The following is a 43,526-nucleotide window of genomic DNA, read 5'->3' on the forward strand; positions in this document are numbered from 1 at the left end:
GTTTTCCCGTGGGATCAGCGCTTCATCGACGAACTGCGCAATGGCGTCCACCAGGATATGCAGGGTTTGTGCGTCTCGGATCATGTGCAGCCCTCAGCGGCCCGTTCGGCGGGCCTGTTATCGTCAATCTGCCGAGGCCATGCACCTGTCCAGCTAGCGGGTGGCGGCCTCGATATTGTTCACCATGTGCTTGAGGCGGGGGCCGATGTCGTCTTCGAGTTTCTCCCGGGAGAGGTGGAAACTCGGTCCGCCACAGTTGAACGCCAGCAAGCCGTGTTGTGCGTGTCGCAGCGGTACGGCGATGGCGTTGACATCGCGGTGCCACTCACCGATCGACATGCAATAGCCGAAATCGGTGTAGTCCCGGAAGGCGCGTTCCAGCCCCTTGCGGATGTTCGGCCAGTCCTCCAGATGGCGCTGGCGGATGTGGTCGAGAATGAACTCCCGCTCGTTTTCCGGCATCGCTGCCAGGCAGGCGCGGCCTGCTGAACTCAAGTGCAACGGCAACCGTGTACCGACCTGGCGGCGCATGGTCATGTTGGCTTCGCCCTGGACCACATCCAGGTACACCGCGTCGAGGCGGTCGCGGGTGGCCATCGCGACGGCCGCCTGGGCGTACTTGGCCATGGTCTCCATCAACGGGTGGGCCACGGCGCGGATCGACAGGTTCGACAACATGGCGTAACCGAAGGCCATCACGCCCACCTCCAACTGGTACCGGCCCGACTGCGGCAGGTGCCTGAGGTAACCCAAGCGGGTCAGGGTGTGGGTCATGCGGGTGATCGTCGGTTTCGGCAGCCCGGTCTTGCGCGCCAGTTCCTGGTTGCCCAGCACACTCTCGCTCGGCGTGAAACAGCGCAGCAGTTCCAGGCCACGGGCCAGGGCGGTGACGAACTGGCGGTCCTTGTCTTCCTCCTCATCGTTGTGCATCGGGTCAATCAACAAATGCTCGAAGGCGTTGTTGCCTGCTGGGACTTGGTTGTTGTCCGAGTCCGGGTTTCGACGGCGCATGTTAAGCCTCATTTTTTTATAAAATCAACAAAACAAAATAGTATTCCGCACAGCGAAACTAAGCAACTTTTTGCTTGGCGATTATTTGATGCGATAAACCCCGATAAAACAGCAGGTTAAAGACTGTATGTGCATGAGTTCGGGTTTTTACGTTTACACCTGTGGGGACGATACTTATGATTATCGATAAATACGGAATGTTATTTCGCATGGCGAAACAAGTGCAATCCAACTAACAAGAACAGTGCAGCAGGAGTCAATGTGACCAACGCTAACCCACCCGTGGTGACCCTCGATGTCCAGGACAATGGCGTGGCCGTGGTCCGTATCCATCGACCCGAAGTCAAGAACGCCCTGAATGCCCAGGTACGTGAGGCGCTCGCCGAGCACTTCCGCGCTTTGGCTCGCCGTCAGGATGTGCGCGCCATTGTGCTGACCGGGGGCGAACAGTTCTTCGTCGCTGGCGCGGATATCAAGGAGTTCGCCGCCGCCGGGGCGATCGATATGTACCGCCGCCACACCGAATATCTGTGGGAAGCCATCAGTCGCTGCCCCAAGCCGGTGATCGCGGCCGTCAATGGTTTTGCCCTGGGCGGTGGCTGTGAGCTGGCGATGCATTGCGACCTGATCGTGGCGGGTGAATCGGCGCGGTTTGCCCAGCCGGAGGTCAAGCTGGGCTTGATGCCGGGGGCGGGCGGCACCCAGCGGCTGGTGCGGGCGGTGGGTAAATTCCAGGCGATGCGCATTGCGCTCACCGGCTGCTTGGTCAGCGCGAAGGAAGCCCTGGCCATGGGCATGCTCAGCGAGATGGTCAGCGACGATCAGACACTGCCCCGCGCCCTGGAACTGGCCGCGCAGATCGCCGCGCTGCCGCCGTTGGCGGTGGAGCAGATCAAGGAAGTGATGCTGGCCGGTGCCGACCTGCCGCTGGAAAGCGCCCTGGTGCTGGAGCGCAAGGCGTTCCAATTGTTGTTCGACTCCAGGGACCAGAAGGAGGGCGCTGCGGCGTTCTTCGAAAAACGCACGCCGCAGTACCGGGGGGAATAAGCATGAGCGACGCTATCAACACGTTGGGCCTGGTGGGCACCGGTGTCATGGGCGCGGGCATTGCGCAAATCGCTGCTCAGGCCGGTGTTCGGGTATGCCTGTTCGATGCTCGCGACGGCGCTGCGCAAGCGGCCCGTGACAGCCTCGGTGGTACATTTGCGAAGTTGGTGGGCAAGGGCAAGATCAGCCAGGCGGCGATGGATGCAGCGTTGGCCAACTTGCAAGTGGTCGACCGCCTTGAGGACCTGCGCGATTGCGACCTGGTGGTCGAAGCCATCGTGGAAAACCTCGACGCCAAACGCGATCTGTTGCAACAGCTTGAAGGTATCGTCAGCCCCACGTGCATCCTGGCGACCAACACGTCTTCACTCTCCGTCACGGCCATCGCCACTGGTTGCCGGCACCCCGAGCGTGTGGCGGGCCTGCACTTCTTCAACCCGGTGCCGTTGATGCGCGTGGTGGAGGTGATCGATGGCCTGGCCACCGCGCCCAAGGTCGGTGAGGCATTGCTGGCCCTGGTTGCACGCACCGGCCATCGCGGCGTGCGCGCCAAGGACACGCCTGGTTTCATCGTCAACCACGCCGGCCGGGCCTACGGCACCGAAGCCCTGAAGATGCTGGAAGAAGGCATCGCCGAGCGCGGCGATATCGACCGTATCCTGCGCGACGGCGCCGGGTTTCGCATGGGGCCGCTGGAGCTGCTGGACCTCACCGGCCTGGACGTGTCGCACCCGGTGATGGAGTCGATCTACAACCAGTTCTACCAGGAGCCCCGCTACAAACCGTCGCTCCTGACCCGGCAGATGCTGGTGGGCGGCCGCCTGGGGCGCAAGACCGGGCACGGCTTCTATCAGTATGAACACGGCCAGCTCATCAACGGCCCGCAACCCCAGCCGGTGCCCTCGGTGCAACCGCTGCCACCGGTGTGGATCGCCACGGAAAACAGTGAAGACTACGAGCGCTTGAGTGCCCTGGTGATCGACCTGGGCGCCCACCTGGAACACGCTGCGCAACCGTCGCCGCAGGCGTTATGCCTATTGGCGCCTTATGGCCGCGATGCCACCAGCGCGTGCGTGCACTTCGATACCGACCCGGCGCGCACGCTGTGCATCGATGTGCTGACGGACCTGTCGCGCCACCGCACGCTGATGCAAAACCCGCTGACGGCCCCGGCGATGCGCGATGCCGCTCACGCCTTGCTCGCAGCGGATGGTGTGGGCGTCACGGTGATCGGCGACAGCGTTGGTTTTGTGGCCCAACGCACCTTGGCGATGGTGGTCAACCTCGCCTGCGACATTGCCCAGCAGCGCATCGCCAGTGTCGAGGATATCGACCAGGCCGTGCAGCTCGGCCTGGGCTACCCCAGCGGCCCGCTGGCCTGGGGCGATGCCCTCGGGCCACGACGCCTGCTCACGATTTTGCAGCGCATGATCGAGCTCACCCACGACCCGCGCTACCGCCCCAGCCCGTGGTTGCGGCGGCGGGCGCTGCTGGGGATTTCCCTGCGCCATGAAGCGCCGAAAGCCGGCTGATTTCCCAACCTCACAGGATAAGAACAATGGGTGCATTGACAGGTTTGCGGGTGCTGGATCTGAGCCGTGTGTTGGCCGGCCCCTGGTGTGGGCAAGTGTTGGCTGACCTTGGCGCGGAAGTGGTCAAGATCGAACGCCCGAAAAGCGGCGACGACACCCGTGCTTGGGGCCCGCCGTGGATGAAGACCGACACCGGTGAGTCGTCCGGCGAGGCGTCGTACTATCAGTCGACCAATCGCGGCAAGTTATCCGTGGCCATCGACATTGCCACTCCCGAAGGCCAGGAGTTGGTGCGGGCATTGGCGGCGAGTTCCGATGTGTTGATCGAGAACTATAAAGCAGGCTCCCTGGCCCGCTACGGCCTGGACTACGCAACCCTGGCCGAGCTCAACCCGCGCCTGGTGTATTGCTCCATCACCGGTTTCGGCCAGACCGGCCCGCGTGCCGAGGAGCCGGGCTACGACTTCATCATCCAGGGCATCGGCGGCCTGATGAGCATCACCGGCGAGCGCGATGACCTGCCCGGCGGCGGCCCGCAAAAAGTCGGCGTGGCGTTCTCCGACCTGATGACCGGCCTGTATTCCACCGTGGCGATCCAGGCCGCGCTGCTCAGCCGTGAGCGCACCGGCGTGGGCCAATACATTGATATGGCGTTGCTGGATGTGCAGGTCGCGACCTTGGCCAACCAAAGCATGAACTACCTGGCCTCGGGCAAGGTGCCGCAGCGTTATGGCAATGCCCACGCCAATATCGTGCCTTACCAGGTGTTCCGTGCCGCCGACCGCGACTTCATCATCGCCTGTGGCAACGACAGCCAGTTTGTCGCGCTGTGCCAGAGCATCGGCCTGGCGCATCTGCCGGACGACCCACGCTTTCGCCGCAACGCCGACCGCGTGGCCCATCGCGAAGAGATAGTCGCGCTGCTTTCGGCGCACTTTCTGGGGCGCAGTGCCGATGAGTGGGTGGCGTGTATCCATGCCTCGAAGGTGCCGGTGGGGGCGATCAACTCCATCGCGCAATCCCTGGAAGAACCCCAGGTGATCGCGCGCAACCTGATGGTGAAGATCCCCCATCCGCAGAACCCGGAGTTCGCCATGGTCGGCAGCCCGATCAAAATGTCCGGCACCCCCGTGGAGTACCAGCGGCCGGCGCCGAGGCTGGGGCAGCACACCGACGACATCCTCGGCGAGCGGTTGGGCTTGTCACCGGAGCAACTGGCCCGACTCAAGGCCCGCGGGATCGTTGAACAGCAGGGTTAGACCAGGGTGGTGCGGTCGATCTGCTCGATGGACGTGACGCCAGTCAGGGTCATGGCCACGCGCATCTCCTTGGCAAAGATGTCCAGCAGGTTTTCCACGCCGTGCTGGCCATCGGCGGCCAGCGCGTAGGCGGTGGCGCGTCCCAGCAGGCACGCCTTGGCACCCAGGGCGAGCATGCGCACCACATCCAGCCCGGAACGGATGCCGGAATCCACTAATACGGTGAGGTCATCGCCCACTGCATCGGCAATCGGCGGCAACGCTTTGGCGGTGGACAACACGCCGTCCAATTGGCGGCCGCCGTGATTGGAGACCACGATGCCATCGGCGCCGAAACTCACCGCGTCCTTGGCGTCCTGGGGGTCGAGGATGCCTTTGATGATCATCGGGCCTTTCCAGAACTCGCGGATCCACTCCAGGTCTTTCCAGCTGATCGACGCGTCGAAATTGTTCGCCAGCCAGCCGATGTAGTCTTCCAGGTGGGTGGGTTTGCCCAGGTATTTGGAGATATTACCCAGGTCATGGGGGCGCCCCATCAACCCCACATCGAAGGCCCATTGCGGCTTGGCGACGGCTTGCAGCATGCGTCGCTGTGCGGCGAACGGGCCGGACATACCCGAATGGGCATCGCGATACCGTGCGCCGGGCGTGGGCATGTCCACGGTAAATACCAGCGTCGTCACACCGGCCGCTTGCGCGCGCTCCAGCGCGTTGCGCATGAAGCCGCGGTCCTTGAGCACATACAACTGGAACCAGATCGCTTGCGCACTTTGCGACGCCACTTCTTCAATCGGGCACACCGACACCGTCGACAGGCAGAACGGGATGCCCTTGTTCGCCGCCGCCTTGGCTGCCTGCACTTCACCGCGCCGCGCATACATGCCGGTCAGGCCGACCGGGCTGAGGATCACCGGCATGTCGAGTTCCTGGCCGAACACCGTGGTCTTCAGGCTCAGGTTGTCCACATTGCGCAGGATGCGCTGGCGCAGGCTGATCTCGGCCAGGTCCGAACTGTTCGCGCGCATCGTGTGCTCGGCGTAGGCGCCGCCGTCGATGTAGTCGAACAGGAAGCGCGGCAGCTTGCGCTTGGCGGCTGCGCGGTAGTCGGAGGCGGACGAGATGATCATTTTTAGAGGCTCCACGGGCAAGGTGGCTTCAGGATAGGCAATTCTCTGGCATGATAAAAACAACTTTTATCGCTGGCAGCCAGTCGCCAAAGGAATACTGATGAACCTGAGAACATTGCGTGCCTTTGTTGAAGTGGTGCGCCAGGGCGGATTTTCCCAGGCTGCCGAGGTGGTGTCCTTGACTCAATCCAGCGTGAGCAAGGCGGTCAAGACCCTGGAAGACGAACTGGGCACGCCGCTGCTCAATCGCCTGGGCCATCGCAACGAACTCACGGCGGCCGGCGAAATTGCCTACCGCCGCGCCCTGGTACTGCTCGCCGAGCGCAATGACCTGGTGGCCGAGATCAACGACCTGTGTGGCCTCAAGCGCGGCGTACTGCGCATCGGCCTGCCGCCGGTGGGTTGCGGCGTGCTGTTCGCGACGATGTTCGCCACCTACCGCAGCCGTTACCCGGACATCGACATCGAACTGACCGAATACGGCAGCAAAAAACTGCGCGAATGCCTGGAAGCAGGGGAGGTCGACCTGGCTGCGCTGCTGCTGCCGGTGGACGAAGACTTCGACTTCCAGCCCGTGCGCAACGAACCGTTGATGGCGGTGCTGCCCATCAGCCACCCGCTGGCCCGCCTTGAACGTATCGACTTCACCTACCTGGCCGATTCGCCGTTCATCCTGTTTGAAGCCGGCTTCGCCCTCAACGCCAAGATTCTCGCCGCCTGCGAGCGCAAAGGCGTCACCCCCAAGGTGACCGCCCGCAGCGGGCAGATCGACTTCATCATCGACCTGGTCGCCGCCGGCCTGGGCGTAGCCTTCGTGCCACGCATGCTGGCGCACAAACACCAACACCCCGGCATCGCCCTGATCCCCCTGGACGAACCCCACACCGACTGGCACATCGCCCTGGCCTGGCGCGCCAGCGCCCACCTGCCACCCGCCGCCCTGGCCTGGCTGGAACTGGCCAGGGAGCACGCCGTTTCAACCGGCCATCCGGTTTAATCACGCCGAGTGCCAGAGAAAGCTTGACTTCTCCTTTTCAATCAGTAACATACGGCGCATTCCGCGATAGCTCAGTTGGTAGAGCAAATGACTGTTAATCATTGGGTCCCTGGTTCGAGTCCAGGTCGTGGAGCCAGATAGCGACATAAAGAGAAGCCTGCAGCGATGCAGGCTTTTTTTTGCCTTGGATTTCTCTGAGGGTGATCAAAGCGCACAGCGTGACCCGCATGAAGCCGTCTCTGATCCTACGATTCAGAGGGAAGCCCCATGAAAGTCGCTGCAGTGGTTTCAACCAAAGACGGCAGGGTTGGCGTAGCGAACGTCATGATTCAGCCCCTGGCGGATGACCGAAATACGCCTTGTAGGCGTGGTTGAAGTTGGCAGGGTTGGCGTACCCCAGGCGGTGGGCAATCTGCGCCACGTGCCATTTGCGCTGGCGCAGCAGGGTGCGCGCCAGTTCCAGGCGCTGCTGGCGCACGTAATCGAGCATCGATTGGCCGTACACCCGGCTGAAGGCACGTCTGAGGGTGGTCTCACCCACGCCCAGTTCCCGTGCCAGCGCCAGCGTGCCGGGTGGTTTCATCAGGTTTGCGTCGAGCTTGAAGCGTGCTTCATGTGCCAGGTCCGAATGGCTGCGCAACGGGGCCGTGGGCTTGGCCGGTTGTGGCGCCAGGTGCGTGGCCAGCTCGACCAGCACGGCCAGGCTCAGGCTTTCCTGGTTCAGCCGTTCCAACGCCCCCTGGTAGGGCGAGTGATAAAGGCGCTCGAACAAACGCCCGACGGCGCGACAGCCGTGCAGTTCTGAAAAGTGCATGCCATCGTCGAGCAGCCTGGCCAGCGATTGTAGTGACGGGTCTTCTTCGGCCAATTGGCGTAGGTAGTCGCCGCCGATGCGCAGCCCGGCCATGCGCGCACGGCTGCCGGCAGGCATCTGGTCCATGGCTTCCATGCTTTCGCTCAAGCCCAGCACATGGGGCGCACCGGGGGTGTATTCATTTAGCCGACCGTCTACCCGATGCTGCCATTGCCCACCCAGTACCTGCACGATGCACACGCTGTCGGGCAGCACCTTGTGGATGCGTAACGGTTCGGGGAACTGCAGATCGCAGTCGAAATACTGCAGGTGCGGCCGCACCGTCTGCGCACGGTAATGGCCGATCGCGCTGCCCATGACCTGCTGCGCGCTGTCATCGAATACACCGGCCTGGTCCAGGGCCTCTGGGTGATCGAAGCAGAAGTGGGTGTCCAGATAGGGGTTGCGGCGGTCCATTGGCAAAAGCGTCCGTCAGAGCGGTTGGGCAGCGTTGCATGATATCGACATCGGGCAGGCCGATCAGTTGTTGTGAGCCACGGCCTTATTATTGTGCGCCACGGCCGCACCGCTTGGCAGGCGTCGGCGCGTTGATTTCAATGGTCGGCTTTGAACTGTCGAGGAAGCCGTAAATGTTGATATATCGCAAGTGGGCAGCGCTGCTGGGCCTGGTTCTGGCCGTGATCGCGGGGATCGCCCAGGCTGACAACCGCCCGGAAGTCGCGGAAAAAGTGTTGGCCTATGCCGGCGAAGGCGGCGTGAAAGTCTGGACCCTGCGCATCGGCGCGCGCAGTGACAATCAGGCGCTGGTGCAGGTAGAGGGCGTGGACCACGACTGGAACATGAAGATCCAGAAAATGGCCGTGGAAAAGACCGGCAAGGACACCCGCTATTCCACCACCGTGGACGGCCAGAAGTTCGTCGTGCTGGTGCTGCGTCAAGGCTGGGGCGAGCTGTACTTGCCCGGCGACGCTCAAGCGTTGAACGTTGGCTATGACGAGTTCCTGTCCAGCCAAGGCAATGCGCAGGCATTCCTGACCGATTATTTGCAGGCCAACTGAGCAGTGGGTCGATTCGCACGGTGGTCGTGGGCGCTGACGATACTGGTACTGCCGCTGGCCCTGATGGGGTGGGCCAGTCTGCAGAGCTGGCGCGCCGATGAAGTGCTGCGGGAGGCGCAAAGTGTCAACGGCGACTACGCCTGGCTGCGTGTGCGTCAGGCCCTGGCGGGGTTGGCGTACTGGCTGGCCATCGCCGCGTTGGTGGCCGGGCTCTCAACATGGCTCAAGATGCGGCTGGACGCATGGCGCGCGCGGCAATCCAAGGATTTTCTTTACGGCCGTCTGTTCCTCTGCTGGCGTGCTCTGGGCCACTGGTTGGTGGCCTACACCGGGCTGCTGGTCTGCGCGCTGGCGCTGTGCCTGCTGTATGAACTGAGCTGGGGCTGGAGCCACTTCAAGGCCGGCGGCTGGTTCATGCTGTTGGTGGCGGTGCCAGTGATTACAGTGCTCTGGACAGGCTGCCGGTTGATTGAGCGGTTGCGCCGGCAATGGCACGCCTTGGACCGGCCTTCCTCGGCGTTTCTGGGCCAAACCCTGGGGCGCGACAAGGCACCGGCTTTATGGGCGTGGGTTGAGCAACTGGCCAATACGGCCGGCGCGCCGGTGCCCGACCATATCGTGGTGGGCATCGACCAGGCGTTTTTCGTCACCAGCGTCGATGTCGCGCTGCAACCCGCCGGTGACGTGCTCAGCGGGCGCACCCTTTACTTGCCGCTGACCTACCTCTCGAGCCTGAGCCAGGCCGAAGCGGCGTCGATCATCGGCCATGAGCTGGGCCATTTCAGCAGTCGCGACACCGAACGGGGCAGCGAGATCGGGGCGCATTTCAGCCTGATGTGCCTGCACTTTTCGTATATCAGCGCTGGGGATGCCGACCCGGCGTGGGTCGAGCGCCCGGCAATCTGGATGACGCAGCGTTTCCTGCACCACTTTCAACTGGCGGTGCACCACTGGGGCCGCGCCCAGGAATTGGTCGCAGATAGGGTGGGCGGCAACATCGGCGGTGAGCGCTTATTCTGCCAGGCACTGTTACGCGTTATCGCGCTCGACGGGGAGATCCACACGCTGCTCACCGAGCGCCACCCGAACCTGATCCAGGCCCTGACCGACCACCTGCTTCATACACCGCTGCGCTTGGACAAGGCAGCGCTGGACCATGTCATCGCGCACCCGTTCGATACGCACCCGCCGACAGCACTGCGCATGCAGCAACTGGGCGTGCGACTGGATGACGACCTGCTGGCCCAGGCCACTCGCGTGCCTACCGAGCACGACCGCTACTGGTTCAGCCAACTCACCCATGCATCGTCCTCCGATGTCGGGCTGCCTGTATCACCGCCTATATCAATCGTTCAAGGAGAATGACCCATGACCCAACCCTCCGATCCGCTGTCGGATCTCGCCAGCACACTCAGTCAGGAATATGCCGACTCCCGCGAAGCTCAGCGCGAGCGTGCGATCGCCGAACTCGAGCAGGTCATCCATCGCGTGCCCGAGCAGACCGCATTCACCAATTCGCGCCGTTACAAGGTGCGCGGTCCGCTGTTTTTGCTGATTGCCCTGGGCTTGCTGGGCTTCGGGCTGCACCGAGGTTACAACGGCTTGGCCGTGTGTGCCGCGGTGATGGCCGTGGTGTTCGTACTGCTCACTTGGCAGCACCGCAACGCCGGGCAACATGCCTTTATGCGCCTGACCCGCCGCCAGTTGTTTGTGGACACCTTGAGTGCGCCGGTCGATCTCGTCGAAATTGCCGACGTCAGCGTCAGTGAGGAAGGCTGGCTGACGGTGCAGAAACTGATTTTGCGACCCGGTGCGCCCCTGCCTGTGCATCGCGCCACGCGACAGCTGTTCGGCAACCAGGCGCTGGCCCTGAACAAACCCCAGCCGCAGATCCTGATTCAATCCGCCGGCCTGATGCATGAGGGCCATGCCCTGGATGACGACCAGATCGCAGACATCCTCAACGCCTATTGCCAAGCCGCCCAGGCCCAACAACATCTTGATGCGCTGCGCCAGGGCACGCAGCGCGATTCCTGAGCGGTTGTACGGTAGAGCCGGTTCAGGGTTGTTGAAATTGCCTCGCTGCATTGACATCCAGATCCGCAAATCAACCTGTTGAGCATTCAGTTTATGACCGTGATCGCGCCAGTTGCGATGGCCGCGATCAACATCACCAGCACGGTGCCGAAGGTCCATTTCAGCGAGACCCGCTGGTTATCGCCATAGTCAATGTCCAGCAGCCCGCACAGTAGGTAAGTGGAGGCAACCAGCGGGCTGAGCAGGTGCACTGGCTGGCCGATCAACGAGGCGATGGCCATTTCGTGGGGGCCGATGCCGTAGTGGGCAGCGGTTTCGGCGAGGATGGGCAGCACTCCAAAATAGAACGCGTCGTTGGTCAGGACGTAGGTGAACGGCATGCTGAGCAGCGCGGTGATGACTGACATGCCGTGGCCAGCCTGCTCTGGCAGGATGGCGATCAGGTTATCGGAGATAGCCTTGATCATCCCGGTGCCGCCCATGATGCCGACGAAGATGCCCGCCGCAAAAATCAGCAGGGTCACGGCCAGCACGTTGTCGGCGTGCCGACCGATGACTTCCTTCTGCTGTTTGAGCGTCGGGTAGTTGATCAGGCAACCCAGGCCGAAGGCGACCATGAACAGGATCGGCAGCGGCATCAGGCTGAGCATCATCGAGCTGATGAGGGCGACCGTCAGGACCACATTGAACAGAAATTTCGGGTCGCTCAGGCGAACGTGTGCGTAGCCTTCGAGCACCTTGTCTTCGCTGACGCTGACAATACCCAAACGGCGGTATTCCATTCGACCTAGCCACCAGGCGGCAAAAATCACCCATACACCGCCAGCAATCATGATGGGAACCATCTGTAAAAACAGTTCGGTGATGTCGACATGCATGGCACTGGCCGCTCGCGAAAACGGCCCGGCCCACGGCAGGATGTTCATCACCCCGATGGCCAGCAGTAGCACGGTGGCCATGACCTGCAAACGAATGCCGGTCAGACGATACAGCGGCAAAAAAGCTGCTGTGGCGATGATGTACGTGGTTGCGCCGTCGCCGTCCAGGCCGACGCACAACCCCAGCACGGCGGTGCCGACAACGATCTTGCGCGGGTCGCCCTTGACCAGCCGCAACAGCACCTTGATCAGCGGGTTGAACAGACCGGCGTCGGTCATCATGCAGAAATACAGGATCGCGAAGGTCAACATGATGCCGGTGGGGGCGAGCATCTTCACGCCGTCGTACATCATGCCGCCCAGTTGCGTGGCGAAACCGCCGAGGCAACCGAAGAGGATCGGCACCAGCAGCAGCGCCACCAGCGGTGAAAGGCGCTTGCTCATGATCAGGTACATGAAGCAGACGATCATGGCGTAGCTCAGAAAGATCAACATGGGCATCCCTTTTATTGGTTTTGTAGGGGGCGAGCGCGGGACGGCTCGCGTTCTTCGGGCCGAACGAAGCCGGTGCAGCAGGCGCACAGGATTCAGCGTGTTGCGGGTTTAGTGGTGCGAGAACATCGGCTGGCCGCTATGGGGCAGGTCGGCGACCAGGATGGAACCGGTAGAAGAGTCGGTGATGAACAATTGCCGATTGCCCTCGCCACCGAACGCCAGGTTGGTCAGGGTGCGGCCTTGGGTGCACGAGCGGATGCGGTACAGCGGCACGGCGTGAGGGTCGAACACCCAGACGCAGCCGTTACCGGCATCGCACACATACAGATTGCCTTCGCTGTCCAGCGCCATGCCGTCGGCGCCACTGACGCCCCCGGCCATGGCGGTGAAAATGCCCGCCTTGCTGGTGCCGCCGTCGCGTTGGATCGGCAGGCGCCAGACAGCGTTGCCCCGGGTCATCGCCACGAAGAGCGCGTTCTGCGCGAGGTCCATGACAAGGCCATTGGGGCTCGGGCCGTTGTCGATCAGACGCGTGAGGGTCTGCTTTTCCAGATCATAGGCGTAGACGCGACCGGTCGGGTCCTGCTGGCCGGTCTGGCCCTGATCGGTGAAGTACAGCTTGCCGCCGGCATCGAAGAATAGGTCGTTGACACCCTTGAAGCCTTCGCTGCGACTGTGAGTGAGGAACGGCGTCACCCCGCCGGTGTGCGGAGCGAGCGTCAGGATCCCTTGCTTGTAATCGGCGATGAAAATCCGCCCGTCGCGGTGGATTTTCAAACCGTTGGGCCAGCCATCGTACTCGGCGATCAACGTCCAGTGGCCTTGAGGGTCGATGCGCAGGATGCGGCCGTAGGGAATGTCGGTGACGTACAGGTTGCCGTCCCGGTCGAAGGACGGCCCTTCGAGAAAGCTTTTGACCTTCTGCCCTGGTTTGTTGGCGCGTACCCAGTCGGAGTCGCCGTCTTTCCAGAATTCTTCGGGCAGCGTGGTGAACACGCGGGTCGACAAATCGCGAGGCGGGGCATACAGGCTCACAGGATCAGCTCCTACGGGGGCGAACGGAAAGCACCGATCTTGCTGGTGACGAGACCTTTTCGCCTTATTGTTTTTGTTCTATCTGACAGAACGTTGTGTTTGCAGATAGAACAAGGTTCGGCTTTATTTTTTCAGCTGTCAACCCACCGGGATTGTCTGTTTTTCATTTCGCCATTCATCACCAGGCACTCCCAACGCTCTCGGGAGCGCCCTGGCGCATCGCTCGGGATGAGAGGCGTTGACAGTGGGATTTTGTCGGCTCATGATTATTTCAGAACAGTGTTCTGTCAGATAGAACTATTGCATTCCACCACCCGGAGACCCGGCGATGAACTCTAATAACAACCTGGACATCCTGATCAGCGAGGTCGGCCCCCGTGATGGCCTGCAAAGCATTAGCGCGACCATGCCCACTGCGCTCAAGCTTCAATGGCTGACGGCCCTGGCCGACGCTGGCTTGAAGGAGATCGAGGTCGGCTCGTTCGTGTCCCCCAGACTGCTGCCGCAAATGGCCGATGCCGCCGAGTTGGTGGCGCACATGCGTCAGCGTTCGGACGTGTTCGTTACCGCGCTGGTGCCGAACCTCAAGGGCGCCGAGGCAGCGTTCAACGCGGGCGTACAAAAGATCACCCTGCCCATTTCCGTCAGCGAGCCCCATTCACTGGCCAACATCCGCAAGACCCATCAACAGGTCTACGACGAAGTGCGTACGGTGATGGCCCTGCGCAACGAGCGCTTCCCGCACGTCGAGGTCGAGGCCGGGCTGTCGACGGTGTTCGGTTGCACGATTCAGGGCGAGGTGCCCGAGGACGATGTACTTCGCATGGCCCTGACCATGGTCGAGCTGGGCGTCGATGAAGTCGGGCTCGCCGACACTGTGGGGTACGCCAATCCGGCGCAGGTGCGTCGCGTGTTCACCCGTCTGCGCAACGAGATCGGCAGCAAGGCCGGCAGCGCGCATTTTCACAATACCCGTGGGCAGGGCCTGGCCAATGTGGTCGCGGCGCTGGATGTTGGCGTCACCACCATCGATGCCTCTCAGGGCGGTATCGGCGGTTGCCCGTATGCGCCGGGGGCGTCGGGCAATATCGTGACCGAGGATCTGGTCTACCTGCTCGAGTCCATGGGCCTGCGCACCGGCGTGGACATCGACAAGCTGGTGGCCGCTCGCGCCTGGCTGAAACAGGGCCTGCCGGGAGAGCCGCTGTATGGCTTCATCCCTGACGCAGGCGTCGGCAAGAATTTCCATTACGCCGGAGGTGCGCGATGAGCCTGCTCAATCGGAACCTTCAGGCGCTGCCGCTGGCAGGCGTGCGTGTGGTCGAGTTCGTGCACATGGTCATGGGCCCGACCTGTGGGCTGGTGCTGGCGGACCTCGGCGCTGAAGTGATCAAGGTCGAGCCGACGCCCGAGGGTGACAACACGCGTCGCCTGACCGGCTCCGGCGCTGGCTACTGGATGACCTACAACCGCAACAAGAAAAGCTTCGCGGTCGACATCAAGACCGAGGAAGGCATGGCCGCGGTGCGCAAGCTGATCGAAAGCGCCGATGTGGTCACCGAGAACTTTCGTCCCGGCGCCATGGACAAGCTCGGCCTGGGCTACGAGCAGGTCAAGGCGATCAAGCCGGACATCATCTACAGCTCGATGAAAGGCTTTCTGCCGGGGCCGTATGAACATCGCACTGCGCTGGACGAGGTGGTGCAGATGATGACGGGCCTGGCCTACATGACGGGTCCCGAAGGCCGCCCGCTACGCGCCGGTGCCTCGGTCAATGACGTAATGGGCGGCATGTTCAGCGCCATCTCGATTCTGGCGGCGCTGTGGCAACGCAAAAACACCGGGGAAGGGCAGTTCGTGCAGACCGGGCTGTTCGAGAACTCAGCGTTTCTGGTGGGGCAACACATGATGCAGATGGCAACCACTGGCAAGCCTGCCGCGCCGATGCCCAGTCGTTTGTCAGCCTGGGCGATCTACGACGTGTTCAATACCCTGGGCGATGAGCAGGTGTTCATGGGCGTGGTGAGCGACAGCCAGTGGGTCAATTTCTGCCAGGGTTTTGGCTTTACAGAGCTGGGGCGCGACCCTGGACTGGCGAAAAACACCCAGCGCGTGCAGGCCCGGGCGAGGATTCTGCCGCAGGTCCGCGAGCGTCTGGCGCAAATGAGCAAGCAGGAGGTCATGGACCTGTGCGAGCAGACGGGCCTGCCGTTTTCGCCGATCCAGCGGCCGCAGGACCTGTTCGACGACCGGCACCTGAACGAGTCGGGTGGGCTGGCCCATCTGACGCTGGAGAATGGCGACGCGGTCAAGGTGCCAATGCTGCCGTTCGAGATGAATGGTCGTCGCTTCAATACCCGCCTCAATGTGCCGCAAATGGGCAGTCACTCTGCCGAGCTGCTCGAAGAAATGGGCTACGCGTCGGGTGACATCGAAGCGTTGCGCGGGCGTGGCATCGTTCGCTGATACCGCTGGAAGGGATTCCTGATTCCTGTAGCTGACGGACATTCCCGCCGTCAGCCTTATAAAAATAAATGCTGAGGAAACCCGTCATGGCCATCGTCACGACACCCCCGCACAGCAGCGATATCAGCAGCGTGCGCTCCCTGGATGCCGAACAGACCCGCGTCCTGCACAAGGCCGCCTGGCGCTTGATCCCCTTGCTCGCGCTGGCGTATTTCTTCAATTACCTGGACCGCACCAGCGTCGGCTACGCCGCGTTGCAGATGACCGAGCAGTTGGGCCTGACCGCCACGCAGTTCGGCCTTGGCGCGGGCATCATGTTCTTCGGCTACTGCCTGTGCGAAGTGCCGAGCAATCTGGCGATGTACCGTTTCGGCGCCCGCCTGTGGATGGCGCGGATCATGATCACTTGGGGCCTGGCCGCTGCCGCCACCGCGATGATCGTCGGGCCGTACAGCTTCTATATTGTGCGCTTGATCCTTGGCATCGCTGAAGCCGGCTTCTTTCCCGGCGTGATTTTCTTCCTTACCCTGTGGTTCCCCGCGCAATACCGCACGCGGGTGTTGGCCTGGTTTACCGTGGCCACGCCGATCTCGTTTCTGGTGGGTGGGCCGCTGTCGATCTGGCTGTTGCAGATGCACGGTTTGCTCGGGCTTGCGGGTTGGCAATGGATGTTTCTCATCGAAGGGGTGCCAGCGTGCATCCTCGGTTTGATTACCTTGAAGGTGCTGACCAACCACCCGGCCGAGGCCAAATGGCTGACCGCCGAAGAACGCCATGTGCTGACCGGCATGCTCGCCGAAGAGCAGAGCAAAGGTCAGCACAGCCATGGCTTCAAGGCCGCACTCAAAGACCCACGCGTGTGGATTCTCAGCTCGATCACCTTCAGCTTCACCCTGGGCTCCTACGGCATCGGTATCTGGTTGCCGCAGATGCTCAAGGCCCATGGTGTCGAAGTCAGCATGATCGGCTGGGTTGCGGCCATTCCGTACTTCTTTGCCACTGTAGCGCTACTGATCTGGGCCAAACATGTGGACCGTACGGGCAAAGGCATTTTCAACCTGACCGTGGCCATGCTGCTGGCAGGCTTTGCGTTAATCCTGGCGCTGCGAATGGACGCGCTGGTTCCGGCACTGGCAGGGATTACTTTAGCGCTGATCGGCACAATCGCTGGCAAGACGATTTTCTACACTTTGCCGGGCAAGTTCCTGCGCGGGCAAGCCGCAGCGGGTGGAATCGCACTGATCAATTCCATTGGCGCGTTTGGCGGGTTTGTCGGGCCTTACCTGATGGGCTTTTTGAAGGACTACACCGGGTCGTTCACCGCAGGTCTTATGGTCATGGGCTGCATCATGTTCGTTGCCGCAGCAATGGTCGTCTCGCTTCGCTTCTTCCTGCGCGAGTAGTGAGCAGCGGCTGCACTTTTTTCAGAAGGGATCGGGCGGCTCTGATATTGTCTTGCGGGTTGGCGGGGTGGTTTGCGAATCATCCGCCGCCTGCGAGCGACGAATCGACAATGAGTGTCTATGACTACCGAATCTGAAAAAAACCTTTCCGACCAGGCCGCCAATGCTGAAGGCGGCGTGGCTGCCGTCGACCGCGCATTTGCCATTTTGTCGGCCTTCAGCATCGAGCAGGACTGTCTGGCCCTGGCCGAAATCGCGCGGCGGACGGGGTTGTACAAAAGCACCATCCTGCGCCTGATCGCCTCGCTGGAAAAAGCCGGGTTCGTCCGTCGCCTCACCGATGGTCGTTACTCGGTCGGCCCTGAGCCTCTGCGTTTGTCGCAGCTGTACCAGAGCTCGTTCCGACTGCGTGACGTGATTCACCCCTTGCTGGAGTCGATCACTGAGGAAAGCGGTGAAACCTCTTCGTTCTACGTGCTGGAAAACGGCAGCCGCGTCGTGTTGTTTCGGGTCGAGCCCAAGCGTGCGGTGCGGGTTTCGGTGCTGGAAGGCGCGCGCTTTCCGTTGCAGGCCGGAGCGTCAGGCAAGATCCTTCGGGCCTTTTCCCGCGATGCGGAGCCTGCATTGACCGAGGTCCGCGAACGCTTCTGGGCCTGTTCCTTCGGCGAGCGGGACCCGGAAACTACCGCCGTATCAGTGCCGGTGTTTGCCATGGGCCATGAGTTGAAAGGGGCGCTGACCTTGTCCGGTCCGTCTGACCGTCTGCTCAAGGAACACATCGAACATGCGGCGTCGATCCTGTTGAGAAATGCAGCCATCGCCAGCAATGCGCTAGGCGGTAGTGACCGAGAGCTACGTGCAGCTCTGACACGTCTGGGCGAATCGATGGTCCGTCGTTAACCGGCGAGCGACCGCTTAGGGCCGATGTTGTGAGAGGCAGCAGTCGGCCCACCCAAGGCCGGCAATACCCATTCTCTTGGAGTCGGTAGTGGTACAAAGTTGTACATTTAATTGACGCCACTATATCGCCATCTTAAGATCGCCGCTCATTGATGGCACTACGCCATATAGAGGGATCTAGAAATGTGGCGTTTGGTACGCCGGACCAGGCTCGGCCTGCTGTCCGCTTGTTTTTGCCTGGGCTTCGCCGGGACGGTCCAAGGCGCGACCCCGCAGAGCACCCCGGGCGTCACTGATCTGATCCGTGATCGCCAGGATCGTCTGCTTCAAGAGCAACAACGCCGCCTCGACGAACTCAAGGACCTGCCCGGCAAAGCCGTCGCTCCTGCCAAACCGACAGCGCCTGCTGACACCCGCTGCTTCGCCATCAAGGCCATCGAACTCACTGGCGCCGATGCGTTGTCTGAAAGCGAGCGCCACGCGCTGGTCCAACCCTACATCGGGCAATGCCTGGGCGTACCGCAACTCAATGAGGTGCTCAAGGTCATCACCGACCACTACCTGGCCAAAGGACTGGTCACCAGCCGTGCCTACCTGCCGCAACAAGACCTCTCCAGCGGCGTGCTCAAGATCCAGGTAGTCGAAGGCAGGCTCGAAGGATTGAAGGGCGAGCAGGGCAGCGGCATCACCGACCGGCAACTCGCGATGAGTTTTCCAGGCAAAAAGGGTGAATTGCTCAACCTGCGTGAAATCGAGCAGATGGTGGATCAACTGAATCGTCTGCCCTCGAACCAGGCCCAGATGGAGTTGGCTCCTGGCAAAGAAGTAGGCGGCAGCGAAGTGCTGGTCAAAAACACCCCGCAGAAACCCTGGCGCGTCGGCCTGTCGCGTCACAACGGCGGCCAGCGCGCCACTGGCGAGCAGCAGTGGGGCGTCAGCCTGGATTGGGATAACCCTCTCGGCCTTGCCGACCAACTCTCCCTGCGCGGCGGCCACGATGCCGTCAGCGACCACCAGAAGACCTCGCGCAACTCGATGCTCAACTACAACCTGCCGTTTGGCTGGTGGAACCTCAATTACAGCTACAGCGAGACTGAATACCGCTCCCTGGCCCAGGCCAGCGGCTTCAACTTCAAGCAGTCCGGTGACAGCCAGAGCCACCAGTTGCGCTTGGAGCGGGTCGTCCACCGCGACGCCCTGAGCAAGACTTCTTTGAGCACCGGCGTGGCCTACCTGCGCACCAACAACTTCATCGAAGACAGCAAGCTCGCCCTGAGCAGCAACCGCCTCAGCGAAGCCCAGTTTGGCATCAACCACGGCCGGCGCATTGGCGGTTCATTCCTCAACATCGACCTGGGCATGCAGGACGGCATTGGCGCTTTCGACGCCCAGGCCAACCACAACCCACGGCCCGGCCAGGCCGATGCGCGCTACCGCAAATACACCGCGACAGTGAGCTACCTGTACCCGTTCAAGTTGTGGGGCGAGTCATTCAGCTTCAGTAGCCTGATGACCGGCCAACGCAGCGAAGACGTGCTGTTCAGCCCGCAACGCATGAGCCTGGGTGGGCAGTCCTCGATTCGCGGCTACAAGGATCAAAGCCTGTCCGGCGACAGCGGCGGCTACTGGCGCAACGACCTGCGCTGGAGCCGCCCGGTGACCTGGGCCTGGATGCAACCGGTGTTCAGCGAATACGGCACCAGCCTCGGCTACGACCAGGGCGTGATCCGCCACGGTCGCTACAACGCCGAACAGCATGGGCGCATGACCAGCAATTCCCTGGAACTGTTTGCACGCGGCAAGAACGTCGCGGCCACGGTGACCTTTGCACACTCTTTGGAACGACCGGGGCCGATCACTGAACGTGAAGCGCCGATCTACTTCCGTATGGATTTCTTCCTTTAATTTTTTACCGCCCTTTGGGCATTGGGACATGACATGGACGTTTGCCAGTTCGCCTTTCTTGCGCGCCAACCTTCTGCTGCCTTGAAAAGCCGTTCTACCTTCCTGGGCTTGCCCAAGCGCGGGTTGGCGTTGGTACTGGCGAACGCCATGTTCTGGCAGCCCCTGCTGGCTCAGGCGGACGGCATTGCCGTGAGCGGACCGGGTACGAGCCTTGGGCAGGCGGGTAACGGCGTTCCGATCGTCAACATCGCTGCGCCCAACGCTAACGGGCTATCGCACAACCAATTCCACGACTACAACGTCGGCGCCAACGGGGTCATTCTCAATAACGCGACCAGCCGGACCCAGTCCACCCAACTGGGTGGCATCATCGTGGGTAACCCAAACTTCAATGGCAGCGCCGCCAGTGTCATCCTCAACGAGGTGAATGGCGGCAGCCCCAGCCAATTGCGTGGCTACACCGAAGTGGCGGGGCAGTCGGCCCATGTGATTGTGGCCAACCCCTATGGCATCAGTTGCAACGGTTGCGGCTTTATCAACACCCCTCAAGCCACCCTCACCACGGGCAAGGCGGTCATCGAAAACGGCCAGATCAGCCGCTACCAAGTGGATCAGGGCAACGTCGCCATCGAAGGCACCGGCCTGAACGCCAGCAACGTCGATCAGTTCGAAATCATCACCCGCGCCACCACCATCAATGCGCAGATCCAGGCTAAAAAGCTCACCATCGTGGCGGGGCGCAACGATGTGGACGCGCGCACGTTGAATGCGACGGCGCGTGCGGCGGACGGCAGCAAGGCACCGGACCTGGCGATTGACTCGTCGGCGCTGGGCGGCATGTATGTGGGTGCGGTCAGGTTGGTGGGGACCGAGGCCGGCGTAGGGGTGAAACTATCCGGGGACATGGTCGCCGGTGGTGATATCCAGATTGATGCAGCGGGCAATGTGGTCATGGGCCAGACCTCGGCCGGTACGGCAGTGGCGGTCAAAGCAGCCAGCGTAGAGGCCAAGGGCGCCGTGTATGCCGGTACTGACTTGTCGGTGACCACCCAAGGCGCACTGACCAATCAGCAAACCCTGGCGGCCAGGGACAGCATCACACTGGACGCTGCTGGGCGGTTGAACAACAACGGGATCATCGAAGCGGGCGTCAACGCGGATAACAGCCGCAGTGCCCAAGGTGATGTGCGCTTAAAAGCAAATAGCATCGACAACAGCGGCAAGACGGTGATCGCCAGCCGTGACCTGACCATCAACGCGGGTGAGCTGGCCAACCAAGGCGGCACGTTGAGCGCTCAACGCAATGTGCAACTGAATGCGACAAACCTGGACAACCAGAACCAGGGCCGGATCCTTAGCGCAGGAAGTCTAGGGGTCACCGCCGACCAACTGCTAAATCAAAAGGGTCAACTGCTGGCGACTGACGTCACGTTGGCCGTGGGCTCTCTTGCTAACGATGACGGTCAGATTCAGGGTGATAACGCTCTGTCGATCAAGGGCAGCGCTATCAGCAACCTTCGCGGAAACATCGCTGCGGGTAAGCGCCTTGATGTTATCAGCAACACGCTCGACAACACCGCTGGCAAGCTAATCAGTGACGACGCACTGACCACAGTGATCGCTGGTCAACTGCTCAACCAGACCGGTTTGTTCGCCGCCAAAGGTGACGCGCGCGTGAAACTGGCCAGCCTCGATAACCGTCATGGCACGATCGTCGCCAACCATCTCAATCTGCAGTTGACTGGGCCGGTGAACAATCAGCACGGCGCGATGCGCGGTAACGTTGGCCTGGATTTTAAAGCCGGTGAGGTCGACAACAGTCAAGGCGGCCGTATCACCAGCGGCCAGACGCTTAATGCCAGCGTCAGCGGCCTGGACCAGCACGACGACGGTCGGATTTTCGCAGGCGGTGATGTCAGCCTCGACCTGAATGGCGGCCACCTGAACAACCAGGGCGGTTTGATCCATGCACCAGGTGCATTGCTACTCAATAACCTGACCAGTGTGGATAACCGAGGCGGCGAAATCTCCAGTGCCCAGGCGCTGGTTTTCAAGGCTGACCGCCTAGATAACCGCAACGGCAAACTGCTCAGTGAGCAAGGGTTGCTGGTACGTATTGCTCAAGCGCTGGACAACACCAAGGGCCTGGTCGCCGCGACCGGGTTGGACCTGCAAGCCAATAGTCTGAACAACACCGAAGGCAAACTCAGTGCGCGCGATGACCTGACTGCACGTGTCACCACAAGCCTGGTCAACCGCCAGGGCGAGATCCTCGGCGCTAACACCTTACTGACCGGTGCCTCACTCGATAACGGTAACGGTTTGATCCAGGGCGACAAGCGCCTGACCCTTGATCACACAGGCCTGATCAGCAACCGCAACGGGCGTATGGTCGCCGGGCAGGCATCGGACCTGAGTGCTGCCAGCCTCGACAACACCGGTGGCATGTTCACCAGTGACGGCACCCTGAAGGCGTTGATCTCCGGTCAGTTGGTCAACCAGGCCGGGCTGTTTGCTTCCGCCGGCCTGTTGCAGTTGACGGCCGCCAGTCTCGATAACCAGAACAAAGGCCGCATCACCGGCAAGAGTGAGCTGGCGCTTTCCCTCGGCCAACTCGACAACCGCAGCGGTTTGATCAACTCCGGCAAAACCATGACTTTGGGGGGCGACAGCCTCGACAACCGTGCCGGTGAAGTGTCCAGCGTCACGGACATTGTGCTCAACGGCAGTCAGCTGGATAACAGTGCCGGTGGCAAGGTACTCGCCAACGGCGATGTGCAACTGAACCTCGACCGTCTGAACAACCAGCTCAAAGGCAGCGTCTACGCCAAGCGCAACCTGAACATAGTACTCAATGGTCCATTGTTGAATCAGCAGGGCGTGCTGCGCAGTGAGGCGAGCCTGACCCTGGACATGAACCATGGCGCACTCCACAACGCTGCTGGCCTGATCAACACCCCCGGTGCGTTGGTACTCAAAAACCTTTCCACGGTCGCCAACCAGAAAGGCGAAATCTCCAGCGAACACGCGTTCTCCCTGGCTGCACAAAGCCTGGACAACAGCGAAGGCAAACTGCTCAGCGATCAAGCCCTGACCCTCACCATTGACCAGGCTCTGGTCAATATCAAGGGCGTGATCGCTGCAGCCGGGCTAAGTGCTCAGGCAGCGCGGTTGGACAATACGCAAGGCGTGCTCAACAGTTCAAAAGACCTGACCCTGGCTGTGGCCGGTGAATGGCTGAATGCCGACGGCGAAGTGTCGAGTGCTGGCAGCAGCGTGATTGACGCCATGACGCTGAATAACCGCAGTGGGCAGGTCTTGAGTGACGTCAGTCTTTCCCTGATGACCCGAGCCGCGTTGGTTAACCAAGGCGGTACGCTCGGCGCCGGTCAGCGTCTGCTAGTGACTGCGTCCAGTCTTGACAACAGTCAGTCCGGCAGCCTGGTCAGCGATGACAGCGTCACGGTGCAGGTGGAGGGGCTTGTGGACAATCAGGCCAAGGGCCGCGTGTTGTCCAAGGGCGATATGACCCTTCAGGCGGGCAGCTTCGACAACCGCGGTGGTGTGCTGAGCAGCAAGCAGGCACAAACCCTTAACGGGCAATCCCTGAATAACAACGGCGGTCTGGTCAATGCCGTTGGGCCGTTACGTCTGACACTGGACGTCGCGGACAACACCAAGGGCCGTATCGCCAGCCAGGCTGATCTCGAGGCCTCGATCGGCGTGCTGAAGCAGCAGGGTGGCGAATTCGTCGCCCAGGGCAACCTGAGCCTCAGCGGCAATGACTTGGATAACCGTAACGGCGGGCTGGTAGGCGCGACAAAAGCGCTGAAACTCACTGTCGACCGTGTGGATAACCGCATCGGGGAAATCTCCGGTCAACTCAAGACGCAGATCAGCGGCCAGCACCTGGACAATAGCGGCGGCAAGGTATTGGCCGGCACCGCCCTGGAGCTGACGATGGCCGAGGTGATCAACCGGGCCAAAGGCTTGGTGTTTGCCCAGGATGTAAACCTCAAGGCTTCGAGCCTGGACAATACCGAAGGTACGCTGGCCGGTCAGCGCTCGCTGGCGGTGCAACTGTCGGCCGGGCTGGACAATAGACGCGGCAAGATCAGCAGCGAAGGCGGCCTGCAACTGCACGCACATCGCGTGGATAACAGCGCTGGCAGCCTTTCCAGTGCCGGCGATCTGACCCTTGCCAGCGACGGTGAGCTGCTCAACGTGGGCGGCATGGTGGAGTCTGCACAGGCGCTCAATCTTTCCAGCACTGGCTTGAATAACAGTGAGCAAGGCCTGGTGAAAAGCCAGGGTGCTGCCACCCTGGCGACCGGGCAATTCAACAACAGCCTTGGCGGTCGTGTGATCAGTGCCAACAGCCTCGATATTCAAGCTACTGACCTTAACAACGGCGGCCGCATCGCCAGTACTGGCGTGCTGAATGCAAACCTTGCAAGCCTGACCCAGGCAAGCGGCGGCGAACTGTTTAGCAGCAGCCAGATGAACCTGGACATGAATCACGGAGAGCTGGCCAACGCTGGGGTGATCAACGCACCGCTCCTGGTGTTGAAAAACCTCGGCAACGTGAACAACCGCAACGGTGAAATCTCCAGCCAGAACGCCTTCACCCTCGCGGCACGCAGCCTGGATAACGGCAACGGTAAGTTGATCAGCAACCAGGCCCTGGACCTGCGCATCGAACAAGCCCTGGCCAATGCCAAGGGCAGCATCAGCGCGGTCGGCCTCAATGTGCACAGCGCCAGCCTGGACAACACCGACGGCCTGGTCAGCAGCCGTGGTGGCCTGGAGATCAGCGCTGACGGCCTGATCGACAACCAGCGCGGCAGCCTGATTGGCGACGGTGCCGTTCTGCTGACCGCCGCAAAACTGGACAACCGCGCGGGCGAAATGGCGGGTAAGGCCAAGGTCACTGTCAACGCCAATCGCATCGACAACCAGAAAGGTCAGTTGATCAGCACTGACACCCTAACGATTACGGGTGTCAATCTCGACAACCGCAATGGCCTGGTAGGCGCGACAAAAGCGCTGAAGCTGGACGTGGGCGACGTCGATAACCGTACCGGTGAGCTGACCAGCAACGCCGACCTGAGCATCACTGGCCAACGTCTGGACAACAGCGACGGCGGACAGGTGTTCGCAGCCGCAGGCTTGAGCGTGGCGGTGGATAACGTACTCAACCGTGCGCGCGGTCAATTGAATGGCCAGCGCCTGACACTGACGGGAACAACGCTGGACAACAGCGGTGGCAAGTTGCTCAGCCAGCAACCTTTGGTGGTGGACCTGGCAGGTGACCTCACCAACAACCAGGGCCTGCTGAGCAGTGAAGGCACACTGGACGTCAAGGCACGCAGCCTCGATAACACCAAGGGCAGTCTCTCCAGCGCGCAAGGCCTGAAGGTGGTTGTCAGCGATAACCTGAACAACCAGGGCGGCGAACTGGTCACCGACGCTAACTTGGTGTTGCGCAGCGCCAACCTGGGCAACCAACAGGGCACCCTCAGTGGCAAAGGTCCGGTCTCGGTTACCACCGGCGCCCTGAACAACCAGGCCGGTCGCCTTAACAGCGGTGATACCTTGACCCTGGTCGCTGGCCAGGTAAACAACGGTGGCAGCATTGGTAGTGCCAAGGCACTGAACGCTACGGTGACTGGCCTCGACCAGCAGGCCGGCAAGCTCTTCAGCCAGGCCGGGTTGAGCCTGGACCTGGGCAACGGTCAACTGAACAACCGTGGCGGGTTGATAAACACCAGTGGTCCGCTACTGCTGAAAAACCTCACCACCGTCGATAACCAGGGCGGTGAAATCTCCAGCGACCAAGCCTTCACCTTGGCTGCACAAAGCCTGGATAACAGCAATGGCAAGGTGCTGAGCAACCAGGACCTGACACTGCGAATCAACCAGGCCATGGCCAACATCAAGGGCCTGGTCGGCGCCACCAATCTCAATGTGCACGCAGGTTCCATTGGTAACCAGGGCGGTACATTGACCGGCCGAGGCGAGCTGCAACTGACCAGCGACGGCCTGCTGAATAACCAAGGCGGCAATCTGTTGGGCGGTAGCCGCGTAATCCTCAACGCGATGGCGCTGGATAACACCGCCATGGGTTTGGTCAACAGCCAAGGCTCCCTCGATATCGCGACAGGCAACCTCAGCACTGGCAGCGGCGGTGAGGTGTCCGCCAAGGGCTCGATGGACTTGAAGCTCAGCGGCTTGACACTGGGCGGCGGTCAAATCGTCGGCGCGCAGGGCGTGACCCTCGATTTGAACGGCGCTGAACTGGATAACCGCAACGGGCTGATTTCCGCCAAGGGCGCACTGGCGCTGAACCGTGTGCACGCCATCAATAACCAGAATGGCGAACTCTCCACCCAGCAAAACCTGACGCTTGACCTCAATAGCCTGGATAACAGCGGTGGTAAGTTGATCAGCAGCCAAGTGCTCTCTGTCAACGCACGCACGCTGCTCAACCAGAATGGGCTGTTGTCCGGCTGGCAGGGATTGAGTGTTAGTGGCGACAGTCTCGACAACCGCAACAACGGCACGCTTTCCAGCCGCAACGGCGCGGTGGACGTGCGTCTTACCGGCGCTCTGCTCAATACCGCTGCCGGTGCGGTGGCCAGTCAGGGACGGCTGGACCTAACTGCCGCCAGTCTCGACAACAGCGGCGGTATCCTCTCAAGTGGCGCGGGGCAAAGCCTGACCGTCACCGGCCAGTTGAGCAACGGCAACGCCGGCTTGATCGACAGCGGCGCCGAACTCGAGCTGCAGGCGGTCACGCTGGACAACCAGGGCGGTACAGTCAGCGCGCAAAAGGCCCTGGCCATCACCGCCACAGACCTCAACAACATCGGCGGCACCGTCGCCGGCAACGACCGCTTGACCCTCAACCTGCTCGGTTCCCTGACCAACACCAACGGCAAACTGGCCAGCGCAGGCCCGCTGTTGCTACAGCGCGCGATACAGATCGACAACCAGGGCGGCCAGATCGCCAGCCAAGGGTTGCTGACCTTACTGGCTGGCGGCCTGGACAACAGCCAGCTCGGCACTGTCGCCGGTAAAGGTCGTGTGGCGATCACCACCACCGGCATCCTGCAAAATGACGCCAAGGGCCTGATCTACAGCCAGGAAGCCGACCTGCAAATCAAGTCCGCAGGGCTCTCAAACGTTAGCGGCGTCGTGCAGGGCCAGAGCGGTTTGAGCCTCGACGTCAGCGGCGATATCGATAACCAGGGCGGCAAGCTCCTGGCTCAAACTGGCGACACCGTGATCAAGGCCAGCACCCTTAACAACCAGGGCGGTAGTGTGGCCAGCGTGGCGGGGGGAGTGGATGCCACATTGAGCGACAGTCTGCTCAATGGCGCTAGGCAAAGCAAAGGCGGGGTAGTGCAAGGCCAGCGCGTGAACCTGACAGCGCTTACCGTCGATAACCAGCAAGGTCGCATCGCCGCCCAGGACGGCGATGCCGTTATCACTGCCAATCAATTGCTTAACGCCTATGGCGGGGTGTATGCCAAGGGCGCGTTGCAAACCCGCGGCATCTCGTTGGATAACAGCTTCGGGCAACTCTCCGCCAAGCGCATCGACCTCGGCCTCAGTGGGCAACTGAGCAACCATTCGGGGATTATCGAAAGCGATGAGACGCTGACTCTGCAGGCTAATGACCTGGTCAACCAGGGCGGCAAGCTGCGTGCCTTGGCGAGCGTGGGCAAGACGCAGTTCCAGATCGGCAACCTGTTCGATAACCGCAACGGCGTGGTCGAAACCGCCAACACCAACCTGGGCCTGGCAGCCACGACCTTCCAGAACACCGGCGGCCAACTCCTGCATACCGGCGAGGGCGATTTTGATATCTCCCTGCCCAATGTTACGGGGGCCGGTGGCAGCATCGTTACCCGTGGCGGCCTGACCCTGAATGCCGACACCTGGACCAACAGCAGCGTCATCCAGGCAGGACGCCTCAATGTGAATGTCGGCACTTTCACTCAGACTGAAACCGGGCAGTTGCTGGCGTCTTCACGCCTGGAAGGCAAGGGCGGTCAGTGGATCAACAATGGCCTGATCGCCAGTGATGGCAGCCTGGAGCTGCAACTGACGGGGCGTTATGAGGGCAGCGGTCGAGTCAGCAGTGTGGGCGCGCTGGACCTCACGGCTGCGCAACTGACCGTGGGGCCACTCGCGAGCATCGCCGGCGGCGGCAATAGCCGCATCACCGTGGGCGGCACGCTGGCGAATGAAGGCCGGATCACATCGGCGACGGACCTGAATGTATCCGCAGGTGCGATCAATAACAGCGGCACGCTGGGCAGCACCGGCAACCTTCGCCTGACCACGCCAAACCTGTTGAACCAGAACGGACTGATTTTCAGCGGCGGCGACATGGCGCTGCGCACCGATACGTTCACCAACCGGTTTGCCGATGTTTACGGCCTGGGGAATGTGAGCATTGCCAAGGATGACAACAACGGGCAGAGCACGTCGATTAGCAATATTTCGGCGACGATCGAGAGTGGCGCAGACCTGAACCTGGCGGCGGCGAGTATCGAGAACCGTAAGGATGTGTTTAAGACCACAGGTGGTCAGGTATCCAGTTACATTGGTGTTCAGTGCAGCAGTTGTACGTCGATAGTTCCGAATCGTTCAGCTGATAGTTATCTGGTCTGGGTGCAAAACTTCAAATCGCAAATTATTGAAGATTCGGCATCGGCCACGATGACGGCCGGGCGCAATTTCTTCGTCACAGGCGCAGATCTGAGTAATAAGAACTCAACCCTCAGTGCGGGTGGCAACATCAATTTTGCCCTGCAAAACTTTACCAATGAAGGTGCGTCGGTGGGTGACTACAGCCTGCGTCGCTCATACTCCTACGGTGGTTTGCATCCCTACGATCTGTCGCGCTTCATGGTGACGGTCATGAACTACAACCGTGGTCATGACCCTTACTACAATGCGCCCGCCCCAAATATTCATGTTTGGACAGCCGATGGTACTGAATCCATTGTTCGTGTGGGCCACCAGCGCAATGGTCGGGAAGATCGAGGGTCAACGGTTTATGGGCCTTTGATTCTCCGAAACTCCGACAAAGGTGTAGATCCAGGAGTGGGCGCGGTAGATGGCCCCTGGGAAATGCTCACCACCCAGCCGTTTAATAACACCACCATTGGTTCCTCGAGCGCGGCAAATGCCGTTGTTCAAGCGGGTGGGGCGGTCAGCATCAATGCAACGCAACACCTGACCAACAGTGTTGTGCGCCAGAACGTCGCTGTAGCTGGCAACGGATCGCGTGTAGGCGCTACCCAGGTCACCGGCAACACGGCGGTGATGGTCACGATCAACCGCGAACTGCCACCCGGTCTCGCTCTGCAGCAAGTCAACCCGGTGGCCCTGCCAGGTTTCACCTTGCCTACCGGCAAAAACGGCTTGTTTCGCTTGAATGAACAAGCTGCGAACACTGGGCAGGTGAGCAGTGGCGACACTGGCTCGCAGAACTGGACGCTGGGCAATGCCAACGTAGGCCTGGTGCAGCGCCAGCAACCCTCGCCCGGCGTCTCCGGTCGTACCCTCCAGGTAAATAATGCCGCGCAAGCAGCAGGTGTCCATCAAGTCGCGCTGACTGCCCGCGAAGCCGGGGCCGTCAGTGGCAGTGCCAGTACGATTAGCGTCGCCGGCAATACCGATAGCGGTGCATTGCCGCCCGGCCGTACCACTGGTATTGAAATCAGCCACGGTGATGCGACACACACGCAGGTTTCGCGTCCGGACCTCGACTTGCCTGTCTTGACACCGGCAGTACGTGATACGAACGGTGCGCGTGATAACTCCACCGCGTCCAATGCCGGCGCCACTATCAACATTCCAGTACTGACCCCGCTGGCACCAGGCAGCACTCAACCTGGCGCAGCGAAACCCATTAATCGCGTCCAAGGTTTGCCCAACAGCAGCGCCGCCTCCCAACCACATAAATACCTGATCGAAACCAACCCCGCACTGACCGACCTGAAGCAATTCATGAGTTCGGACTACCTGCTCGCCGGCCTTGGCTACAACCCTGACGAGAGCGCCAAGCGCCTCGGAGACGGTCTGTATGAACAGCGCCTGATTCAGCAAGCTGTGGTCGCCCGGACCGGTCAACGCTTCCTCGACGGCCAGACCTCGGACGATGCACTGTTCCGACACCTGATGGATAACGCCATCCGCAGCAAACAAAGCCTGGATCTATCAGTGGGTGTGTCGTTGACCGGCGCGCAGGTTGCAGCACTGACGCATGACATCGTTTGGCTGGAAGAGCATGAGGTGGCTGGCGAGAAAGTCCTGGTACCGGTGCTTTATTTAGCCAATGCCGATCAGCGCCTGACGTCGAACGGTGCATTGATTGCTGGCCAGGACGTCAGCTTGATCGCCGGTAAGGACCTCATCAACGCAGGCACCTTGCGTGCCAGTAACAATCTTTCGGCGACCGCGGGCAATGACATGGTCAACAGTGGCCGGATTGAGGCAGGCAACCGCTTGGACCTGTTGGCAGGCAACAATATCGTCAACCAGTCCGGCGGTGTGATCGCTGGGCGCGACGTAACACTGACTGCGACGAAAGGTGATGTCGTCAATGAACGTAGCCTCACCGGCTTTGGCACGGGCAATCGTAATTACTACGGTGATTCGGCACGTATTGAAGCCGCAAACTCACTCACCATTAACGCCGGGCGCGATGTTACCAACAGCGGTAGCTTACTTAAGAGCGGTGGCGATACAACGATCAACGCTGGGCGTGATATCAACATTGTTTCGACCGAGACGCGTGATTCTGGGAATAGCGGGATGGGGGCGCGCTCCTCATCTGTTACTCAGAGCGGTTCTACTGTTGATATCGGCAAAGACCTACGCCTGACGTCCGGGCGTGATGTAAGCGTCGTTGCCAGCAGAATCGAAGTTAAACGCGACCTTGCCATTGCTGCAACTGGAGACCTGAGTATTTCGTCTGCAGCGGATGAGGAACATTCCTCGAGTAAAACCAAAAAAGTAACTCGCTCGGAGGACCACATCAGCCAGGTTTCCAGTGTGCTTAATGCCGGTGGTGACGTGTCATTGAGCGCCGGCAAAGACCTTGAGCTGACCGCCAGTCGAGTCGCTGGCGGCGGCAACGTGGCGCTTGAGGCGCAGCGTGATCTGAGCATCCTGTCAGCGCTGGATGAAGACGCTTCGTTCTATTCGAAGAAAAGCAAAGGCTCGTTCGGTCGCAGTAAAAGCGAGCAACGCGAAAGTTACGACAGCACCAACGTTGCGTCTGTTGTCGAGGCGGGCAAAGACCTGACGGTCAACGCCAGCAAGAAAGCCGACGGGGGTATGAATATCGAAGGTGGGCGTGATGTCACCGTGATCGGCAGCCAGCTGAAGGCCGGTGGCGACATGCTGCTGGGCGCCACGGGCGACATCGCAGTGCTGTCAGGTGTTGAAGAGCATGGCTCCTACAGCAAGAAGACCAAGTCCGGATTCCTGGGGCTTTCCAAGAGTAGCAAGAGTCAGCTGAAAACCACGGCCAGTCAGGTTGGTAGTGAGCTTGAGGCGGGTAATGACGTGGTCGTGGCTGCGGGTAATGACATTCGCTTGCGGGCGAGTGAGGTAAATGCCGAGAACGATGCTGAGTTGCGCGCCGGTCTGGTGAAGGCCACCGGTGACATCAACCTGATATCTGCGAATGACACGGCCTATAGCCGCAGTGAGAAGTACGAGAAGAAAACCGGTTCGATCTCCGGCGGGTTTATCGCGCTTACCTCGGCGAAGAAAGCCGGGCAAGAAGCCCAAAGCAGCACCAGCGTCGGTAGCCAGGTCGTGGCAGACCGGGATGCGACGTTGCAGGCTGAGCGAGATATCAACTTGGTGGGCAGTGGCATCAGCGCGGGACGTGATGTCAGCCTCAATGCAGGGCGTGACGTCAATGTTGTAGCTGCGCAAAACTTTAAGAGCGAACGCGATTGGGCCAAGTCGAAACAGACGGGTATCGGGGTGTCCAGTGATGCCAACGGTGTTACGTTCTTTGCCGGTACCGATCGCAGCGCCGAGAAAAATCGCGTTGAGCAGCAGACTGCGTCTGCAAGCCAAATCAGTGCGGGTGAGAATATTGCGATCACCGCGAAGCGCGATATCAATCAGCGCGGCTCTGATCTTGCGGCTGACAACGACATCGACCTGAAGGCCGGGCGCAATATCAATATTGATGCAGCTCGTGAGCGGTTGTTGGTAGAGCAGCAAATTGAGAAAGAGCGCAATGGGATTAGTGCATCGCTAAATCATAACTATGGCAGTACTAAGGATGCTGTAAGTGGTGCAGGCAAGGGTGAAGACAATGTCAGCAAAGGGTCGAGTGCCCTTCAAGGCGTTGATGCTGTGGGTCATTTTTTGGCAGGCCCGACCGGCGACCTCAAAATTGGCAATAGCAGCCAAAGCACCAGCACGCAATCTATCGAAGAGACCAATCGCTCATCGACGCTCAAGGCTGGCAAAGACCTCAACTTGACCGCCAATAACGATGTGACTGTTGCGGGTAGTCAATTGAATGCCGGACGGGACATCAACGTCACCGGTCGTGATATCAACCTTGATGTAGCCAAAGGTGCCATCAAGCAAGATGACACCCAAAGCCAGAGTTGGGCAGGTATCCATGGTGGTACCAGTGGCGGCCTCAAGCTCGGCGTTGGCGGCAGTCATGGCGTTGCGAATGAAGAGGCGAACCACGCGACCTCGACTACGACCGTGGTAGACGCCGGCAGAGATGTCAATCTGAAGGCCAGTAATGACCTGAACCTTATTGGTACTCAAGTTCGATCGGGTCGAGATATCGATCTCCAGGCCGGTAATGACCTCAACGTTCGTGCGGCTCAAAATGATAGTGACAGCGAAAGCAGCAGGAGCAGCGGTGGCGGTGAGGCCGGGTTGACGTTTGGTAGTCAAGGGGCTGGGATCTATGTCAGCGTTAGCATGGGTAGGGGGGACCTTGAAAGAGAGAAACAAGGCCAACAAAACGCTTATCTATATGCTGGGGATCGTCTCGATTTCAAAAGTGGGCGAGACACCAATATTGCAGGTGCCGAACTAAGAGGGGATGAAGTCATTGGCCGAGTGGGCCGTGACCTGAATGTTTCTTCTGTTCCTGACACTGGCAAGGTTAAAGGCAAAGAGTTCGATATCAGTGCAACAGTAACGATTGGTCCAGGTGCTGGCGTCAGTGGCTCAGTTGGTTACGGTCAGACCGCAGGAAAAACCAATTGGGTAGAAGATCAGACTCGAGTGACCGCGCGCGACAAGGTCGATATACGCACTGAAAAACACACCCAGTTGGATGGGGCGCTGATTGCTTCAGACACTGGCAATCTTAAGCTGGATACAGGAACGCTTGGATTCAAAGATATTGCAGGCAAAGACAACGAGCATGGCTATTACCTGAATGTAGGTGGTACATACAAAACCGGTGACAGCACTACTCAGGATCCAAGCCAAGAGGGCAAAGGAAAGGCCGGTGATAAGGGGTGGAGTGTTTCAGGCTGGAAGTACGACAAGGAACGGGAACAATCGGTCCGCGCAACGGTGGGTTCGGGAGAGATCATTGTTCGTGATGCTGCAGATTCGGCTTCGGCCGTCGCAGGTCTCAACCGTGATGTGAACAAGGCCTCTGAGATAACAAAGGATAAAGAAAAGCGTACCAATCTCTACATCACCGATTCGTCATTAACGGCGGTTACCAACCCGACTGCAACGATCAATCAATGGAAAAAAGATGCCAAGAAATATGGAGACCATACCGAGGAAACTATAAATCAACTGATTGATCTTTTCAGTGCGGGTACAACGCTTGCGCAGGGAGGGAATCCCGATGATGTATCTCGCGCTATGATGACGAAGGCGTTCGTCAGGCAAGTGGGAAGCCGGAATGCAGAGGATCGTGCGGCGGCGATCGGAAGAGTGATTGGGGGTATTACTAGCAGAGAGCAGGCGCCGGATAACCAAGCACTCGTTGATCGCCTTACGAAGATTGCTGGTGATGACCCAAGTAAAGCCTTGGTGATTCTTGGCCTCCTAACAGCTCTGAAAAAGCCTGAATCTGGGGCAAGTAATTGGGTGATGTTGCCAGCAATGGCGGGAGCAGCAGTGGCTGCTGTAAGTGCCGCGCTGTTAGCGACAGGAGCGGCTACGCAGGAAAAAATGCGCATCGCCGCCAATACGCTTGTTGAAGCGGGTGCTAAGGCAGGTAACAGTGCTGTAGAAAATTTCAGGATCAATGCGGCACTTTGGGATTTTTTGTTCGATACACGTTTCCCTATTCACTCGCTAGATCCTAAGCTATTGATATATATCACTCCCATTCTAACAGTTGATGGGGAGCATCCGAGCAGCGGTGGTCTCGCTGGTGGCAGCGTTGTTAACCCCGCTACCAATACCGGTGGAACCCAGCTTGATGCGGAGCGGGATGATGGGAAATACGTAACGCCTGAGCATCAGCTTGATCCGGGAAATATGTATAGTGAGGAGAGTTCTAGCTCAAAGGGAATAATCAAGGCAAGCGAGACCATTGGGCAGCCGATCGAAGCTGTTATAGGTGGGCGTAAGCGCCTGTTGCGGGTTGATATTGAACCCAATGGTAAGCTTCAAATACAGTCTGGAGGCGGCAAAGACTCGATAGTAGATTTTAGACCCGATCTATCGAAACCATTGGCGCCGCAGATCAACCAGGCATTCAAGCGATTACCTCAATCAGCAAGAGATCAACTGATCAGGAACGCTGAGAAAGGATTGAAACGCCTCCAAGACACAGGAAATATGTAATGAGCGATAAATATGTCGTGGTTTTGGATGCAGGTTCGGACTTGCCCGAAAGAGACTACTTGATCAGCAATGCTTGGGGCGACGCCCCCGTCTCTTATGTTCAGGATGAGGTTGCTTTCAATGATTGCAACTTTCTAGATTTGAAAGTGAACAAATGGGAGGTCAATAATGAATGGAGTAAACAGCAGGTTAGTGAGCCTTGGATAAGGATTGAAAAAATGGAGGGTGAAGTGCTTAACGACTTCTTCCTAAGCGAAGGCTCATCTTGGCCTAAAGAAAATGTACCAAAAAAAATAATAACTATTGAACTAGATGAAGGTGGTCGTGAGGTTGATGAGATACTGCTGCAGCGACTGATAGCAGTTTTCTTTGGTCGATTCAAGGTCTATAGGTGCTCTGATAGAATTGAAGAAGTTAGCCAAGGTACTATCGACACCATACCCACGTTAGACGCCATCCATGAACGAATACGCAGGTGTGAGTAGCGTTTTTGTAGAGTATGATAACTATAGGTGGTGATTATTAGTGTCGCCTCGCGATATTTATTGAAAGTTTTCGAGTTGTAGTGGGGTTGTTGGTCCGAGTATTGTCATATGTATGTGGGGCGGGGAGTGCTCGGGGAACGGTTTTTTAATAGCCCCTCCGTACGTTGATATACGGAGTATTTGCTCAGTCGCTGCGCGTATTGGGGGGGGTAATGCTCGGAATAGTAGCAATAATTTCCCAGAGGTTTGACGGTTCAATAATTCGATTTATTCGAAGTTGAGAGTAGAAGTGTGCCGAGGTTTTCTTGTGCTTGATTGATCTCTAGGGCTTCTTTGTGTGAGTTCCGTTTGGTTTCTGATAGGGAAATGGATGAAGTTGGTGCATGGCTTTTGGCTGGCAGGCTTTCAGGAGAAAAAGGGGACGGATTTAAATTCTCTGAATAAATAAATCTGACCCCATCTCTCGCTAAATCAATCGATTCAGAGTTAAGCCCCATGACAGTCGCTGCAGTCGTTTCAACCAAAGGCGGGCCGGGTAAGACCACGGTTGGCGCCAATTTAGGTGCGTTCTGCGCCGATGCAGGGATCCGCATCCTGCCCATCGATCTGGATAATCAGCCGTCGCTGTCGTCGTTTTATGCGCTATCGCATGAGGCGCTTGAAAGGATCGACTACCACTTCAATGAGGACGAGAGCATTACTGGCATTCCCAGTGGTTTGGAGGCGATGCGCCAGATCACAGGCGGCTTTCAAGATGCTGATTTGATCGTCATTGCGGCGCGTCCTTCTATGGGGAAAACCAGTCTGACATTTAGTGTCGTGGATGCAGCGCCTCAACAGAAGCCAACCAACACGGTCCAGATCTATAGACATGTCGATGGGAGACAAACGGCCTCCAGCACAGACAATCCGGTAGCGACCGCAGCGCTTACCCTACAAGACTCCCTTGAAGCAGTGATGGCTCGGAGACATCATTGCTATCAAAGCGTTCATAAGTTGTACAAAAATAAATATCTGTACAACTTTTCATAAAGTTCTCAATCTCAATGCCGACAGGATGTCTGAAACGTTTAATTACATAAAACGTGATTAGCCGAATGAGCCAGACAGAGCCAGGCATTCGAGAAAATGGAATGTTCTCAACTACACATCAACTACAAACCGTCCCATTCCGGGCTGTGAGAACTCCATGAACATCCTTGCTCCTGCTGTTCACCTGGCTGACCGATTACGCTTCTCCACGAAATTCGGTGTGCTTGCAATCATCGTCCTAATCCCTTTGGTTCTGCTCGGTACGCGCGTGATCCATCAGATCAACGGAAGCCTTGAGGTCATTCGCTCGGAACAAGTAGGCCAGCGCTATCTATTGGACGTAACGCCTGTACTGCGTTTTTCGATGTTGCAACGTGCGCTCACCAACCGCTTGCTCAGCGGGGATAGAACCGCTCAAGCCGATCTGTCGGCCAACCAGTTGAAGTTGGAGGACGCGTTTTCGAAACTGGCTGCAACCGACCGACAACTCAACACACAGCTGGAAACCGGTGATCGAGTGCAGCGTCTGCACTCTGGGGCGCAGCGTTTGATTGAGCTGGCGAAAGCAGATGCCAATCAGAGTGCCATCTTCGACGACTGGAACGATCAGCTCACCGAGACGTTGAACTTCGTGTACTACGTATCGGCCACGTCGGGCATGGTGCTGGATGAAGATTACGCATCGTTGTTCATGATCGATCAGAGTACCTTGAGGCTGCCACGACAAATCAATATGGTCGGGCAATTGCGCGGGCTGGCCAGCGGGCTACATGACGGGCAAACGTTGAGTGCGGGTGCGCGCAGCGTTATCAAATCGATGCTCAAAAATGAGTTACTCATCCATAAAGAACTTCAGCAAAGCCTGGCACTTTTGCGCCGCAGAGAACCCGCCCTCACCGATAGTATTCAGGCGCCGATCACCAGTGCTTTTGCGAGCCTCGACAGCTTCCGCGCCGACCTCGAAGTATTGATTGGCGCGCCAGGCGACATCATCAGCGGCGTGCAGAACTTGCCGGCCAAGGGCAATGCGGTGGTGGCTGAGTTGTACAAAGCTCAAGACACGCTGCAAGACGCACTGTTGAATGCGCTTGAACGCCGAGTTCAGGAAAAAACGTCGGAACGGCTATTCATTCTAGGTATGTTTGTCGTTCTTGGCCTGTTGCTGGTGTATGTGTTCAGCGGCATCTACAGCGCCATGCGTCGCACGATCAACGATGTTTTGATTGCCACCCAACTCATTGCTCAGGGCGACCTGAGCGTGCGAGTTCAAGTGCGCGGCAAAGATGAAATGGCCGACGTGGGCAACGGCCTTAACCATATGGTGCAAGCCTTTGGCTCCTCGCTTGCCCAGGTCGAGCGCAGTTCACAATCGGTCTCCGATGCGGCGGAGCGCATTGGGGTGTCGATTGACCGGGCTAAACGCGCGATGAGCGCCCAGCAAAGCGAAACCGAACAAGTCGCTACGGCTATCAACGAGATGACCACCAGCGTTGCTGACGTGGCGCAAAACACCGAGGGTGCCGCCCACGCCGCTGGGCACGCCAGCCAGTCCTCCAACACCGGCCTGGCGAAGATGCAGGAAACCCGCGTGACTATTGAAGCCTTGGCCGATGAGGTAGAGCGCAGTGCGCAAAAGGTTTCGGCACTCGCGCAACACAGCCAGCAGATCGGCGGCGTGATTGAGGTGATCCGCAACATTGCTGATCAAACCAACCTACTGGCGTTGAACGCGGCCATTGAGGCGGCCCGCGCCGGTGAGCAGGGTCGAGGATTCGCGGTGGTCGCCGACGAGGTCAGAACTCTGGCCTCGCGCACACAAAACTCAACTGAAGAGATCCGCCGGATTATCCAAGAGCTGCAACTGGCGACAGGCGACGCCGTCGAGCAAATGAAAGCGGGCAAACTGCGCGCGCAGGAATGCATCGAATCCGCTGATCAGGCCTCGACTAGCCTGGATGCAATCAATGACGGCGTTGAGCAAATCGTAGGAATGAACACCCAGATAGCCAGCGCGGCGGTTCAGCAGCACGCCGTCTCGGAGGATATCAATCGCAATGTGACCGAGATTCGTAACGGTAGCGTTGCGCTGATGGAGGGCATAGAGGACAACGCTGTGACTGCGGAGGAGCTCACGCTGCTGGCAGGGGAACTGCGTACTGTCGTTTCGCGTTTCAAGCTGTAACGCGGCAAAGGGGGGCCGAATTTGTTGGCAATAAAAGATTTGTGGCACAGTCCGTTTCGGGTAAATGGCGGGTAAATGGGGTCTGACCCGAATGGCACTTACTTAACGGCTAACCAGCTGATATAACTACAAAAAAATTGAAAAAGGCCGCCCTTGGTCTACGGTGATAGTTGCGAACACACACCACTAGAACAAGGACAGCCCGCGTGAATCGTAGACGTCAAATCGTCAGGCATCAACAGCAGCGCATTCAGCAGCACGCCAAAAACAGCAATGCCCATGCGTTCTTTAAGCTGCTAGCCGATCCGGCGCTGCTACAGGGTGCCGAGTCAGTGATGCCCAAGCATCGTCAACGGTTGTTCCCGCCGACTTAAACACTGTCGATGTTTCTGGCTCAAGCCATGAATGCCGACCGTTCCTGTCAGAAGGCCGTGAATGATTTTTCGATCAAACGTTGCTGCGATGGGCTAAGCCCCAGCAGCGTGTACACCGGCGCTTATTGCAAAGCACGGGCGCGGTTACCGGTAGAGATGGTTTCAACGTTGTTGCGCTCCACGGGATCAACGATGAGTAACAACGCGTCACCATCCTGGCGCTGGATGGGGCGTCCGGTACGCCTCGTAGATGGCACCACGGTGGCCCTGCCAGACACTGCGGCCAACCAAGCTGCCTATCCGCAATCGCGTGGTCAGAAAGCAGGGTTGGGTTTCCCCATCTGCCGTTTGGTAGGAATCATTTGCCTGGCCAGCGGTGCTGTTTTAGATGCATCGCTGGGACGCTTTCGAGGCAAAGGTGGCGATGAACAGACGCTGCTCAGGACGATGCTCGATACCCTGAACCAAGGCGACATTGTGTTGGGCGATGCCTACTACGCAACGTACTTTTTGCTGTGCGAACTGCAACGTCGTGGAATCGACGGCGTGTTCGAACAATATGGCGCCAGGCGGCGCAGCACCGACTTCCGGCTCGGGCAATCGCTGGGGCCGGAAGATCACTTGGTTGAGCTGACAAAACCCAGGAATCGACCTTCCTGGATGAGCCAAACTTATTACGACGATGCGCCTGAAACACTGACAGTACGCGAACTGAAAACTGGCGGAAAAATCCTGGTAACCACCTTGAACTGCCCACAGCAAGTACCTAAGGCTGGGCTCAAATCACTGTACAAAGACCGATGGCATGTTGAGCTGGATCTGCGCAATATCAAGACAACGCTGGGGCTTGAAACGTTGAGCTGCAAGACGCCTGGCATGGCTGTAAAAGAGTTATGGGTGTATCTGCTGGCGCATAATTTGATTCGGATGATCATGGCCAAATCAGCGCTATTAGCTGATTGCTTGCCACGCGAGCTTAGCTTTAAACATAGCCTTCAATTATTCCTTGCGATGCGGCAATACAGCTGCGACGAACCAGACGATAGGGTGCAGGATTTACTCAAGTTGATCGCCAGGAAACGTGTCGGAAACCGGCCGGGACGGATTGAGCCTCGCGCCATAAAACGAAGGCCCAAGCCTTACCCGATGCTGATGCAGACGCGCTCGGCGGCAAGGGCCGAGGTCAGGAAAAATGGACACCCGAAGAAGGTTAAGTAAGTGCCATTCGGGTCTGACCCCAATTAGTTTCCAATTAGTTTTCTAACAAAGTGGGTGTGACTAAGCCTATATCTGATGTCAAAGTTGATCCGGCTGATTGGGGTAAGGGCAAATGGGGTCTGACCCCAATTAGTTCCGAAATGCGTTCTTTGAATGTTAGGCCAATAAACTTCCGGAGGTTGTATAGTGGTTACTCAAGACCTACAGTTAGTAAAGCAAATTTTTGAATTGCTAGATGCTGGAATCGTAGATGGCTACGATTCTTTTTGTTATGAGGTAGCAGTAAGCGTTGGGTATATAGAAACGGTTCTTACTGTTGAGAAGGAAGGGGTTCGGGTGACCGACGCAGAAACGGATTACAATGGAGCAATTCTCTATCGTTTGGTGAAGGAGTTGAAAGAGTGCGCCACCAGACGTGGTGAAAATTGGAATTCGTTTGCGATGACTTATGCGCGTGGAGAAGAAGTTAAAACAAAATTTGACGTTTGATTAATAAGAGATCTTATATCAAAAAAGATCGGTGAAAGTGGACGAGAAAGGGCGAGGCTATCTGTATGCGGCGAGATCATGGGGCCGAGCTGGGTCAGGATCCAGGCTCATCGCTCCGGATAAGCGAGGTTGTTTCTGCTAAAGCATTTGCAGTGAAGGAGGCACTAATGCCGACTTACCTTTCCCTTTTATTTATTTGCTGAACAGATCACTATATATTGGAAGTGCGCGTTATCAGGCACCTTTCCAGACAAGGCATTCCAGTTTGAAATTGCTGACGATCTTCTCGATGAATATGGGGTTTGTCTGATATTCTGGCAACTGTAGTTTAAAGATAGCGCAGAAATGGTCCAAACTAGGTGGTGCCTAATCCAGGTAACGGTAAATGCGGTCTGACCCCAATTATTTTTGGCTCTGGCAGTGGAAATTTTGTGGCTGATTCGGTGCCTAACAAGGCAGGTTAATTGGTTCGTCGAGACATTGATACGGAATACAAAATTCTAGACAATATAGCTGATCAATTAGGGAGAAACACCTCAGCCAGCGGAACCGTAAATATCCTGACAGAGAAAGCGGCCTGTGCAAGCTGTCTAAATGTAGCGGAGCAGTTCAGGGCGAAGTATCCTAATATCACTGTGAATATTTTCGATAATCAGGGCGTCATGTTGCGTCCACCGAGGAAGGCTCCGTGATGGAAGAAAGAGTGACTTACGCTGAAATTAGGGCTTGGTTTTTGGGCAGTTACTACAGCTACTGCAGAGTAAAGCTTAGGCATCGAAGCGCTTGGGGCGAAGGTGAAAGCGAGGTAGGCTTTGCTTATAGCGAACTCGAAAATTCCTTCGACCTGCCAATTGAGAAATTGATGCTTGAAATTTTAGTCCTTATTCTTTCTGCGGGTCGATCTTCCGAGAGTGTCAAGAAATATCATATGGATGCTGCCTTAAAGCTGATCGAGCAGATTGACCTTTCCTCTATGCTGAAAGAGCTGCCTCCGGAAGAGGCAGCAGACCTTGTTGAGGATCTTCGATTATTAGGGATTTGTTAGGCTTTGTACGAACAGTAATGTCGATGATACTGCATAGCGCAGGCCGGCGATCTAGGTGTTTGGACTCAATACCCATTATCATGCTCGGTTCGATAGTTTTTCCGGTATCAATGATGTGTTTTGAAAAGGACAAAAAGGGGACGGATTTAAATTTTCTGAATAAATTAATCTGACCCCTTTTCTCATAATGGAATTGAGCAAAATACCGCTGTCGGAGTCAGCTCTAATGGCTTTGTAGTGCGCGCGAATCCGACAAGTACATGGATGTTTTTAGAATGATTAACTTAAGACTGGCAAATGAACATCTGGCTGGGCCGATATTTTGCCCTGATTTAGATCAAATGGGGCACGTTGACATCGGAGAATTGCCTATTTAGAGAAGCCTGAGCGATAGAATTAAGGTATGGGATGATGAGTATCAAAGCACTTTCAATGACGAATATCCTCCTGATTCCGGATTTTTCTCTCCGCAGGAGAAGGTTCGCCATGTAAATGTTTCCGGGGATATTTGGACTGGAATAACGCCTAGCGGTGTAAAGGTCAAAGGGTATTTGAGCCCTAAAACTACCGTATACCCATTAATGTAAGGGCTAAAATGAAAATTAACTTTTATTTGGAAGAGTCAATGGGTGATCCAACTCCGTGGTGTAGCACGGATGTGGGGGGGGCAAATGACGTTGATCTTCTTGCGTGCCTTTTGCTTGACGATGGAGGGCTACCTTTGGGGTGCACTATTTCTTGGCTGGATGAGGGGTTGAGTAGAATAATCTCAGTGAGAAACGCCGAGAAAGTCTTCACTGAATGGGTGCGTGAAACTTGGGTAGCTGATATTTCGATGAGTGAGGTTAAAGTCTACTCACTTCATGATGAGGAGTTTGCAGTTACAATTAGTTTAGATGACTTCGAAAAGGCTTTGCTAGGTTGGAGAAATTTTGTTGTGTCATTTCAGCAGGGAGAGAAGTTTTTAGGGTGAGGTACCCATAAAGGCGTTGAGACAGTCTGCTTGCCCGAGCGTACGAATTCGATGCTTAAGAGACTATTCAGGCGGCATTATTGTTTATAAGGTCTCGCGCGATCGGGCTTTCTAGATTTTTTGATGCGACAGTGGATGACGCTGAAAAGATACTTCTGGCCGGAGACTGGCCGAAAATTTCTGACATTTACAGCATTCCAAAAGAGTATGGCTATGCCGATGCCAAGTAATAACGGCCTGGGTCAAACTAGTAGGAAAAGGCTCCTGGCTGCAAAAACGTGCATACAGATAAGGTCGAGAAAGTAGATCGCTGAGACGCCTCGTCTCCGGGTGCTGACAACGACCGTCTCCTTTTCTTACAGATCATTAATTTGCCCAGCTTTGACAAGCCATCCCAACCCGACTAACTTTCCTGGCGTGACGCATTCATGCGACCCACGCTATGCAGCAATTCCATCTCTCCACCACTTTTTTGTGGCCCCGGTGCGTCTAACAGCTAGCAAGTGACTGTTAATCATTGGGTCCCTGGTTCGAGTCCAGGTCGTGGAGCCAGATAGCGACATAAAGAGAAGCCTGCAGAGATGCAGGCTTTTTTGCCTTGGTTTCTCCTTGGCTATCAACGCGTCCAGTCTGGCAAGCCGGTACTAGGGCTGTGAAACTGTGGCGGTGCGAGGCACGGCTGCTTGGCGAATCGTGTAGCGAATATGCAGGATAACGTCCGTCAGGCTTATCAGTAGCTCGCGTTGACGCGTCGTGGCGTTCGGAAATGACAGCACGAAGACGCCCCCATTGATCGGTATACCTTCGAACGGGAAATACTTGCCGTCATTGAAATCAAGTTGGAACTGGCCATTGTCATCAAGCCCGTGGGACAACGCTATCGCCTTGCAGCCGTCAGCGAGCGAATGGGTGGAGGCATACTGAAGCACTGC

The 43,526-nt window shown here is 58.2% G+C and carries 26 protein-coding genes, 1 tRNA gene and 3 pseudogenes (1 of these 30 only partly in view); 23 read left to right on the plus strand and 7 right to left on the minus strand.

Annotated features, from left to right (window positions below; translation table 11 throughout):
- Positions 1-84, minus strand: partial view of an acyl-CoA dehydrogenase family protein gene (locus BM017_RS09645; protein ID WP_071490741.1) — the start only. The gene continues 1,071 nt to the left of window position 1, outside the view; 84 of the gene's 1,155 nt are visible here — the first part of the coding sequence; the start codon lies at positions 82-84; the stop codon falls past the left edge of the window.
- 69 nt (positions 85-153) lie between these two features.
- Positions 154-1,023 carry an IclR family transcriptional regulator gene (locus BM017_RS09650; RefSeq protein WP_092243260.1) on the minus strand — a complete coding sequence of 290 codons (870 nt, stop codon included), beginning with the start codon at positions 1,021-1,023 and terminating at the stop codon, positions 154-156.
- A gap of 249 nt (positions 1,024-1,272) precedes the next feature.
- Here BM017_RS09650 and BM017_RS09655 point away from each other — a divergent pair, with 249 nt between their 5' ends.
- The 3 genes from BM017_RS09655 to BM017_RS09665 are packed head-to-tail and all read left to right on the plus strand — an operon-like array spanning position 1,273 to position 4,849.
- Positions 1,273-2,058, plus strand: a complete 786-nt coding sequence (locus tag BM017_RS09655) for an enoyl-CoA hydratase (protein WP_092243263.1) — start codon at positions 1,273-1,275, stop codon at positions 2,056-2,058.
- 2 nt (positions 2,059-2,060) lie between these two features.
- Positions 2,061-3,590 carry a 3-hydroxyacyl-CoA dehydrogenase gene (locus tag BM017_RS09660; RefSeq protein WP_092243266.1) on the plus strand — a complete coding sequence of 510 codons (1,530 nt, stop codon included), beginning with the start codon at positions 2,061-2,063 and terminating at the stop codon, positions 3,588-3,590.
- Between the two features lie 26 nt (positions 3,591-3,616).
- On the plus strand, positions 3,617-4,849 hold the full coding sequence (locus BM017_RS09665; RefSeq protein WP_092243269.1) for a CaiB/BaiF CoA transferase family protein: 1,233 nt from the start codon (positions 3,617-3,619) through the stop codon (positions 4,847-4,849).
- Here BM017_RS09665 and lldD read toward each other — a convergent pair.
- Positions 4,846-5,976 (minus strand): FMN-dependent L-lactate dehydrogenase LldD, encoded by a 1,131-nt coding sequence (lldD, locus tag BM017_RS09670; protein WP_092243271.1) that lies wholly within the window; start codon positions 5,974-5,976, stop codon positions 4,846-4,848. The two genes, BM017_RS09665 and lldD, sit on opposite strands and share 4 nt — an antisense overlap.
- 100 nt (positions 5,977-6,076) lie before the next feature.
- On the opposite strand from lldD, the gene BM017_RS09675 reads away from it, so the two are divergent.
- Positions 6,077-6,973, plus strand: a complete 897-nt coding sequence (locus BM017_RS09675) for a LysR family transcriptional regulator (protein ID WP_092243274.1) — start codon at positions 6,077-6,079, stop codon at positions 6,971-6,973.
- Positions 6,974-7,033: 60 nt separating this feature from the next.
- Positions 7,034-7,109, plus strand: a tRNA-Asn gene (locus BM017_RS09680).
- A 186-nt stretch (positions 7,110-7,295) separates the two neighbouring features.
- Here the strand turns inward: BM017_RS09680 and BM017_RS09685 are convergent.
- On the minus strand, positions 7,296-8,243 hold the full coding sequence (locus tag BM017_RS09685) for a helix-turn-helix transcriptional regulator (RefSeq protein ID WP_092243278.1): 948 nt from the start codon (positions 8,241-8,243) through the stop codon (positions 7,296-7,298).
- Between the two features lie 173 nt (positions 8,244-8,416).
- Here BM017_RS09685 and BM017_RS09690 point away from each other — a divergent pair, with 173 nt between their 5' ends.
- From BM017_RS09690 to BM017_RS09700, 3 genes are read left to right on the plus strand one after another with little or no spacing between them, the layout of a single operon-like run.
- Entirely contained in the window at positions 8,417-8,845 is a 429-nt protein-coding gene (locus BM017_RS09690) for a hypothetical protein (RefSeq protein ID WP_071492789.1), read from the plus strand.
- 3 nt (positions 8,846-8,848) lie between these two features.
- Positions 8,849-10,210, plus strand: a complete 1,362-nt coding sequence (locus tag BM017_RS09695; protein ID WP_256575623.1) for a M48 family metallopeptidase — start codon at positions 8,849-8,851, stop codon at positions 10,208-10,210.
- Positions 10,211-10,213: 3 nt separating this feature from the next.
- Entirely contained in the window at positions 10,214-10,882 is a 669-nt protein-coding gene (locus tag BM017_RS09700; protein ID WP_256575624.1) for a hypothetical protein, read from the plus strand.
- Positions 10,883-10,968: 86 nt separating this feature from the next.
- On the opposite strand, the gene BM017_RS09705 is transcribed toward BM017_RS09700, so the two are convergent.
- Together BM017_RS09705 and BM017_RS09710 are read right to left on the minus strand one after the other, a co-directional pair.
- Positions 10,969-12,255: a CitMHS family transporter gene (locus BM017_RS09705; protein WP_058424974.1), complete on the minus strand. Its 1,287-nt coding sequence runs from the start codon at positions 12,253-12,255 to the stop codon at positions 10,969-10,971.
- Positions 12,256-12,363: 108 nt separating this feature from the next.
- Positions 12,364-13,290: an SMP-30/gluconolactonase/LRE family protein gene (locus tag BM017_RS09710; RefSeq protein WP_092243280.1), complete on the minus strand. Its 927-nt coding sequence runs from the start codon at positions 13,288-13,290 to the stop codon at positions 12,364-12,366.
- A 328-nt stretch (positions 13,291-13,618) separates the two neighbouring features.
- On the opposite strand from BM017_RS09710, the gene BM017_RS09715 reads away from it, so the two are divergent.
- The 15 genes and pseudogenes from BM017_RS09715 to BM017_RS09785 all read left to right on the plus strand — a co-directional run bounded on the left by BM017_RS09715 (position 13,619) and on the right by BM017_RS09785 (position 42,594).
- Positions 13,619-14,560 (plus strand): hydroxymethylglutaryl-CoA lyase, encoded by a 942-nt coding sequence (locus BM017_RS09715; RefSeq protein ID WP_071492792.1) that lies wholly within the window; start codon positions 13,619-13,621, stop codon positions 14,558-14,560.
- Positions 14,557-15,756 carry a CaiB/BaiF CoA transferase family protein gene (locus BM017_RS09720; protein WP_071492793.1) on the plus strand — a complete coding sequence of 400 codons (1,200 nt, stop codon included), beginning with the start codon at positions 14,557-14,559 and terminating at the stop codon, positions 15,754-15,756. The genes BM017_RS09715 and BM017_RS09720 overlap by 4 nt, the downstream gene beginning before the upstream one ends.
- An 86-nt stretch (positions 15,757-15,842) precedes the next feature.
- Positions 15,843-17,159: an MFS transporter gene (locus BM017_RS09725; RefSeq protein ID WP_058424970.1), complete on the plus strand. Its 1,317-nt coding sequence runs from the start codon at positions 15,843-15,845 to the stop codon at positions 17,157-17,159.
- Positions 17,160-17,279: 120 nt separating this feature from the next.
- Positions 17,280-18,059, plus strand: coding sequence for an IclR family transcriptional regulator (locus tag BM017_RS09730; RefSeq protein ID WP_071492795.1), 780 nt, complete (start codon positions 17,280-17,282; stop codon positions 18,057-18,059).
- A 183-nt stretch (positions 18,060-18,242) separates the two neighbouring features.
- Positions 18,243-19,964 (plus strand): ShlB/FhaC/HecB family hemolysin secretion/activation protein, encoded by a 1,722-nt coding sequence (locus tag BM017_RS09735; protein WP_092243285.1) that lies wholly within the window; start codon positions 18,243-18,245, stop codon positions 19,962-19,964.
- Between the two features lie 33 nt (positions 19,965-19,997).
- Complete coding sequence (locus BM017_RS09740) at positions 19,998-34,796, plus strand: hemagglutinin repeat-containing protein (protein ID WP_092243288.1); 14,799 nt, start codon at positions 19,998-20,000, stop codon at positions 34,794-34,796.
- Complete coding sequence (locus tag BM017_RS09745; protein WP_092243291.1) at positions 34,796-35,281, plus strand: hypothetical protein; 486 nt, start codon at positions 34,796-34,798, stop codon at positions 35,279-35,281. Before BM017_RS09740 ends, BM017_RS09745 begins: the two co-directional genes overlap by 1 nt.
- 495 nt (positions 35,282-35,776) lie before the next feature.
- Positions 35,777-36,313: a ParA family protein gene (locus BM017_RS29300; RefSeq protein ID WP_139212877.1), complete on the plus strand. Its 537-nt coding sequence runs from the start codon at positions 35,777-35,779 to the stop codon at positions 36,311-36,313.
- Positions 36,314-37,508: 1,195 nt separating this feature from the next.
- Positions 37,509-37,631, plus strand: a pseudogene (locus tag BM017_RS29585) (HAMP domain-containing protein); the annotation flags it as partial.
- Between the two features lie 327 nt (positions 37,632-37,958).
- A pseudogene (locus tag BM017_RS29590) lies at positions 37,959-38,495 on the plus strand (methyl-accepting chemotaxis protein); the annotation flags it as partial.
- A 206-nt stretch (positions 38,496-38,701) separates the two neighbouring features.
- A pseudogene (locus BM017_RS09765) lies at positions 38,702-40,087 on the plus strand (IS4 family transposase).
- Positions 40,088-40,273: 186 nt separating this feature from the next.
- Positions 40,274-40,576: a hypothetical protein gene (locus tag BM017_RS09770; protein WP_092243295.1), complete on the plus strand. Its 303-nt coding sequence runs from the start codon at positions 40,274-40,276 to the stop codon at positions 40,574-40,576.
- A 464-nt stretch (positions 40,577-41,040) separates the two neighbouring features.
- The gene (locus BM017_RS29595) at positions 41,041-41,268 is read left to right on the plus strand and encodes a deaminase domain-containing protein (RefSeq protein ID WP_092243298.1); all 228 of its coding nucleotides are present in this window, start codon (positions 41,041-41,043) and stop codon (positions 41,266-41,268) included.
- A complete protein-coding gene (imm2, locus tag BM017_RS09780; protein WP_092243303.1) occupies positions 41,268-41,621 on the plus strand; it encodes an Imm2 family immunity protein in 354 nt (117 codons plus the stop codon). The genes BM017_RS29595 and imm2 overlap by 1 nt, the downstream gene beginning before the upstream one ends.
- 595 nt (positions 41,622-42,216) lie before the next feature.
- Complete coding sequence (locus BM017_RS09785; RefSeq protein WP_092243306.1) at positions 42,217-42,594, plus strand: hypothetical protein; 378 nt, start codon at positions 42,217-42,219, stop codon at positions 42,592-42,594.
- Between the two features lie 644 nt (positions 42,595-43,238).
- Here BM017_RS09785 and BM017_RS29080 read toward each other — a convergent pair.
- Positions 43,239-43,526 (minus strand): Tc toxin subunit A-related protein (locus BM017_RS29080; protein ID WP_170856056.1); only part of this gene is annotated, 288 nt, incomplete at its 5' end.

The sequence above is a fragment of the Pseudomonas sp. NFPP04 genome (genome assembly GCF_900113815.1).
In the GTDB taxonomy this organism is placed as follows: domain Bacteria; phylum Pseudomonadota; class Gammaproteobacteria; order Pseudomonadales; family Pseudomonadaceae; genus Aquipseudomonas; species Aquipseudomonas extremorientalis.

Bases quoted from the DNA above. Each gene is read 5' to 3' on its own strand.
- BM017_RS09650 (WP_092243260.1), bottom strand. From the start codon at position 1,023: ATGAGGCTTAACATGCGCCGTCGAAACCCGGACTCGGACAACAACCAA.
- BM017_RS09660 (WP_092243266.1), top strand. From the start codon at position 2,061: ATGAGCGACGCTATCAACACGTTGGGCCTGGTGGGCACCGGTGTCATG.
- BM017_RS09665 (WP_092243269.1), top strand. From the start codon at position 3,617: ATGGGTGCATTGACAGGTTTGCGGGTGCTGGATCTGAGCCGTGTGTTG.
- lldD (WP_092243271.1), bottom strand. From the start codon at position 5,976: ATGATCATCTCGTCCGCCTCCGACTACCGCGCAGCCGCCAAGCGCAAG.
- BM017_RS09675 (WP_092243274.1), top strand. From the start codon at position 6,077: ATGAACCTGAGAACATTGCGTGCCTTTGTTGAAGTGGTGCGCCAGGGC.
- BM017_RS09685 (WP_092243278.1), bottom strand. From the start codon at position 8,243: ATGGACCGCCGCAACCCCTATCTGGACACCCACTTCTGCTTCGATCAC.
- BM017_RS09690 (WP_071492789.1), top strand. From the start codon at position 8,417: ATGTTGATATATCGCAAGTGGGCAGCGCTGCTGGGCCTGGTTCTGGCC.
- BM017_RS09700 (WP_256575624.1), top strand. From the start codon at position 10,214: ATGACCCAACCCTCCGATCCGCTGTCGGATCTCGCCAGCACACTCAGT.
- BM017_RS09705 (WP_058424974.1), bottom strand. From the start codon at position 12,255: ATGTTGATCTTTCTGAGCTACGCCATGATCGTCTGCTTCATGTACCTG.
- BM017_RS09715 (WP_071492792.1), top strand. From the start codon at position 13,619: ATGAACTCTAATAACAACCTGGACATCCTGATCAGCGAGGTCGGCCCC.
- BM017_RS09720 (WP_071492793.1), top strand. From the start codon at position 14,557: ATGAGCCTGCTCAATCGGAACCTTCAGGCGCTGCCGCTGGCAGGCGTG.
- BM017_RS09725 (WP_058424970.1), top strand. From the start codon at position 15,843: ATGGCCATCGTCACGACACCCCCGCACAGCAGCGATATCAGCAGCGTG.
- BM017_RS09730 (WP_071492795.1), top strand. From the start codon at position 17,280: ATGACTACCGAATCTGAAAAAAACCTTTCCGACCAGGCCGCCAATGCT.
- BM017_RS09735 (WP_092243285.1), top strand. From the start codon at position 18,243: ATGTGGCGTTTGGTACGCCGGACCAGGCTCGGCCTGCTGTCCGCTTGT.
- BM017_RS09740 (WP_092243288.1), top strand. From the start codon at position 19,998: ATGGACGTTTGCCAGTTCGCCTTTCTTGCGCGCCAACCTTCTGCTGCC.
- BM017_RS09745 (WP_092243291.1), top strand. From the start codon at position 34,796: ATGAGCGATAAATATGTCGTGGTTTTGGATGCAGGTTCGGACTTGCCC.
- BM017_RS29300 (WP_139212877.1), top strand. From the start codon at position 35,777: ATGACAGTCGCTGCAGTCGTTTCAACCAAAGGCGGGCCGGGTAAGACC.
- imm2 (WP_092243303.1), top strand. From the start codon at position 41,268: ATGGAAGAAAGAGTGACTTACGCTGAAATTAGGGCTTGGTTTTTGGGC.
- BM017_RS09785 (WP_092243306.1), top strand. From the start codon at position 42,217: ATGAAAATTAACTTTTATTTGGAAGAGTCAATGGGTGATCCAACTCCG.